Below are 57671 nucleotides of genomic sequence, written 5' to 3'. Positions count from 1 at the left end.
ACCAACTTGTATCGCCAGTAACAAGCCAAAACCCATAGCTAATACCAATAGCAGGCTTTCATCCCCTCGCAAGATGACATCATCCACCACGGTTTGCATATAGAAAGGGGAAACTACAACAAACAATTGCAGTATCAATGACAGTATCAATATCTGGCCCAAACTACGTTTTAGCCCACTGATAGACGACCAGAAATGACGTAGCTTAAGCTGTTGACGGTCCTCCCCCAGTTGAAATTCATCTGTCGGCAAAAGTTCCAGAGCAACACCAGTAAAGTGTTGGGCAAGCTCCTCAAGGGACAGTATCCGCTCCCCCATTGCTGGATCATGAATAACGGCAGTACCGCGCTGTAATGACTTGAGTACCACAAAGTGATTCATATCCCAATGGAGTACACAGGGACACTGCAACTCTTCCAACTCCTCCATTTCAAGTCGCAGTGCACGGCCCGCTAAATGTAAGCGATCAGCGATATCTACCAGGGTCTTGAGGTTGATGCCATGATTGGAAATATGAAATCGGTGGCGCAGACTAACAAGGTCAGTATCATAACCATGAAATCCCGCAATCATCGCCAGACATACCAATCCACACTCCGCAGCCTCCGTCTGCAAAATTACCGGCAATTGGCGATGTACAGAGAAATTCAAATGGGTTTCCGCTCGCCCATTATTTACCGATGACCATGCGCTGGTTTCCATTACAACCGCCCCTTTAAACTATAAATTGGTTCCAGCAACCACTCTAATAAGCTTCTCTCCGACAGATTCACATCGGCAGATAAAGTCATACCTGGCTTGAGTTGAAAGCGTCGCCCGTAGGCATTAACCGAAGGATCAGCCAGCTCTACAATGACCTTAAAAACCGGCTCATCCACAGCTACAGGTACACGATGTAACTCATCAGGCAGAAGAACAGTGTCTGACACTTCCAGTACAGTGCCGGCATAGAGACCAAATTTTTGGTAAGGGAAGGCATCATAGCGAATTTTCACTTGCTGGCCCGGACTGAGAAAGCCCGCTGAGCGTACAGATACCAGCAATTGTGCCGTTAGTATATGCCCCTCCGGCAACAGTGATAAAACTGGAATATGGATTTGCGTCTGTTGCCCCTCAAACGCCTGCAAATTACTAACCACTCCTGATCGGGATGCTTTAACGATATAAGCTCGCTGACCATGCAATTTAGCTATTTGCTGGGCTAGGTCTGAGAGCCTTGTTCGCAATTGATCACTACTATTAGCGTATTCTTCGGGGAGTAGTAATCGATCTCTTTCAAGCCTCTGAATTTGATTGCGTAAATTAACCCGACTCCGCTCAAGCTCCTGTCGATCGACATATAGCTCCAACTCCTGGGCAATGGTGGCATCCAGTTCTGAAGAGGATACATGACCATCTAGCTTTAGAACACGGTAACGTTCTACCTGCTCAGCCACTAACGCAGAATGTCGGGATTGCAATTCTATCTGTTTTTCAAGTAGTGCCAGATCCTCCCTACTAGCATTAATACGCTCATCTACATCATGGAGTTGTTGACGATAAATCTTATCGCCGCGCTCAAGCTGCTCATTGACTAGCTTTTGTTGACTCTCATATTCAGTCAATAATAAGGCCTCGAGGTTCTTTCCGTCAGCTAATATCCGATCTCCATTTACCACTAGCAGTGGTTGGCCTTTAATCACCCTATCACCTTCGCGCACCAGAACCTGTTTAATAATGCCCGAACGCTCAGCATAAACCCGCACCAATCCAGAGGCTGGCTCCAACCAGCCAGTTACGCTCTCCTTGCGAGCATAACTGCTAATAGCTAACCAGATAAAGACAACTGCTATCCAAATTAGTAGCAGCGCGAGAATAGCGGTATGTGAAAAACGCGGCAGGAGTAAAACCCCACCGTGCAAGCGATCCACTTGCCTTTCTACAACTTGCTGGCGAAACAGTCCTGTCACCACAATTACCTTATTCCAGGTTAATTATTTAACGGTCAGATTTTTATCTTCACACAGCAATGCTGTCAACGAAGTAAAACCAAAAACTTTATAACAACCGTCCCAGTAATGTTTCTGATAAACCGGGGCCCTCATCTATTGATAGGCTTTTTAGCGAGGTTAGATCCGCATATTAACACCAGAATTCAACCTTTAAAAATCTCAAAAATTTAAAGCCATTATCAACCCTGACTCCATAAGAAAATCGCCTTTAAATTTTTATTTTTTTATTGTTTATCTATCAAGCCAGATATAAATACACCCAAAAAACTCAGGCATCTCATTCGAAGATCTATTCCAGGGGGAACGTTTTATAAAAAGAATATTATTGCCAGGTTCACGATTAAATCACAAACAGAATAGAAGTGAATATACTTCACCAACAAGCATCATAGGAGTACCAGGAAAACGGAGTCTCCAGTCAGTATTTATATATTATCCAAACCTAATAATCAGGGATCACCAACGCCATGTAGCGGCTATATAGGGCCCATGCTGGTCAATATCATAGGCAAATTTTCCATCTGGAAGTCTACTGGAATAGTCGATACTGTAATACTGGTAACCCAAACGTAAGGATGTTGCTTCCCAAGCACGCCAGTCAAGTCCGACCAGTAGATTCCATTGCAATTCGTCACCGCTGGCACCAAAACCTCCGATTTCAGTGCGCGCCCCCAGAGTAAGACAATCATTCAGCCTGAGCCCCACTCTGGTGCCTATAGCTGGTTCCCACCAGCTCTTGCGGCCTCCCAGCCGGTTTCGCACTTCAGGCATCGGGGCAATATCAATTCCTACCCTGGCTTTCACCTCCTGCCGGAGACGGTTCCAGCGTACACCCGCACCGACATCCCAAAAATAACGGTGGTCACCAGTGGCAAAACTCCCATCTAATAAACGAAATGCACCAAATGCAGCAACCCACCCCTGATGTACATCCACATTTACATCAATATTGATGTCTATATCTAACTGTGGATTTCTGGGAGGGCGTATACTAGCCCCCTCTTTTAAATTCAGGTGTACATAATAAAGATCGGTAACTACGCCAAAGCGTCCCTTCCAGGCCTCAAGCCGGGCAGAAAAAGCCACATTTAGAAGTTCCAGGGTTCTCTTCAGGTTGAGATCAACATCCACTGTGGTTCCAGCCACTGTAGACTCACCCTTGGTACGCAAGGGCAGGAATAAGTATGGCGTGACGGCAAAGCGCCAGCCGTTTTGAGTCGAGACTCTAGGAAGGGAAGGCGTATACGGCACAGGCAGGTTTTGGAACTCAATTGGTACCGAGCTAGCATTTAGTTCCTGTGATAGAGGGTATTGTAACTTCGACTGAGCCAGGGCAGTACAGCAGATAAACAAACTCCCCAGCCCACAAATACATTGCGCCGCCTTAGTTGCCAACACTTTCTCCTTCTTTTATTGCTCACTTTCTACAGCTCTGCAATTTCGTCGATGGATTTATTTAGAGTAGATCGCGGCCGTAACATCAGTTACACAGATGCGACAAACGGGAAAAGGCCAATGAAATTCCTGTACAGGAATGCCCGACTTTAGAAGAGGATATCCGGAGAGGGCCGTCGCGCCGAAATATTGACGCGACGGCAGAGCACACTGCTAGTAGCGCGGTGAGCCGTTTAATCGTTCGTTTCAGGACGCATATGCGGGAACAGCAGTACGTCGCGAATCGATGGAGAGTTGGTAAACAGCATTACCAGACGGTCGATACCGATGCCCTCACCAGCGGTGGGCGGCAGACCGTATTCCAGCGCGCGGATATAATCGGCGTCGTAGTGCATGGCTTCGTCGTCACCGGCATCTTTCTCCGCAACCTGGGCCTTGAAGCGTTCGGCTTGATCTTCCGCGTCATTCAACTCGGAGAAACCGTTGGCAATCTCGCGGCCGCCAACGAAGAATTCAAAGCGGTCGGTGACAAACGGGTTGTCATCATTGCGGCGAGCCAACGGAGACACTTCGGTTGGATACTCAGTGATAAAGGTCGGCTGGTCGAGACGGTGCTCTACAGTTTTCTCGAAGATCTCGATCTGTACCTTACCCAGGCCCCAGCTGTCTTTCAGTGGGATTTCCAGCTTCTCGGCAACGGCGCGGGCGGATTCAATATTGTCGATATCGGCCGCAGTCAGTTCCGGGTTGTAGTGCAGGATGGAGTCGAATACAGACAAACGCGCGAACGGCTTGGAGAAGTCGTAGCTGCTGTCCTGGTATTCCACAGTGGTGGAGCCCAGAACATCCTCACAGATACCGCGCAGCATCTTCTCGGTGAGATCCATCAGGTCGTTGTAGTCCGCGTACGCCTGGTAAAACTCAAGCATGGTGAATTCGGGGTTGTGGCGCGTGGACAGGCCCTCGTTGCGGAAGTTGCGGTTGATCTCGTAAACCCGCTCAAAACCACCCACGACCAGGCGCTTCAGGTACAGCTCCGGGGCAATACGCAGGTACATATCGATATCCAGCGCATTGTGGTGAGTGACGAACGGGCGCGCGCTGGCTCCGCCGGGAATAACTTGCAGCATGGGCGTTTCCACTTCCATAAACTGCTGGCCGTTGAGAAAGTCGCGGATGTACTCGATCACTTTGGAGCGCACGCGGAACACTTCGCGGGCTTCCGGCGTGGCGATCAGGTCCACATAGCGCTGGCGATAACGCATTTCCTGATCGGCGATGCCGTGGAATTTTTCCGGCAGCGGGCGCAGTGCTTTGGTCAGCAGGCTGTACTCTTCACAGTTGACGTAGAGATCGCCCTTGCCGGATTTGTGCAGTGTGCCTTTTACGCCGACGATATCGCCGATATCCCAGGCACCGAAGCGCTCTTTAATATCTTTCTGTGCCGCTTTATCGGCGTAGAGCTGGATGCGGTCAGACACATCCTGGATCACCATAAAGGGTCCGCGTTTAGCCAGGATTCGCCCCGCTACGCACGCCCGTTTACCCAGTTCTTCCAGCTCCTCTTTCTGTTTATCGCCGAACTCAGCTTGCAGGTCGGCAGCGAGGTTCTCGCGGCGAAAACTGTTGGGGAAAGCATTGCCCTTCTCGCGCAGAGCGGAAAGCTTGGTGCGGCGCTCGGCGATCAGTTTGTTTTCGTCTTGCTGGATATCAGTCATGGTGATCTATCAGTTTTGTGAGTGATATTACCCCTCGTCCCATTAGTGAGAGACGAGGGGCGCGGTGAGAGTGGAGACTTTAAATCAGAGGCCGGTTTTGAGGCTGGCTTCGATAAATTGGTCCAGGTCTCCGTCCAGTACTGCCTGGCAGTTGCTGGTCTGGACACTGGTACGCAGGTCCTTGATACGCTGGTCGTCCAACACGTAGGAGCGGATCTGGCTGCCCCAACCGATATCGGCCTTGCTGTCTTCCATGGCCTGCTTCTCTGCGTTGCGCTTGAGCATTTCCTGCTCGTACATTTTCGCGCGCAACATTTTCCAGGCTTTATCGCGGTTCTGGTGCTGGGAGCGCTCGCTCTGGCACTGCACGACGATCCCGGATTCTGTGTGGGTCAAACGCACCGCAGAATCGGTTTTGTTGACGTGCTGACCACCGGCGCCTGATGCGCGGTAGGTGTCTTCACGCACCTGGGATTTGTCGATTTCAATCTCGATATTGTCATCGATTTCCGGTGACACAAATACCGAGCTGAAAGAAGTGTGACGGCGGTTGCCGGAATCAAACGGCGATTTGCGCACCAGGCGGTGTACACCGGTTTCTGTGCGCAGCCAGCCGAAGGCATGGTCGCCGGCAAAGTGCACGGTGGCACTCTTGATACCGGCCACTTCCCCAGCAGAGACCTCTTCCAGGGTGGTCTTGAAGCCGTGGGCTTCACCCCAGCGCAGGTACATACGCAGGATCATTTCCGCCCAGTCCTGGGCCTCGGTACCACCGGAGCCGGCCTGGATATCCAGGTAGGCATTGTTCTCGTCATTCTCGCCGGAGAACATACGGCGGAATTCCAGAATCCCCAGCTGCTGCTGGAGACCTTCGATCTCAGTGGAGACCTCCCCTACGGAGTCCTCATCATTTTCCTCGACTGCCATTTCCAACAGTTCGCGGCAATCGGCAATGCCGGAGTCAAGGTTTTCGATGGTATTAACCACCGTTTCCAGGGAGGAGCGCTCGCGCCCCAGTTCCTGTGCGCGGCTGGGGTCGTCCCAAACGCTCGGCTCGGCCAGCTCCAGCTCTACTTCGGTAAGGCGTTCTTTCTTGCTGGCGTAGTCAAAGATACCCCCTAAGAACGTCAGTGCGCTCTTCGAGGTCTTTTAATTGATTGAGGAGGGGATTGATTTCCATGAACTTTCGGTGTCCGGACAAAATAAAAAGCGGCGCGCATTCTACCGCAGCGCGCGGGGGTCCTGCCAGTCGACAGCTAATGAGATACCCATTGGATTAGCCTGGAAGCTGACCAGATAACCGGTCCAGGATTGCGCACTCGGGTGAGTCGTTGCCGGCACAACTTTTCTCAAATGCCAACAGGGTTGTACGCATTTCGAGCAGGTCTCGAAGTTGCTCTTCCAGGTGGGATAGTTTTTCACTGACCAGCAGCTTGGTTTCCCGGCTGCGCCTGTCGGGGTTCTCGCGCAACTCCAGCAAAGCCCGAACCTCTCCAGTCGAAAAACCGCTGACACGGGCCCTCTGGATAAAGCGCAGGGTTTCTACATCACTTGCAGTGTACTGGCGGTAGCCATTAGCCCCACGACTGGGAACCAACAGGCCAATTTCCTCGTAGTGACGTAAGGCTTTACTACTTAGGCCCGAGCTGCGGGCTGCCTGAGATATATTCACCGATAGCACCTACGGATTCCAAGGCTCACCAAACACCACAGCAAGCACTATTCAACAATTTCTAGGCGCTGTTATCGCGACATGCCGCAAATTGGTATTGCACCTGCTCGGCGGGATCGAAACCCAACTCCAACGCTGCATCTAAAGCATCCATACCAACGAGATGCAGCAATATATCTCCGGTAGGGGCCCCACACACTGCCGGGTACATCCTGTCAGTTCGCACGCCACAGCGGGACTCCTGTACCGCAATGCCATTCTCTCGTAATTTGGCCAGGCTCTGTTGTAGTGTCATACCTCCACCTTCACACTGCTTGCGACCGCTTTTGCGATAGACCCAAACCAACTCCCCCGGCCTCGGCGCGGGAGCGCTTGGCGCTACCTCCGGCTGGGTAGGCCCCGGGGTATTTTCCACTTGATTTTCCATTGCCTGCTCCTCCTTGGCACCGCCGCAGGCAGCCACGGCCACCACCAGGGTCAATGCAATCAATGCAGATAGTGTTGTTTTTACCATCGAACTTCCTCCATAAAACGACGACAGCCCAACTCAGGACAGTGCCAGCCAGACTCCCACCAGTAACATCAATGTACCGGAGATGCGATTGATCAAGCGCACATTCTCAGCACGTTCCAGCAGACGACTGAGTGCCTGACCACCTCCAGCGTAAATCAGCAGACACAGGGTTTCCAGCAACAGTATTGTGGCAAGCAGCACGGAGAGTTGCGGCACCAAAGGTTTACTTTGATTGATAAAGGGTGGCAATAAGGCAATGAAAAAAGCCCATCCTTTAGGGTTGGCCACAGCAGTAACAAACCCTTGGGCCACTAACGCTTTAGGCGAAGGCCGTACACGCATAGCCCCCCGGCCTCCGCCATCAATGGCGGCCAATTGCCCTCGCGAGCGCCACATTTGCACGCCCACCCAGGCAAGATAAGCACCGCCACAGTATTTGAAAACCTGAAATACTGTCGGGTACTGCACCATCAGCACTGCAGCCCCAAGCACTGCAGCCAGAGCCACTAGGGCTACTCCCGCCAGCTCACCAACCATCATCCACAAGGTGTGGCGCACCCCCAGTGTAATTCCCAGGCTGAGCGCCAACATCATGCACAATCCCGGTGTTACCGAGGCAAAAAAACTGGCTGGGACAAAAAGCGCGAGTACAGACAGCTCCATTTTACTTCCTAGTGATGGGTACCATTGTGGTTACCGTAATGACTAACAAGCATTCCTGCCAACATAAGGCCACAACCGATAAGCTCACGGGCATTCAGCACTTCATTGAGGAATAGCCAGCCCGCCGCCAGAGCAAACACCGCCTCCAGACTCATAATTACCGTGGCGTGGGAAGGCGCCGCATAGCGCTGGGCCAGCAATTGGAAAGTAAAGGCCAGTGCCGTGGAAAAAATCATCATATAGGCGATGGGCCAGGCTGCATCCACAGCCGACTGTATTGTAGCTTCTTCAGTGAAGAGGGACGCCAGGGCTGACAACAAGCCGCATACCAGGAACTGGATACAGGCGAGACGCAATGCATCGTAGCGCTTCACCAGATGATCGGCCGACAACACCTGTATAGCGAATACGAAGGCACTCGCGAACACCATTAAGTCACCGATTAATTGCGACTCTTCAGCAAAGTCCGCCAGCCAATAGAGGCCGAAAAGGGCAAGAGCAATGCCCACCCAAGTCCAGCGATTGGTTTTGTGGCCGAGGGACAAACCGATCACTGGCACCAATAACAGGTAGAAACCGGTAATAAACCCAGCCCGACCAGCGGTTGTATAGAGCAAGCTCACTTGCTGCAGCGCCGCACCAAGAAACAACCAGAAACCGAGCACAGCACCGCCGGGCAAACAGGCTTTCCAACGATGATTAACATGCTTGCCGCCCACTTCACCGGGCTGGGAATCCCTGCGAGAAGACAACCAATAAACGATCGGCACCAAAATCAGGCCACCGAGAATAAAGCGCCATGCGTTAAATGCCAGCGGCTCAATATCCGCCATAGCGACCTTTTGTGGCACAAAGGCGACACCCCAGAACAGGGCGGCCAATAACAGCAGGACTTCAGCCTGGACTTGTTTCCGTTTCACTTCTTCTACTTCCAACGACGTTTTTAAGCACAGCCGCGAATACGCTCCCCGCACTTCGCGATTTTTGAAAAGGTGACTCTTATACCGCCTCCAGCAGGTTCACCATTAACTGTAGGGATTCCCGCCCGCGAAATTCATTGACATCCAACTTGTAGGCCAAACGCACTCTTTCGGCAGCCTGCGGCCACTGATCTATGTCCACATTAAAGGCGATGGCATCCAGTGCCAGTTGCGGAGCCTGTGGTGGGGCAACCACCATTTTTAGGTGGCGCTCACCAACGATTCGCTGTTGCAGCAGCAGAAACTCCCCATCGAAGACCGGCTCGGGAAACGCCTGGCCCCAAGGGGCGCAGGCGCGCAACAAGGCTGCAGTTTGCAGGGTGTAATCTGCAATATCCAATTCACCATCAGAGTCGATCACTGCCTGTAATTGATTTTCATCCAGGCGGTTGCGCACTGCCCGCTCAAACTCGGTACGAAAGGCACTGAGGTGCTCCGCCGGCAAGCTCAAACCCGCGGCCATGGCGTGACCGCCGAATTTACTGATCAATTCAGGATTGGCTGCAGCCACATCGCTCAGGGCATCGCGGATATGTAACCCGGGAATGGAGCGCGCAGAGCCTTTCACCAGGCCATTATCCCCCTCTGCAAAGGCAATTACCGGGCGGTGGAATTTCTCCTTGATACGGCTGGCGAGGATGCCCACTACCCCCTGGTGCCAATTAGTATCGTAGAGGCAAAGACTCCAGGGAATCTCCCCCTCAAGCTGTAGTTCTTCCAACGCCGCCAGGGCTTCCCGCTGCATACCCTGCTCTATTGCCTTGCGGTCCCGGTTGAGCCTATCCAGCTCCCCCGCCAGCTCTCGGGCCTCATTGGGATCGCGGGTCAGGAGGCAGCGGATGCCGGTACCAATATCATCCAGGCGCCCGGCAGCATTGATCCGCGGCCCCAGGGTAAAACCGATATCTGTAGTGGAAAGCCTTCGCTGATCGCGCCCCGCCACTTCCAACAGCGCGGAAATCCCGGGCCGGCAACGGCCGGAGCGGATACGGGCGATACCCTGGTGCACCAGGATGCGATTGTTATGATCCAGAGGCACCAAATCTGCCACAGTGCCTAATGCCACCAGGTCGAGGTACTCAGCCATATTCGGCGGGGCTATGCCACTCTGTTCAAACCAGCCGCACTCCTGCAGAGCACTGCGTAGGCGGCTCAACAGATAGAAAATCACTCCCACACCGGCGAGATTCTTGCTGGGAAAATCACAGTCCGGTTGGTTTGGATTGACGATGGCATCAGCCTCTGGCAACTCACTGCCCGGCAGGTGGTGATCGGTTACGATCACCGTCATCCCCGCCGCCTTGGCCGCTGCAACTCCATCGATGCTGCTGATGCCGTTATCTACTGTGACCAGCATATCCGGGGCATAATCTTTGGCCACTTCAACGATTTCCGGGGTCAACCCATAGCCGAAATCGAAGCGGTTCGGCACGAGGAAGTCAACACCCGACGCTCCCATGGCCCCCAACGCCAGTACGGCGAGCGTGCTGCTGGTGGCACCATCGGCATCGAAGTCACCGACAATCAAGATCTTCTGTTGCGCTCGCACGGTTTCCACCAGCAGTGTCACCGCTGTATCCAGCCCCCGCATCAACTGAGGTTGCTGCAGCTTGGCGAGACTGTGGTTCAGGGCCTCCTCGCTGACGATACCGCGACCAAGCAGCACCCTCTGCAAAATTTTGGGAGTTTCAGAAGCAAAACGGCCAGTGGAAAAATCCACTGGCCGCCGCTGAATTGTTGTATTCATTCTCTCTCAGCTATTTTTAATCCGGCCGCCAAGTCCCTCGCTGCGCCAGCTAGTGCCCTTCGGACAACATGGTCGCCATATAGTCGTGCACTTGGGACAAGTCGTTGGGCAGCACCTTGAATCGCTCTTCGCGCTGCCAGAGGTCCTGCATATGTGCCGGTAAGGGAATTTTAGTTTGTGGCAGTGCCTGCGCCACAGCATCGGGGAATTTTGCCGGGTGTGCAGTGGATAAGCAAACCATTGGCTGCTCAGCAGAGCGGCGCACCCTTCTTGCGGCCTCGACACCAATAGCGGTATGGGGATCGAGCAGATAGCCGGTCGCCTGGTACTGCTCACGAATCACCTCAATAGTACGCGCATCGTCGACCCTATAGCTGGAAAATGTCTTTTGGGCCTGCGCCAGGGCCGATTCGCTCAAGTGCATAGGTACACTGCGATCTGCCAGCAACTCCGCCACTGCGGCACCATCGCGGCCGTAGAGATCAAACAGCAGGCGCTCAAAATTGCTCGACACCATGATATCCATGCTGGGCGACAGGCTGTGTATCAGCGGCTTAGGGGTGTGGTCGTTATCGCTGATGCATCGGTGCAGGATATCGTTGGCATTAGTGGCGATCACCAGTTGATCGATAGGCAACCCCATCCGCTTCGCCAGGTAACCGGCAAAAATATCGCCAAAGTTGCCAGTGGGCACGGAGAAATTTACCGTTTTATCTGATGCGCCCAGGCGCAAGGCCGCGTAAAAGTAGTAGACAATCTGCGCCATAATACGCGCCCAATTAATGGAGTTCACCGCCACTAAACGGCGCCCATCGGGTAAAAAGGACTGGTTGGCGAAGCTGGCCTTCACCATATTCTGGCAATCGTCGAAATTACCTTCCATGGCGATATTGAACACATTGTCCGACAACACCGTGGTCATCTGCCGGCGCTGCACCTCTGAGACCCGGTTATGGGGATGCAAAATAAAAATATCGACATTGTCGCAGTGGCGGCAGCCTTCAATCGCCGCCGAACCGGTATCCCCGGAAGTAGCTCCCATCACCACCACGCGCTCACCACGCTTTTTCAGCAGGTGGTCGAACAACTGACCGAGAAACTGCAGGGCAAAATCTTTAAAGGCCAGAGTTGGGCCGTGGAAAAGCTCCAGAATCCACTCGTTGGTATCGGTCTGCACCAAAGGCGCTACCGCCCTGTGACGAAACTGACCCTGCCCCAAACCATAGGAGCGCTCGATAATATCGCGTAGCTCCCGCTCATTGAGATCCTCTCCCACAAACGGCCGGATAATTTCAAAAGCCAGCTGCTGGTAATCCAGACCCGCCATAGCCGCAATATCCTCTCGGGAAAATTGCGGCAGTGACTCCGGTACATAGAGGCCGCCATCACTGGCAAGCCCGGTGAGAACAGTATCGGCAAAAGAGAGAGACGGCGCGCGGCCGCGAGTGCTGATAAATTTCACGGTGTTAATTGGCTCTCAAACTTAGCGGGATGTACAGAAAACTGGCAACGCTCCTCTCGGGAACAGCACCAAATAAGCGACAAAGGTAAGGATCAGCCAAGGCTTTCCACGCGAATTCGCACCACATCACCCTCAACCGTATCCAGGGCTTCAATCTGAGCGACTGCTTCACGCAGGCAGGCCTCCCTGGCGCGGCTGGTCAGGATCACCACCGGCACCAACTCCTCACCCTCCGAAGGCTCGTGCTGAATCAAGGCCTCAATACTAATACCCTGATCACTGCAAATAGTGGCCACCTTAGACATAACACCGGGCTTATCATGGGCAGATATGCGCAGATAATAGCTGGTAACCACCTCTTCTTCCGGCAGCACCTGAGTATCTCCCTGCTCGGTAAGTGCCACCCCGGCAGCGGGCACTCGCTGGTCTGGCCTGGCATCGAGGGTACGCGCCACATCGACAATATCGGCAATCACAGCTGAAGCTGTGGCCTCCGCACCAGCACCAGCGCCGTAATACAGGGTCGGCCCAACCGCATCACCATTCACAAGCACAGCGTTCATAACCCCATTTACATTGGCAATCAGGCGGCGCTGGGGGATCAGTGTCGGATGTACTCGCAGCTCCACCCCTTGATCTGTACGGCGGGCAATACCCAAATGCTTGATTCTATAGCCGAGTTCATCGGCATAGCGGATGTCTTCGCTGGAGATGCGGCTGATGCCCTCGGTATACACCTTGTCGAAAGCGAGCGGCATAGTGAATGCCAGAGAAGCCATAATCACCAGCTTGTGCGCTGCATCAATACCTTCCACATCGAAAGTGGGATCGGCCTCCGCATAGCCGAGCGCTTGCGCCTGGGACAGCGCCTCAGCGAAGCTGCGGCCCTTATCGCGCATTTCGGTGAGAATATAGTTACCCGTGCCGTTTATAATACCCGCGAGCCACTGAATCCGGTTGCCGACCAGCCCCTCGCGCAAGGATTTTATAATCGGAATACCCCCAGCCACGGCAGCCTCATAGGCAATAGTGACTCCTTTGCTGGCAGCTAACTCAAACAGTTCATTGCCATGCTCGGCTATCAGCGCTTTGTTAGCAGTAACAACATGCTTGCCATTCTCTATGGCTGCTAATACCAGCTCACGGGCCACAGTAGTGCCACCGATTAACTCCACCAGAATGTCGACATCGGGATTGTTGGCAACATCGAAAATTTCCCGCGTTACATTCAGTCGGCTGGTGTCACAGTCCGGGTTATCCCGGCGCGCCCCAACCTGCTCAATAGCCACCGGGCGCCCACAGCGTGCGGCCACTTCCTCCGCATTGCGTGCCAGGACATTGATCGTCCCACCACCCACTGTGCCCAGGCCGCACACACCAATTCTCACTGCACGCTGCGTTTTTCCTGCAACCACCTGACCAACTGCCCCCGCAGACTCTTCAATTGTTGCGCTCACAAATTCCCTCCGCGCATTTGCTCCCGGCCCAACGTAACCACACTAAAATATCACTCCGGGGCACAGCGCAATAAATATCAACAAAGTCGACAAAAGATCGACAACCTTACCGAGAGATACGCAATAAATCCAATTAAATTGCGCACCGGCTTTAGGCATCCTCAAATAAGAGTATTTGACACTTCTGTCACCATAAAACACTTCTTGAAACAGATACCATCCTCAGTAGATGCTATATAAGCATCTACTAGCATCAGGTGCCAACAACCTGCGAAATTGCATATACCGCGCCTTTTCCAGAAAAATGGGCGCCCTGAAAACTGACTCAGATAGCGGTCGAGTAATGAAAAAAACTCTTATCCTGTACACTGGCGGAACCCTGGGCATGCGTCGAAGCGAGTCCGGCTACATCCCGGATGCCGATTTGGAAGGCGCTCTAGGACGCCTTTTACAAGATGCCATTGGCCAGCTCCCAAGCTATGACTTTCAGGCTCTCGACCCACTGCTGGATAGCGCTAATATGCAGCCTCGGGACTGGTATCGTATTGCCACCCTGATACGCGACAACTATAGCCAGTACTCCGGCTTTGTCGTGTTGCACGGTACCGACACCATGGCCTATACCGCATCCGCACTCTCTTTTGCGCTTCAGGGCCTGGCCAAACCAGTACTGGTTACCGGCTCGCAGATTCCCCTGAGGGAGATGCGAAGCGATGCTTACAACAACCTGATTGCCGCCCTTTTGCTCAGTGGTTCCGATGAAATCAAGGAGGCCTGCCTCTACTTCAACGGCAAACTGTTGCGAGGCAACCGCGCTGTTAAAGTGAGTTCAGGCTCACTGGATGCCTTTACCAGCCCGAACTATCCATGCCTTGGTGAAGTGGGCATTCAGATCAATATTGATCGCAACGCCCTACTGGAACCCGGTGATGCTACACAATTCCAAATCCCGGAATCCGCTGATGGCGATGTTGTACTAATAAAGCTTTTCCCCGGCATTTCCTCCCTCTTCCTCAGTAAGGTCATTGAACATCGCCCGCGAGGCCTGGTGATAGAGACCTATGGTACCGGTAATGCACCCACCGATGACTGTGCCTTTACCTCACAACTGGAGAAAGCTACGGAGTTGGGCATTATCTGTGTAGCCGTATCCCAGTGCCTCGAAAATGTAGTAGACCTAGGCAAGTATGCAGCGGGCTCTGCCTTATTACGTGCAGGTGTTATTGGTGGATTGGATATGACCAGCGAAGCTTGTTTTGCCAAGTTAAATCACTTATTAGCTATGGGCTATCCAACCGATAAAATCAAAGAACTGATGGAAACTTCACTGTGTGGAGAGTGTACTCCCAGTTAAATAGAGTACGAAATCAGCATACCCAGGGAGTGGTTAACAAAATATTGGGAAGGATTTTCCGGGCATTGGAACCAGAAGCAGATAATCGATGAGTAACGACTTCTCACAAAACTTGCGCCTTTTGTGCAGTTTCTACCGCTCAATCGCCGAAGTGTGCAGGCGTATGGAGGTTAATCGGGCACAATTTAATAAATATCTGAATGGTCATACCCAACCTTCGCAGTACACTCTCAATAAAATCTGCCATTTTTTTGGGGTTGAGCCTCACGAAATTATGATGCCTCATGAACAGTTTGATCAGATTGTTCGTGTACGCAGCACACCCTCAAGTACAAAAGAAGCAATACGCCCATACAGTCCGGATATCGACATTCTCATGCGTGAATCCCAGGGCCGGGCGGATAAGTACCTGGGCTTCTATTTTGAGTATCACTACTCCATGACCTTTCCGGATCATATTGTTCGCAGCCTGCTACATATAGAGTCCGATGGAGATGGCTATTACTTCCAGCGCTTTGAGCGTATGCGCTATCCAAACAGGGAGGAATGGTACAAATCCCGCTATAAGGGAATGCTCTTTTTTCTTTCTGAGCGCATATTCCTGATTGGTTACGAAGCCCTGACACGAAATGAGATAGCACAAACTATTCTCTACCCAACCTATAAGAGCCGCGTCAGTTATTTATCAGGCCTCAAGCTTGGTGCTTCCGCCAATGACAGGCGGGAACCCGTCTGCACCAAAGTGGTTTTGGAGTCCCTTGGACGAAATATCAGTATTAAAAATGCATTGAAGCTTTGCGGCGTTTTTGGTCCGGACTCAGGTGAAATCAACCCGAATATCCGTGAAAACATCCAGACCTCAACTACTGAAGGCCCGCAGAATTTTTTTGCCACCCCACTTTAAACAACAAGGCCCCTTTTCACTTAAGGGGGCAATTTACCACAACAAAAAGGCGAACCTCAGAGCAAAGTAAACCTTGCTCTCTACGCGCTCGCCCACATGCAGATAAAGAGAAAACAGGAATCAATATGACCAATGATTTCCATACACTAAAACCCATGCCCGTATTCAGCGCCGGCAGCGCAACACGAGTTGAGCGCGACCTGCTGGGGGAGCGTGAAGTGCCTGCAGATGTTTATTTTGGCATCCAGACACTGCGCGCCCTGGAAAATTTCCAGATAACGGGAATTACCGTGAATCACTTCCCCAACCTGGTAAAAGCCCTGGCGATGGTCAAAAAGGCTGCGGCACAGGCCAACCGGGAACTGGGCTATCTTGAAAACAACCTGCAAACAGCCATTGCGGGCGCCTGTGATGAAATTATCGACGGCAAACTGCACGACCAGTTTCTTGTGGACATGATTCAGGGGGGGGCCGGCACCTCCACCAATATGAATGCCAATGAAGTTATAGCTAATCGCGCACTGGAGCTGTTGGGGCATAGTAAAGGCGAATACCAAAAAGCCCACCCTAACAACCACGTAAACCTGTCACAGTCCACTAACGATGTTTACCCAACCTCCATCAACCTGGCCGTACTGCTTAGCTACAACGATTTGGTACAGTCTATGGAGGTTCTCTGTGTCGAATTCGATAAAAAGGCCGAAGAATTCGCTCAGGTTATAAAAATGGGGCGTACCCAGCTGCAAGATGCTGTCCCCATGACTCTGGGGCAAGAGTTTGCTGCCTTCGCCGCAACCGTTCGTGAAGATGTCGCCAGAGTCAAGGAGCTGGTGACACTGTTTACAGAAATCAATATGGGCGGTACCGCGATTGGCACAGGCATCAATACTGACCCCGAGTACCGCCAGTTAGTTGTTTCAGCCCTTTCTGAAATTTCCGGCATAGATTTTGTCTGCGCAGAAAATCTGGTTGAGGCGACTTCCGATATGGGCGCCTTCGTAATGTTTTCCGGCGTGATGAAACGTATCGCGGTAAAAATCTCAAAAATTTGCAGCGACCTGCGCTTATTATCCAGCGGCCCACGCGCCGGCCTCAATGAAATCAACCTCCCACCAATGCAGCCCGGCTCATCGATTATGCCCGGCAAGGTAAACCCCGTAATTCCAGAAGTGGTTAACCAGGTCGCCTACCAGGTAATTGGCAACGATCTGACCATTACCCTGGCAGCAGAGTCCGGCCAGCTACAGTTAAACGTTATGGAACCTGTAATCGCCTTTAACCTGCTGCAGTCTATGCGACTGATGACTCAAGCTATGGATACCCTGGCACAACGCTGTATCAGTGGCATCACCGCCAATGAGGAGCACTGCCTGCAGATGGTGGAAAACAGCATTGGCCTGATCACTGCGGTAAATCCATTTATCGGCTACGAAAATGCGACCCGTATAGCCAAACAAGCATTGATTACCGGGGCCAGCGTGAAACAGCTAATTTTAGAAGATGGGCTGCTAAGCGAGGAGGAACTCAATGATATTCTTGCTCCGGAAAATATGACCCAACCCAGGAAAGTATCCTTGAAAAGCCCTGCTTAATAGAGAGACGCCGGCAGCTCAGCTGCCGGCTTATCAGGCTCGGAAAGGATTAAATACCCAGCTCCTTAACTAAAGATGCCGGCGGTAGATAACCCGGTACCACTCGACCATCTTCCATTACGATAGTAGGCGTACCACGGACATCAATCGCCTCATTGCCGAGCTTGTATTGAGCCGCCACTGGATTGTTATCGCAAACCTTAAGGGGCACATTCTCCCGGTTTTTCAGAGCGGTCAATGTTTTATTACTGTCGTCAGCACACCATGCGGTAGCGAGCTTGCGGTACCCCAGAGACTGCAAACCACCTCTCGGGAACGCTAGGTAGCGCACCTCAATACCACGTTTATTCAGCTCAGGCACATCCTGGTGCAGCTTGCGGCAATAACCACAATCCACATCGGTAAATACATAGATGCTCGCCTTGGCCTCCCCCTTCGGAGAGAACACAATCATGTCCTTAACATCCTGATTGCCCATCACCTTGGCCCGATGACCGGCCCTACGCGTCTCAGAGAGGTTAGCGAGGCCACCTCCACTCTTCACCTGAAACAAGTCGCCGTAGATAAAATGACCGCCGTCTTCTGAGACAAATAGGGTAGTGTTGCCACCATCTACATCCACCTCATAGAGTCCTCTAATTGGGCTCTTACGCACATCGCCATAAGTGGCCTTGGGGTTACCAGTCTCCAGGCGAGCCTTTATGGCTTTTGCAACATTTGCGTCGACTTCCGCCAGGGCCGCAGATCCAAGCAGGCCGAGCAGTAAACCAGCGAATGCTAGTGGCTTCTTGATAAGCATCATTACCGATTGCTCCTTAAATTCTCAATGGGCTTCGACTCAAACGTCGGCCTTCAGTTCCAGCCAGTATGGCAGCTAATTACCGTAACCGGTCTCAATGGCGCGTTTTAACATATTCAGGCACAGGGAACTACGCCCTAATACCAAGGTTGTGAGCTGAACAACCGAAACTTACAAATATTTGTTTTTATGTGAGGATTGGGATTTCCGGGCCTCACCAGCCTTTATCCACCACCGGCTGGCCACTCACTTACCCTGCCAGGTTGGCGGTCACTCCCACAAGAGCTGATTAGAGGGTAAATGACCTAAGGGTCCCATCGCTCAAAATCTATCAGGCACAAAAAAGCCGGGGCCATTTGGCCCCGGCTTTTTCGTGAGCTGCTAGAGAAGTACTTAGTTAAGCTTCTCTTTGATACGCGCCGCTTTACCAGTCAGGTTGCGCAGGTAGTACAACTTAGCCTGACGCACGTCACCACGACGCTTCACCTTAATACTGTCAACCAGCGGGCTGTGAGTTTGGAAAGTACGCTCTACACCAACGCCATGGGAGATTTTACGCACGGTGAAAGAGGAGTTCAGGCCACGGTTACGCTTACCGATAACCACACCTTCAAACGCCTGCAGACGCTCACGGTTACCCTCTTTTACTTTTACCTGAACGATTACAGTGTCGCCCGGTGCGAAAGGAGGTACTTCGCTCTTCAGCTGTTCCTGCTCCAGCTGTTGGATAATTTTGTTAGTCATTTGGATTTGCTCCCAAATAGAGTTTGTGTAGCTTCTCAGCTAGTTCACCGAACTACTCCCGCCTCCCGGCGAATCCGGCATCAATTTTTTAGGACTTCTGCTCCTGCTGAATTTCCTCCAGCAACTGCTTCTGCTCCTTATTCAGCTCCATCCCTTCCAAAAGGTCAGGGCGGCGCTGTTGTGTGCGCACCAGTGCCTGCTTGAGGCGCCAACGGCGTATTCTTTCATGGTTGCCCGAGAGCAACACTTCCGGCACCGCTACGCCCCGGTACTGCTCTGGCCGGGTGTAGTGGGGACAGTCCAGCAGCCCCGAGGAAAAAGAGTCCTCAACTGCAGACTGATCGTGTCCTAAAGCACCGGGAATCAGGCGGGTAATCGCATCCACCATCACCATAGCAGCCAATTCGCCACCGCTAAGGACATAGTCACCAATAGACCACTCTTCGTCGATCATTGATTCGACAATGCGCTCATCTATCCCCTCATAGCGCCCAGCCAGCAGAACCAGATTGCCAGCTTCGGAAAGGTCTTCGACCCCGCGCTGATCCAGTTGCCGCCCTTGGGGAGACAGATAGATACTTCGTACAGCCTTACCATCCTCACCGGCCCAGCTGCGAGCAGCCTGTAAAGCCTGGTAAAGGGGTTCAGCCATCATCACCATTCCGGGACCACCGCCGTAAGGTCGATCATCCACAGTGCGGTGTTTGTCACTGGTGAACTCCCGAGGGTTCCAGCAGCGCACTTCCAACAGGCCATCTTTCACAGCCCGGCCGCTGACGCCATACTCGGTCAATGCGGCAAACATTTCCGGGAAAATGCTTACCAGAGCGATTCTTTTTGTCATCGCCCAAACGCCTTAAAAAGCCGGGTCCCAGTCGACGGTAATTACACCGGCTTCCAGGTCAATATCTGCAATAAACTGGTCTGGCAAATAGGGAATCAAGCGCTCGCGCTTATCATCACCTCCGCGCACCACCAACACATCATTGGCGCCAGTTTCCATCATGCGTGCGACAATACCAAAGTCGTGCTCTCCGCCGTTGAAACGGCTGATAACCCGTAAACCTTCGAGCTGGTGCCAGTAGTACTCGCCCTGCCCCAGTTCCGGCATAAGATCACGCGCAACAGCAATATCACGCTGGCAAAGTTGAGCCGCTAAATCGCGGTCATCCACGCCTTTCACATGTACAATCAATCCCTTTCCGTGACGCTTACCAGCGTCGACTTCCAGGGCCTCCCAGCCTTTCGGCCCCCGCAACCACCAATTGGGGAATTGCAGGATGTTGTCCATCGGCTCGGTATAGGAGTGAACCTTGACCCAGCCGCGCACACCATAAACGGTAGTCACGCGCCCTACAGTGACCAATTGATCGGAGTTCTCACCGCTATTCGTCACAGGCGCACCACTTACGCGCAAATTAAGCGGATTCTTTCAGCAGCTTGCTGACGCGGTCAGAAACCTGTGCGCCGCGGCCCAGCCAAAAGTCAACGCGCTCACGATCGATACGCAGACGCTCTTCCTGGCCACGAGCAACCGGGTTGAAGAATCCAACACGCTCAATGAAACGACCGTCGCGGGAATTGCGGCTGTCGGTTACGGTCAGGTGATAGAACGGACGCTTTTTAGCGCCGCCACGAGCCAAACGAATGGTTACCATGTAACTTTCCTGTAGATTCAAATACTGGATGGCTGTGTTGAGCAGCCACCTATACAACTTCGCCGGCAGCTCACCCAGCGAAAGGCGGCGTATTCTAATGTACCGCAGGGGATTTGTATAGCGATTCATCGGGCCGCAACAGCGGCCCAAAAGGCACTATTTCTTCTTAAAACCAGGAGGCAAACCACCAGGCAGGCCGCCCATGCCGCCAACACCTCCGGGCATACCGCCACCCATGCCAGGCAGGCCGCCAAGGCCGCGCATCATTTTGCCCATACCGCCGCCTTTGAGCTTCTTCATCATTTTACCCATCTGCTTGTGCTGCTTGAGCAGACGATTCAAATCCTGTAACTGGGTGCCGGAACCGGCCACAATGCGGCGCTTACGCGAACCGTTAAGCAGCTCAGGGTTACGGCGCTCAGCGGGGGTCATAGAGGAAATAATCGCATCCATTCGCTTGAACTCTTTGCCCATATCAGCCTGCTGGGCTGCCTGGGCAACGCCTCCCATGCCCGGCATTTTTTCAAGCAATGAACCAAAGCCACCCATATTCTGCATTTGCTGTAGCTGATCGCGAAGATCCTCAAGGTCAAAACCTTTACCCTTCTGGACTTTCTTAACCAGCTTTTCTGCCTTCTCCTTATCGATTTTTTGCTCAGCCTCTTCGATCAGAGACAGAATATCGCCCATTCCCAAAATACGGGAGGCAATTCGATCTGGGTGGAAGGTCTCCAGAGCGTCAGTTTTTTCACCGACACCGATAAACTTGATCGGCTTACCAGTCACATGACGCACAGACAACGCCGCACCACCGCGGGCATCACCGTCAGCTTTTGTCAGGATAACCCCAGTCAGCGGCAGGGCTTCATTAAAGGCACTAGCAGTGTTCACCGCGTCCTGACCGATCATCGCATCAATCACAAACAGGGTTTCTGCAGGGTTTAGCTCACTGTGTAGTTCGCGAATCTCGTCCATCAGCTGACTATCAATATGCAGACGACCAGCGGTATCGACGATAAGCACATCAGCAAACTGTTTGCGCGCAGCATCTACAGCACCTTTGGCGATATCCAAAGGCTTCTGCTCAGCCTCCGACGGGTGAAACAATGCACCCACTTCACCCGCCAGAGTCTCCAATTGCTTGATTGCGGCAGGGCGGTACACATCCGCACTCACCACCATTACCTTTTTCTTTTCCCGCTCCTGCAGGTACTTGGCCAGTTTGGCAACACTGGTGGTCTTACCGGCACCCTGCAAACCCGCCATCAGGATTACTGCTGGGGGCTGGACAGCAAGGTTAAGTGGCTCAGCAGCGGCCCCCATCACCTTAACCAGCTCATCCTGAACAATCTTGACGAACTGCTGCCCCGGATTCAGAGCCTTGCTAACCTTCTGCCCCACAGCTGCCGTGCGCACCTGCTGCACGAAAGCCTTAACCACTGGCAAGGCGACATCCGCCTCTAGCAGAGCCTTGCGTACCTCACGCAAGGTGTCGCGGATATTGTCATCGGTCAGGCGCGCCTTGCCGGTGACTTTCTTTAGGGCCGCCGATAAGCGGTCACTCAGGTTATCGAACATAAATTCGTCTCGATGTCTCCGATTGCGGATTGGACCCCAGTGCGGAGGGCCGCGAAATTTGAGGGAGCCTCTTCTAACTCCCACTTTGAGGCGCGGCAGTATAGCCCAGGTACCCTCACAGCAGAAATATCACCAGATCTTCCCTGTTCCAGCGGGCTGTGACACACTCCTCTTCTATTGCAATAAAAGATACGGATCTATTCAATGGCGGCATTCGCCCACTGGACGGCAATCGCTCTCTACATAGCTACAACTGCAGTCGCAGCAGGTGCCCTCGCCCGCGAGCGGCAGCCAAATAATAAACTGCTGCTGGGCCTTCTCGCAGGTGCTTTGATCACACATGCGATATCCCTGGGACACACCCTGTTCTCACCCGCAGGATATCGCTTCGACTTACTGGCGATGCTCTCCCTGATCGCCTGGGTGGTAAATCTGTTACTGCTTATTTTGGCTGCAGGTCGCCCACTAACCCTGCTAATCCTAATCTTTGCTCCCATGGGTGCGCTTACAGAGTTCGCGGCATCGCACACCTGGGGTTCTGTTGAGCCACACCAGCAGCTCTCCGCAGGCATTGCCGTACACGCATTGCTTTCAATTTCGGCCTACTCCCTGCTGACCTTGGCCACCCTACAGGCTATTTACCTATTTTATCTTAACCAGCAGCTGCACAACCACAGGCCTGTGGGCGCCACCCGACTGCTACCGCCGCTTCAGAGCATGGAATCCCTGTTATTTGGCTTGGTCGCGTTCGGGCAGCTGTTACTCACCGCCTCACTAATCACAGGTTTTATATTTGTGGGAAATCTTTTTGAGCAGGGCCCACTTCACAAAACCATACTCTCCATCATCGCCTGGGTACTCTACAGCATCCTCCTATGGGGGCACTGGCAGTGGGGCTGGCGGGGCAACACCGCAGTCCGCTGGACGCTGAGCGCCTTTGCTGCACTGATGCTGGCCTATTTTGGCAGCAAACTGGTAATGGAAGTGATTTTGCAGCGCGGGTAACGTGAATGGATAAAACAACTTAAAAGTGACCGGAAAACTTGCGGAGGTCTGCATTCTGTTCCAATATCTCCGCTCCCAAATAAAAAGAGTTCTCCCTTGAACGAGATGCCCCCGGGCCTGCTATTTAGCCTGCTGGCCCTGCTGATTGTTATATCAGCTTTCTTTTCCAGCTCCGAAACCAGCATGATGGCACTCAACCGCTATCGCCTGCGGCACCAGGCAAAAAGCGGCCACCGCGGAGCCAAGCGGGCTATGGAGCTTCTTGCTCGACCCGATAAGCTGATCGGCTCAATTCTTATTGGCAATAACCTCGTTAACGTACTTGTCTCCGTTATTGTTGGCTCTGTCTTTGCTCAAGTGTATGGTGAGATACTCACAACGATAGTATTAACTATCACCCTGTTGATCTTTGCGGAAGTCACCCCAAAGACCATTGCGGCACTGCACCCGGAAAAAATTGCCTTTCCCGCCTCATTTATTTTGCGCCCACTGCAGTGGCTGCTTACTCCTGTTGTTCTCCTGGTGGGTGGTATTTCCAATGGGCTTGCGCGCTTGCTGGGCGTAGAAACAACCGCCAATAGTGACGCCGAACACCTGGCTCCAGATGAACTCAGGACTGTGGTATTTGAGTCCGGCGCACTAATTCCCAGCAAGCACAAAGGCATGCTGCTAAATGTGTTGGACCTGGATCAAGCAACAGTTGAAGACATTATGATCCCACGCAATGAAGTGATGGGGGTTGACCTTGAAAACGGCGCCGAAGAGATTCTCCAACAACTGGCTGAAAGCAGCTTCACTCGCTTGCCAGTTTACAGAGGTGATATCAACAAGGTTGTTGGTATATTGCACCTGCGCCGCGCCGCGCAGATCCTTCGCGATGGCCCCGATAACCTGACCGCCGAGCGCCTCAAGTCCTTTACCGATGAGCCTTATTTTGTTCCGGAAGCCACCCCACTCCCCACTCTGTTAATGAACTTTCAAAAAACCAAGCGTCGTATGGGGTTGGTTGTGGATGAATACGGGGAAGTGATGGGTATTGTCACCCTGGAAGACCTGCTAGAGGAAATAGTTGGCGACTTTACCGCTAGCCAGGTACCTAGTGATGACGAGGAGATTATTGCTTCCGGCGACGGCTGGTATGTGATAGAGGGTGGCACCTCTATTCGGGATATCAACCGCACGCTGGGATGGGACTTACCCACCGATGGCCCTAAAACCTTTAATGGTCTGGCCATGGAACACTTGGAGAGCATCCCTGATGGCAATATCAGCCTCTATATTTTCAATTACCTGGTAGAAATTGAAGAGGTTTCTGAAAAAATGATTACTAAAGCCAGGATCAAAAAAATAGACCGGTGACTGGCCTTAGGTCGTCACCACTCAATTGTATTAGGCGAAGTCCACCAATAGCCGCTTTACTGGGGCAAAGCTCACCCGATGAACAGGGCTCGGCCCCAACTCTTGCAGTGCCTGCAAATGGGCCTTGGTAGGGTAGCCTTTGTGCCCGGCCATTCCATACCCGGGGTACTCCATATCCAGCACCACCATCTCCCTATCTCGGGTTACTTTGGCAAGAATAGAGGCCGCTGCAATCGCCGCGACTCGATTATCCCCCTGAACCACTGTATCGCAGAGATAACCCCAACTTGGCTTCTTATTACCATCCACCAGAACAAATTCCGGCTGCACTGCCAATTGTTCTACCGCCCGGTGCATAGCCAGCAAACTAGCTTGCAGGATATTGATTTGATCAATTTCCTGCACTGTGGCGCGAGCTATGGAATAACTCAGGGCACGCTCTTTAATCTCCCCAAAAAGCTGCTCCCGCCTCTTTTCACTTAACTTTTTTGAGTCTGCCAATCCCACTATTGGCTTGGCAGGGTCCAGAATTACTGCCGCAGCAACAACATCTCCCGCCAGAGGACCGCGCCCCACTTCATCGACACCAGCAAGTAAATCTCCCTGGTAAGTACACACATAGGGAGGAAGCTCTTTTTTAGCGCTCATAATTGATTTCCAGTCGAATCCAACAGACTACAAACAGCATCTGCAGCGCGCTCAGAGGCGTTTCGGCGCAACTGCTGATGGAGGTCATCAAACTCTCTGTGTAGCTGATCTCCGAGTAATGGGTCTTCAAAATAACGCATTAAAGCCGCCCCAAGATTCTCTGCAGTAGCATTACTCTGCAGTATTTCTGGAACCAGCTCCCGCTGAGCTAATAGGTTGGGCAGAGAAACCCAAGGAGTGTGTAGCATTCGAGAAACAATTACATAAGAGATTCGACCCAATTTATAGGCAACCACCATGGGCTTCTTTAACAGCATTGTTTCCAATGTCGCGGTTCCCGAAGCGATTAGCACAGAATCTGCAGCGCTCAGCGCTTTATGAGAGTCTCCCTCTAACAATGTTACCGGAAGACCTGGAAAGTCCTTCAGCTGTTCTTGCAACTCAGCCAGGCGCTGCTCATTCGCCGCTGGAAGCACAAACTTCAGGTCGGCATTGCGCTGGTGACACCAGCGGGCAGTCTGTAAAAACAAAGGGCCCAGCAAGCGCACCTCACCACCACGGCTACCCGGCAACAAGGCTATTACCCTATCGCTTTCACTAAATCCCAGCTCTTTACGCGCGGCAATACTACTCACTTGTAAGGGAATATCATCCGCTAAAGGGTGCCCGACAAACGTCACGGGAACCTGATTCTGCCGATAAAAGTCTGCCTCAAATGGTAATAGCGTCAGCATATGGTCTACCGCTCGGGCAATCTTTTTAATTCTGCCACGACGCCAAGCCCAAACCGATGGGCTGACATAATGCATAGTCCGCACTCCCTCTACTTTGAGAGACTCCTCAAGAGATAGATTAAAATCGGGGGAGTCAATACCAATAAAAAGATCTGGCGGATTATCTAAAAAATGCTGACGTAACGATCGGCGGATCTTTAACAACTCAGGTAGCCTTTTTAAAGGCTCAACCAATCCCATTACCGAGAGGCGCTCCATGGGAAAAAGAGATTCCGCACCAAGGGCCAACATTCGTGGACCCGCAATGCCTTCAAACTGAACCTGAGGGAGGCGTTTTTTCAATGCAGCCATCAGACCTGCCCCAAGAATATCTCCCGAAGCCTCACCAACAACAATACCAATACGCACCGGTTTATTATTTTGTGACACGCCTAAAAACCCCTCCTACTTGGGAGCAACCCTTTATATGTATAAATCGCGCAAACTACGCAAAGACTAACTTGGAGAGCCCAAAAGATTAAGGCTCCCCAAATAACCGAGGTTAGCGAACGATACCGCGAGAAGAGGATTGCAAAGAATCTATCCATGGCTGAATCACGGGAGACTGCTCGCGCAACTCAGCTAGAGCCTGCAGTGCCTCCTGCAAAGTAAGACCACGCCTATAGACCGTTTTGTAAGCCTTATTGATCAATGAAATATCATCACGAGAGAAGCCCCGGCGCCTCAGCCCCTCAGCATTAATGGTTTTGGCTTCTGCAGGATTCCCAGCGACCATGACATAGGCAGGGACATCTTTACCAATAGCAGCACCCATTCCTAAAAAAGCATGCTCGCCAACGGTGCAGTTCTGGTGGACTAAACTGTAACCACTGAGAATAGCCCAGTCCTTAACAATCACATGACCGGCAAGACCCACATTGTTAACCAATATAGTGTGGTTACCCACGACGCTATCGTGCCCAATGTGAGCGTAAGCCATAATCAGGTTATCATTTCCGATCGTAGTTTCTCCACGATCCTGCACTGTTCCACGGTGGATAGTGACACCTTCCCGAATAACATTGCTATCGCCGATAACGAGGGTGGTTTCCTCACCACGGTATTTCTTATCGGGTGTGTCCTGACCTACAGAAGCAAATTGGTAGATCCGGTTATTTTTCCCCAACTTAGTGGGCCCACTTAAAACAACATGTGATGCGATATCACAGGCATCACCAACCTCGACGCCAGCTCCAATAATGGAATAGGCTCCGATACTCACCCCGGAACCAATAACAGCTGTCGGATCGACAATAGCTGTGGGGTGGATATTTGTCTGCATTCTGGAATCTACTCCTCAGGTAGTGAAATCTAGGCACTACAGCATCAAATAAATAGCGAAACTGGGACTTTGAAGAAAGCTAAGCATCTAGCCGATCAATCAATGCGCAGGGGTTCTGGGTTCTATACCTTCTTTACAGCGCACAGCAATTCCGCTGAAGCTGCCAGCTCACCATCCACACTGGCTTTACAGGCAAACTTCCAGATATTTCGGCGTACAGAAACAGCCTCAGACTCTAGATCCAGTCTATCACCGGGTATTACCTGACGCTTAAAGCGCGCTTTATCGACACCGCCAAACAGATATAAATAACCATCTTCAGGCTTTTTACCAAAAGTCTTAAACCCTAGTATCCCAGATACCTGAGCCATGGCCTCGACGATCATAACACCGGGAAAGATTGGCATCTGTGGAAAGTGACCATTAAAGACCTCTTCGTTCACAGAAATATTTTTATAGCCTTTAATATATTTCCCTTCCTCCAACTCCACGATCCGGTCTACCAACAAAAATGGATAACGATGCGGCAGATACTCGCGAATTTCACATACATCCATCATTCTAAACGCCCCCAGAAACCACTTCGGGGCGTTAAACGCCCCGAAAACAACAAAAACAATATTTGATCAATTCTTACCGGCTGGACTACTCATTCTTGCCGCTTCGACGGGACAATTCATCCAACTTCTTTTCCAAGTCCTTCACTTTGCGGGCCATTTTATCCAGCTGCCCAAAACGCACAGCGTTGCGACGCCAGGATTGGCTATCAGAGAATGGCAAACCACCGGAGTAAATGCCCGGGCTATCAATGGATTTGGTCACAAAAGTATTGGCCGTAACCTGGCAGCCATCAGCTACCGTTACGTGCCCCGCAATACGCGAACTGCCACCCAGAGCGCAATGCTTTCCGATGATTGCACTGCCTGCTATACCGGTACAGGCGGCTATGGCTGAGTAGTCACCAATTCGCACATTGTGCGCGATTTGAACCAAATTGTCGATCTTGACTCCGCGACCCACTACCGTATCGCCCAAAGCTCCCCGGTCAATACAAGTATTGGCTCCAATTTCAACTTCATCACCAATATCGACTCCACCGAGCTGATAGATCTTGATCCACTCTCCCTTATGGGGTGCAAAGCCAAAACCATCAGCGCCGATCACTACTTGGCTATGGATAATACAATCCCGCCCAACCCTGCAGCCGTGATGCACGATAGCACCAGCGTAGAGGCAGCTCCCCTCCTCAAGAATACTTCCCTCCCCCACAAAGCAGTTGGCTCCCACAGTAACGCGGGGACCTACTGACGCATGAGCTTCCACAACAGCGCCAGCACCCACACTGGCCGAGGGATCAACCGTAGCTTTTGGGTGAATTACCGCTGCTGGATGCACACCGGCTTCAGCTTCTGGTGCCGTATTAAATAAGGCACTTGCACGTGCGAAAGCCAAATAGGGGTTATCCACGCACAGGGTGGAAACCGGGCACTCATCGACAAATTCAGTTGTAACCAATACCGCGCCAGCGCTAGTGGTTTTAAGGAAGCGACGATAACTGGGATTTGCCAGGAAGGTCAGTTGGTCAGACACGGCATCCTGCAGGGTGTTAAGGCTGCTAATTTCCTGGTCTTGACTGACATCTGGTGCCATACGCAACTCAGCGCCCAGCTCTAGTGCGAGCTGGGCCAAGGACAAATTGTGTCTCATACAGGGATAATACTTACTTGGCTGCGTTCATGCGCTTTACAACATCCTGAGTTAGATCAACTTCAGGGTTTGCGAAGTAGGCGGTAGAGGCATCAAGAACCAAGTCCAGTTTCTGCTCTTTAATAATTGCTTCCAGTGCAGTTTTGGCTTTAGGGCCAAGGGAGCCCTGGATTTCCTGACCGACCTGAGCCTCCATCGCACGCAACTTTTTGACCGTAGTCTCAAAATCAGAGCGCTTGAAATTCATTTTACGCTGATACTCGGTCTTCTGCTCATCGGACCAGGTGACACTGTTTTTCTGTGCATCTTCAGCCATTTTCTGCAGTTCGGAACGAATAGATTCTGCACTACTTTGCAGTTTGGAATATTCAGAGCTGGTCTTCAAAGAATTGACCTTTGTCTTGGCTACGTCGGTGCTCATGATCGCAGCCTGCAGGTTAAATACAGCTACCTTGGTCTGCGCCAAGGCAGCTCCAGACAAGGTGATACCGGCCAGCAGGATTGCAATAACTTTTACATTCTTAAGCACTTTGGTCTCTCCAATTGATTTTATTTTATATGCGCTTTTAACGCGCCTAATTTAATTTTCCCTAATGAAATCAGAAGCTATTACCCAGAGTAAACTGGAACACTTCCACATCATCATCCTCGTTTTTCTTCAGGGCCTTAGCCAAACTAAACGTCAGGGGACCAAAGCCTGTCACCCAAGTCAAGCCCACACCTGCAGAAACATTCATCTTGCCAAAATCCACATCGTAACAGTTGATCTGGGTTTCATCACAATTGGTATCGAAAACATTACCCGCATCAATAAAGAAGGCAGACTGCAAGGAGCGCTGATCCTTGATAAAAGGTAACGGGAAGATTACTTCAGCACTACCTTCAATCAAAATATTACCTCCGAATGGATCGGCATCATCTATTGGAGTGGTATCCAAGGTACCATCATCATTTATCAAATAGCATGACTGGGTAACCTCTCCATTTTCAGTTGCACAAGGAGCAAAACCGGAGACAAAATTCCCTTCCGATACTTCGTAAGTATAAGGTTGATAAGTTGCAGCGGGTGTAGAGCGCGGACCCAAAGTATTACGTTCAAACCCACGTACTGAGCCAAAGCCACCCGCATAAAAATTCTCAAAGAAAGGAAGCTTATCCAGGTCGCCATACCCATCCCCATACCCCAAGCGCGTACGCAGTCGTAGCGTTAAGCTCTTAGTGAGAGGACGGAAATATTGGCCGGTATAAACAAATTTATAGTACTCCAAGTCACTACCTGGAACCGTAAACTCTGCTGAGAAATTTTGTGAGGCTCCCCTAGTAGCCAATATGCCCCTGTTCAAAGTTGAGCGGGCATAGGAAGCAGTCAAAGTAAGGTTATTAAATGCATCTCCATAACGATCGATAAAACCATCCGCACCAAACAAACCATCAGTAAGTGGCATCGCAAGATCAAGGGTCTGATCAGAGTTTAATGCAGCGACTACCTCATCTGCCTCTTGTTCGGTAATTACTCCGTTAACTCCAGCAACCGGCTGGGGAGTAGAGCTTATTTCCTGAACCGAGCTACTTGAGGCAGAAAGCTCCAAGTGGCTAAAACCAACATTCAACCCCACTCGGGAAATTTCTGAAACAGGATAACCAAAGCTTACCCCGCCACCGTAAGTTGTGGTGTTGTAGTCTGAGAGGTTTACCTCTGAGTAATCATTCTCACGGAAGAAGACATTAAACCCACGGCTAACACCATCCGGCGTAAAGTAAGGGTCTGCATAAGAAAAATTAAGTGCTGTCTGATAGGTAGATACATTCAACCCGATTCCTACCGACTTACCCGTGCCCAGCCAGTTATTTTCTTGGATATTTGCCCCGAGAACGAGGCCACTGCTCTGGGCCCAGCCTAGGGTGCCTCCAATAGAGCCAGAGGGCTGCTCCTCAACAGTATACTCAACATCAATCTGATCCGAGGTACCCGGAACCTCTGTAGTTTCAACCTCTACCCCTTTGAAATAACCAAGGCGCTCAAGGCGCACTTTGGATTGCTCGATACGGGCAGAAGAAGCCGAAGCCGATTCCATTTGTCGCAATTCACGACGCAATACCTCGTCAGCGGTACGCGTATTCCCACGGAAGCTAATACGGCGTACATAAGCGCGCTTGCCTGGGTTAATAAAGAAGGTGATTTTTACCGTCTTTTCTTCTTTGTTTGGCTCGGGAATGCCATTCACCTCAGCGAAGGTGTAGCCTTCGTTGCCAAGCCGCTTGGTAATGTAATCTGAAGTTGTTGTCATTCTCACCTGAGAGAATGTTTGCCCTTCCCGCACCAGAAGTAGGCGCTTGATTTCCTCTTCCCCTACTACCGGATCACCCGCAAGCTCTACATCACTAACCGTGTAAACATCACCTTCAATTACATTGACAGTAATGAAAACGCTCTGCTTGTCAGGGCTCAGAGAAACTTGGGTGGAATCGATCTGAAAATCTAAATAGCCGCGATCCAGATAGTAAGACTCCAGGCGCTCTAAGTCACCTGTCAGTTTCTCTCGGGAATACTTATCGTCACTGCGCAACCAGGACAGCCAACCGGTTGTTTGCAGCTCAAAAATCTCTGCAAGCTCCTCGTCGGAGAAAGCCTTGTTTCCTACAACATTGATGTGCTTAATCGCCGCGACAGATCCCTCATCAACGATCACTCGGAGCTCAACCTGATTGCGTGGCAGCTCCTTCACTTCTGTTTTGACACTGGCACCATAGCGGCCCTGAGCCACATACTGGCGTTCAAGCTCCTGGGCAAGCCCTTCGAGGGTAGCGCGCTTAAAGATCTGCCCTTCCGACAAACCGTTGTCATGCATGCCCTTCAACAGATCTTCAGTTGAAATTGCCTTGTTGCCAGTAATCTCTATTTTTGAAATGGCCGGACGCTCCCGGACAGTCACTACCAAGACGCCATTCTCGCGACCTATCTGGATATCCTCGAAATACCCTGTACGAAACAGTGCCCTGGTTGCACTCTGAATCTCAACAGACTCGATTTCATCTCCCACCCTAACTGGCAGTGCAGAGAAAACTGTGCCGGCAGAGACACGTTGTAATCCTTCCACGCGGATATCGTTGACCACGAACGACTGTGCTAAAGCACTCAGTGGCAGCACTAGGCCGAGGGAGGCCGCTTTCAGGAAATCTTTCATCTACTAATTCCAGGTCTTTTTATTCGCAATCCAGAAGTTATGGCACCGATTAGTGCCCCGTTTCCCCCAACAGCTGAGGGTTTTCCTCTAACGTCCATTCGATATCAATCTAGTCTGAGGTTCTAGGTACCTCAACGGTCTTAACTTCTACAACCTTGAGGTAACCAAGGCGTTCGAGACGCGCTTTGGATTGTTCAATACGGGCGGAAGAAGCTAAAGCAGATTCCATCTGGCGCAACTCTCGACGTAAAACTTCATCCGCTGTACGAGTATTTCCGCGAAAACTAATACGCCGTACGTAAACGCGCTTACCCGGATTGATAAAGAAAGTAACTTTTACCGTCTTATCTTCTTTATCCGCCTCTGGAATACCATTTACATCCGCAAAAGCGTAACCTTTGTTACCCAATCGCTGTGCAATAAAGTCAGAAGTTGTAGTCATTTTCACCTGGGAAAAAGTCTCTCCTTCACGCACTAGCAGCAGACGCCTGATTTCCTCCTCAGGTACTACCGGGTCGCCGGCGAGTTCCACTTCACCAACTGTATAAATATCGCCTTCAGTCATATTGACTGTAATAAACACGCTCTTCTTGTCCGGGCTCAGGGATACTTGTGTAGAATCAATCTGAAATCCCAAATACCCGCGATCCAAGTAATAAGACTGTAGGCGCTCCAGGTCGCCAGTCAGCTTTTCACGAGAATATTTGTCATCTCTGCGCAACCAGGATAGCCAACCGGTAGTCCGCAACTCAAAGATCCCTTTAAGCTCTTCATCTGAAAAAACCCGATTCCCGACGATGTTGATATGCTTAATTGCTGCAACAGAACCTTCATCAACGGTTACGCGAAGTTTCACTTGGTTGCGCGGTAATTCCTTCACCTCCGCCTCCACATTGGCACCATAACGGCCCTGGGCCACATACTGACGCTCAAGCTCCTTAGTCAAGCCTTCGAGAGTTGCCCGCTTAAAGATGTGCCCTTCAGCCAGACCATTTTCCTTCATACCTTTCAGCAGGTCTTCTGTGGCAATCGCCTTATTCCCATTTATCTCGATACTGGAGATAGCAGGCCTCTCCCGAACAATAATAACGAGGATATCGTTCTCACGACTTATCTGAATATCCTCAAAATAACCGGTACGAAATAGCGCACGCGTTAAGCCCTGGACTTCCATTGCTTCGAGTTCATCGCCGACGCGCACCGGAAGTTCCGAGAAAACTGTGCCTGCAGAAACGCGTTGTAATCCCTCCACACGGATATCGCTGACCACGAACGACTGTGCCATAGCACTCACTGCCAGCATCAGGCCGAGGGAGACCGCTTTCAGGAAGTAATTCATCTACTATTCCAGACCTTACTAACTGCAATTCAGGAGTTTCAGCATTACAAGAGAGCTCCCTATCCCAAGCACAATTTTTCACACCCAATCGGTGAGTCAGAATTTTTTCTCAAATTACAAGCGCAAAATATCGTTGTATAGCGCAAGCCCCATAATGCAGAGCACGAGAGCCATACCTACCTGCAGCCCGATCATCTGAACCCTCTCAGAAACAGGAGAGCCCTTGATCGCCTCAATACCGTAGTAAAGAAGGTGACCACCATCGAGTACCGGAATAGGTAGCAGATTGAGTACACCGAGACTGATACTGAGCAGAGCCAAAAGTGACAAGAATGACTGCCATCCAGCTTCTGCAGAAGTACCCGCCACTTTAGCAATGGTGATTGGACCACTCAAGTTTTTGGTTGAAAGTTGACCAAATATCAACTTTTTCAAGCTATTCAGGGTGAATACAGTTTTATCCCAGGTCTCCTGTAAACCCTTTGAAAAAGCCCCCAGAACTCCGTAGTGAAAAACCCGCACCCGCTCCTCCGGCCAGCGCTCAGTTATAGGGCTAACCCCTATACGGCCGATTCGCTCACCGCTATCCAGTGCCACTTCTGCTGGAGTTACCGAAAGCGCCAAGCGCTGCCCCTGGCGATCAACCTCTACCTGGAGAGGCACACCGGCGCGGGCACGAACATATTCACTCCACTCTTTCCAACCGGAAAAGGCCCGCCCATCAGTTCCCACTATCTCATCTCCGGGGCGAATCCCCGCGGCACTGGCAGGGCTCCCCTCGGAAACACTGTGAAGTTTCATACTCACAGGCGGCGTCCAGAGCTCCAAACCCACCTCAGACAACGGGTCAGCTACCTCTTTGCCTGACAGCCAGCGGTTGATATCCGCGACCATTTGGTACTCAAGATTGGAATCTGGATAGCGCACGGAAAACTCGATGCTTCCACTGTCGCCTAGGCGATTCGCTAAGCGCCAATTCAGAGCCTGCCAGGTTGGTGTGCTCTGACCATCGACGGCAATAATTTCCTGACCGGACTCCAGCCCTGCTACCTCGGCGATACTTCCGGGTTTTACCGCGCTAATGATGGGTACTGGGCCGGCACTGCCCCCCATAAACACTACCCAAAAGAGTACTATTGCCAATAGGAAGTTTGCGGCCGGCCCTGCAGCAGCAATTGCCATTCGCGCCCAGACACTCTTGCGATTGAAAGCATGATCCAGTTCATGACTGGCAACTTTGCCCTCCCGCTCATCAAGCATCTTGACGTAACCGCCAAGAGGAATAGCCGAAATAGTAAATTCTGTACCGTGGCGGTCATAACGGGAAATGAGGCGGCGGCCAAAGCCCACGGAAAAACGCAGCACCTTGACTCCACAGAGACGTGCTACAAGAAAGTGTCCAAACTCGTGGAAGGATACCAGTACACCGAGAGCCACCAAGGCCCAGATTGCCGTCTGAATTAAATCCATACTCAGTTACAGTCTCTTTTCATGCGCAAACCCCGGCATTATACGCCTACCGACTTATTAGAGCGCCCCAAGGGTTCGCTCAGTCAGCTCCCGCGCATTGAGATCAATGGTTTCGACTGCGTCCAGCCCCGTCAGTTCAACTACCGCAGTGCTATTCATCACTTTTTCTATAGCAGCTGCAATACTAGTAAACGCAATGCGCCCCTGTAAAAACGCCTCAACCGCGATTTCATTTGCTGCATTCAGCACCGTAGGCGCACTTCCTCCCATGTCAATAGCCTCCTGGGCCAGGCGCAGGCAAGGAAAGCGTTGATAGTCAGGGGCTTCAAAATCCAACCGCCCCTGAGTAATTAAGTCGAGAGCAGGCACCCCGGCATCAATCCGCTTAGGAAAGGCTAGAGCATGGGCTATTGGCGTACGCATGTCCGGGTTCCCCATCTGAGCAAGCAGTGATCCATCCCTATACTGGACCATAGAGTGAATAATACTCTGCGGATGCACCACCACCTCAATTTGCTCCGGTCGTGCATTGAATAGGTAGCAGGCCTCAATAAATTCCAACCCTTTGTTCATCATGGTGGCGGAATCCACCGAAATCTTCCGCCCCATGGACCAATTTGGGTGTGCACAAGCTTCGTCTGGTGTCACCTTATATAAATCGCCGGTATCGCGTGTACGGAAAGGCCCCCCGGAACCTGTAAGTAAAATTTTCTCCACACCCGCCTCTTCCAAGCTCTCACACGGAGATGGTAAACACTGGAAAATTGCGTTGTGCTCACTGTCCACAGGTAACAACTGGGCGCCGCTGGCATGCAGGGCTCGCAGGAATACAGGGCCAGCCATAACCAGCGCCTCTTTATTGGCGAGCAGCACTTTTTTCCCAGCCTCAACCGCCGCAAGTGTCGGGCGTAAGCCGGCAGCACCGACGATTGCCGCCATCACCACATCAGTCTCATCCTCTGAGGCTACCCGACATAGGCCCTCAGCACCTGATAGCACTTCAGTATCCACTCCCTCTGCTAGCAGCGCCCGTAAGTCTTCAGCCTTTTCAGCACCGTTAACCACGGCATAGCGGGGATTAAATCTGCGGCACTGCTGAGCTAGCTCCGCCACTCTCTCATTGGCGGTCAAGGCAAATATTGAGTACTGCTGCGGATGGCGGGCAAGTACATCCAGCGTACTAACTCCGATTGAGCCTGTGGAGCCTAGTACGGTTACCGCCTGCGGGGAATTACCTTGCATGAGCGCTCGCTAAACCTGGGAAACTGTTGGCGCCATCACTCCACTCGCACCTCGCCAACCTGAGGCAGTGCGAACAAAATGACATAACACCGGAAAAGAGTTCAAAAGGGCAAATGAGCCCATTACAGATACTTGGGTAACTCACTGGCGAGAGCGGCCATAGTAAATACCGGCAGAGCAGCGGAAAGGCTGTCGAGCCTGTCCATAATCCCCCCGTGCCCTGGTAGTATATGGCTGCTGTCCTTGATACCCCGATGTCGCTTGAACATGCTTTCCAGGAGATCGCCTATTACAGAAGCAAGAGCAGTGACAAGGACACCAAAGGTAAAGAGAAGAGTGTTCTTTAAAGGCAGTGCAAATAAGAATGAGGTCCCAAGTGCAAGGATCAGGCATGCCCCAAGACCACCAAAAAAGCCCTCCCAAGATTTGCCTGGGCTGACTTCGCGCGCCAGTTTGCGTCTACCGTACTTGCGTCCTACGAAATAAGCGCCCACATCTGCCGCCACAACAATAGCGACTACATAGAGCACCAACCAGGCACCGTGATCAAGTCCTCGGAGAATCACAAGAGAGAGCCAGCTGGGCACAAGAACCAACAGTCCCACCATACCGCGCACCCAGCGATTGCCCCAGAGCATAGCGCTGGCGGGGTAGCTCTGGACCCAAAGGAAAGCAAGAGCCCACCAGCCGCAGGCCACCGCCAATATCTGACGGGCTCGATCTATATCCGGTGAAGCAAACTCCATAGAAAATACATACTGTGCGGTTAGAACAAGAGTACCACCCAGTAATGCGAGAAAAACGAAACGCAGAGCGCGATTCAGATTAGAAAGATTGGCCCACTCCCAGCCGCCCAGCAATACTACAGCGACAAAAACCAGCGTATACCACTGTATCGGCAGAAAAAATAGCACCCCTGCAAACAGTACCAGCAATACCAGCGCAGTAATTATTCTTTGTTTTAGCACCGAAAACCCCTTTCATCTGGACCCGCATTTCAGATCGCACTCTTCTCGCGACCCGGAATACCCCGGTGTAGTATTCCTAAATTTCACACAGGCAAAAAAATAGCCGCGCCTCCGGCCCAATATCAATCAGGCCTGCGCAGCCGTGTCCCCTTCGCCAGCCCGGCCGCCGAAACGACGATCGCGCTGTTGAAATGCCGCAATTGCCGCATCCAGAGCGGCCTCACCAAAGTCAGGCCACAGTGTATCTGTAAAATAGAGTTCGCTGTAGGCGGCCTGCCATAAAATAAAATTGCTGATACGTTGCTCTCCACTGGATCTTATCAGCAGATCCACCGCAGGCAAATCGGCGAGTTGTATATTGCTACCGACTGCCTCTTCGTCGATAGCATCGAGCGAGCGTTCACCTTTTAACACTTGTTCCGCTAATTGGCGTGCTGCCTGAGTAATATCCCAACGCCCGCCATAGTCAGCAGCAATAACCAAGTTACCCTGACTACCCTCTCGAGTAATCTCCTCCGCTTCAGCTATTGCACGCTGTAATCGGGGGGAGAAACGATCGCGACGCCCAATCACCCGCAAACGAATACCTTCATCGCACATACGACGGGCCTCTTTGCGCAAATATGAGTGAAACAGGCTCATTAAGAGCTCCACCTCTTTGGGCGGGCGCTGCCAGTTCTCACTGGAAAAGGCGAACAATGTCAGAACTTCAACCCCGCGGCTCCTACACGCAGAAAGGAGATCGCGAATACGCTCGACTCCGGCTTTGTGGCCCGCTGAGGGAGCCAGCCCCCTGCGGGCGGCCCAGCGACCATTGCCATCCATGATAATGGCAATATGCCTGGGGCTAGTCAGCTCGGTACCACCGATGCTCATTAAATTTCCATCAGGTCTTTTTCTTTGACTGCGAGTGATTTATCAACATCCGCAACAAACTGATCTGTAATCTTCTGAATATCATCGCCAGCACGACGTTCGTCGTCCTCAGAGATTTCTTTGTCCTTTACCAGGGACTTCACTTCCGCCAAAGAATCACGACGGATATTGCGGATAGATACACGCGCAGTCTCAGCCTCGCCGCGAGCCTGACGAATAAAGTTCTTTCGAGTCTCTTCGGTCAGCATCGGCATCGGAATACGAATAACCGCTCCGGCAGTACTGGGGTTCAGACCCAGATCGGACTTCATGATTGCCTTCTCGATATCCGGAACCAGATTCTTCTCCCAGGGAGTTACCGATAAGGTACGCGCATCCTCAACAGTGACGTTGGCAACCTGAGACAGTGGAGTATCGGAGCCGTAGTAGGAAACATGAATACCGTCGAGAATACTCGGGTGCGCGCGGCCGGTGCGAATTTTATTGAAATTATTGGCCAGTGCGTCGAGCGCCTTGCCCATACGAGTCTTAGCGTCTTTTTTGATATCTTCAATCACGATTTCACTTCCTCTTCGATTAGCGTGCCTTCCTCACCGCCCACAACAATATTGAGCAGCGCCCCGGTCTTATCCATGCGGAACACCCGCACAGGCATGTTGTGCTCCCGGCAGAGGCAGATTGCAGTTAAATCCATTACGCCTAGCTTCTTATCCAGAACCTCGTCATAGGTGAGCTGATCATAGCGAGTTGCACTCGGGTCCAGGACCGGATCAGCCGAGTAAACACCATCCACCTTTGTGGCTTTCAATACCAGCTCAGCCTCAATTTCAATCCCGCGCAAACAGGCTGCAGAGTCCGTGGTAAAAAACGGATTGCCAGTTCCCGCAGCAAAAATCAGCACCTCGCCACGCTCCAGATAGCGAATTGCTGCGCGGCGGTCATAGTGATCCACAATGCCGCTCATCTGGATTGAGGACATAACTCGCGAAGAGATATCGGATCTCTCCAGGGCATCGCGCAGGGCCAGGGCATTCATCACCGTGGCCAACATTCCCATATGATCGCCGGTTACCCGATCAAGGCCCGCAGCACTCAGCGCCGCTCCGCGAAACAGGTTACCCCCGCCCACAACCAAACCAACCTGAACACCAATACCGACGAGCTGGCCAATTTCCAGGGCCATCTTATCCAGCACCTTGGGGCTGATACCAAAGCCCTGGTCGCCCATCAGCTCTTCGCCACTGAGCTTTAACAGAATTCTTTTATATTTGCGGTCTTTAATACCGGGCATTCGTCGGTCCTCTCAAATGTACCTGTTTAGTGGCCAAGTATTGCCGCCGAACATTACAACACTTTCAGTCAATTACACAGAGGGGTGCCCCGCTGTAGGCATAAGACCTCCAGCGGAAGCACCCCACCGTGAGCGGGTACCGAGGCACCCACATTATTCGATCAGGAAGAGGATTTAACCTGAGCGGCAACTTCCGCTGCAAAATCAACTTCTTCTTTTTCGATACCTTCACCCACTTCGAAGCGAATGAAAGAAGTTACATCAGCACCGGCATCTTTAACCAGCTTGCCAATGCTCACGTCTGGATTCTTAACGAACGGCTGCTCTACCAAGCTGTTCTCTTTCAGGAACTTCTTGATACGACCACCCATCATCTTCTCTACGATTTCAGCCGGCTTGCCTTCCATATCTGGCTGGGCCTTGATGATATCCTTCTCTTTTTCCAGAACGTCGGCAGGCATATCTTCCGGCTTGTTTACCTGAGGGTTAACTGCGGTTACGTGCATGGCGACGTCTTTTGCCAGCTCAACCTCACCAGCGCTCAGAGCGACCAGAGCCGCAATACGATTGTTGGAGTGTACATAGGCACCCACGACCGGGGCTTCAACCAGCTCGATCCGGCGCACACCAATGTTCTCGCCGATCTTTTGAACCAGTGCTTCGCGAGCAGTTTCCAGCTCACCTTCCATCAGGGCAGCGACATCCTGTTGGCGCTCAGTAAATGCCTTATCAACAACCTTGGCAACAAAAGCCTGGAAGTTATCGTCACGGGCAACGAAATCAGTTTCAGAGTTCACCTCGATCAACACACCGAAGCTGCCATCTTCAGCAACTTTAGCGGCAACAACGCCGTCGGCAGCGGTGCGGCCAGCTTTCTTTGCAGCCTTCAGGCCAGAGGCTTTGCGCAGATCTTCGATTGCTTTCTCGATATCGCCATCCGCTGCGGTGAGTGCTTTCTTACACTCCATCATTGGCAGGCCGGTGCGCTCACGCAGTTCTTTTACCATAGACGCGGTAATCGCCATGATTCTTTCCTCGGGGTTCTGTCACTAAAAATTAGAAAAAAGGGGCCGTAATTTGGGCCCCTTTTTGAGTTCGCAATGTAACGCTATTGGGTTACACCACTTCGCCCTGCAAATTACTCTGCAGCAGCTTCGTCATCGCTAGCTTCGACGTACTCGTCTTTATTCACTGCGCTGCCAGCTTCAGCTGCACCGGCGAGAACCGCATCGGCTACAACAGTGGTGTACAGCTTGATCGCGCGAATAGCGTCGTCGTTACCGGGAATTACGTAGTCAACACCAATCGGGTCGCTATTGGTATCAACAACACCAATTACGGGGATGCCCAGCTTGTTGGCTTCCTGGATAGCAATGCGCTCGTGCTCAACATCGATTACGAAGATCGCATCGGGCAGGCCGCCCATATCCTTGATACCACCGATGGAGCGCTCGAGCTTATCCATGGTGCGAGTACGCATCAGGGCTTCTTTCTTGGTCAGCTTCTCGAAAGTACCGTCCTGGGACTGAACTTCCAGGTCGCGGAAACGCTTGATGGAAGCGCGAATGGTTTTATAGTTGGTGAGCATACCACCCAGCCAGCGGTTGCTGACATATGGCTGGCCACAGCGCTCAGCCTGCTCTTTGATAGACTTCTGTGCAGCACGCTTGGTGCCAACAAACATAATCTTTTTCTTTTGAGCAGCCATCCCCTTGATCACCTGCAGGGCTTCATTGAAAGCCGGTACAGTGTGCTCCAGGTTGATGATATGAATTTTGTTGCGGGCACCAAAGATGTATTGACCCATCTTCGGGTTCCAGTAACGAGTCTGGTGACCAAAGTGAACACCAGCCTGCAGCATATCGCGCATGCTTACTTGCGGCATAATAAACCTCTAAATATACGGGTTAGTCCTCCACACATCCCATGCGTCAACCCCTTCTGAGGCACCCAGACACATGTGCCGATGCGTGTGCGGCATTTTCACCCCGGGAGCATCCCGGAGCGGCGCGCTTTATACCACAATCCAGCACCCGAGTGAAGGACAGTCGAGAATTTGGCGCGCAGGGGTTGTGTCCAACGCACGCAGCGCCTCCATGCCTGTGAGCTATGCCCAGCCGCCGGCAATCCGCTACAATATCGCGCCGCGGTGGGTACAGCCCGCCTTCAACTACTGACCTAAGGACACGCATGACTTCAGCCATTAAGACCCCGGAACAGATTGCCAAGATGCGTATCGCAGGCCGCCTCGCAGCAGAGGTCCTGGAGATGATTGGCGAGCATGTCGTTCCCGGTGTCACTACGGAAGAACTGGACCGGCGCTGCCATGAACACATCGTTAACGTGCAAAAGGCCATACCCGCATGCCTCGGCTACCGCGGCTTCCCAAAGTCCATCTGTACATCTGTCAACGAAGTGGTCTGCCATGGCATACCCTCCGAAAGTAAAGTGCTGAAAAAAGGCGACATCATCAATATTGATGTCACCGTGATCAAAGATGGCTGGTTTGGAGATACCAGCAAGATGTTCTTTGTTGGCAAGCCAGCCGCACATGCCGAGCGGCTGGTGCGGGTAACTCAGGAGTGCATGTACAAAGCTATAGAGATTGTGCGTCCAGGCACTACCCTTGGCGATATTGGCCATGTGATTCAGCAACATGCCGAGAAAAACTACTACACCGTAGTGCGTGACTTCTGTGGTCACGGTATCGGCGATGTATTCCATGAGGAGCCTCAAATTCTGCACTACGGCCAGCCTGGAACCGGCGAAGTGCTGCAGGAGGGCATGACCTTTACCATTGAGCCAATGATCAATGCCGGCAAAGCCGCCACCCGCGTTCTCGGCGACGGCTGGACTGCAATCACCAAAGATCGCCGCCTGTCCGCCCAGTGGGAGCACACTATGGCGGTCACCAGCAATGGTGTTGAGGTTTTAACCGCCCGCAGTGAGGAACAGTTTTAGCCCGTGCGCCTAGCTTGCGCCCTCAGTAAAAGATGCAAAGACCCGCCGCCAAGCGGCGGGACACAGTCAAATGGACTCCGCCCATGCAGCCGGCCCACATCCCCCACTTTGAACGGCCTCTATTTTTCTTTGATCAGGCCAGATTTCGCCGAGATTTAGCCGCCGGCGAAAAGCCACCCCTGCAAGTTTTTAAGGATGCCGTCGGCGCTGCCGAGCATCAGATGACAGAGCGGTTTCGCGAGGGCGAAGATGTAAACACTCTGATTCATGAAAGAGCCCTATTCGTGGACTGTTTACTGCACTACGCATGGCATCAGTACGAATGGAAACCCGGCACAGGGCTGCTCGCAGTCGGCGGCTATGGACGTGGTGAGCTACACCCTCACTCAGATATCGACCTGTTAATACTTACTAATGGCCGCTCGGACTCGAAGACAATCGACAATATTGAGCGCTTTGTGGCATTCCTTTGGGACCTGGGCTTGGATATCGGCCACTCGGTACGTGGTGTCGAGGAGTGCCTGGAACTTGGCGCCCAAGATATAACCGTGATGACCAACCTCACAGAGTCGCGTACGGTGGTTGGCGATGCCGCACCAGGAGAACACCTGGCATCCTCTTTAGAGCGCAACAAACTATGGTCCACTGTAGACTTCTTCCACGCAAAACTCGCTGAGCAGGAAGAGCGCCACAACCGCCAACAAGCGGCGGAATATATTCTCGAGCCCAACATAAAGAACTCCCCCGGGGGATTGCGCGACATCCAGACCATCGCCTGGGTCGCCAAGTACTTCTTTCGGGTGCGCACACTTAAACAGTTGCAAGGCAAGGCTTTTTTTACTGAGGAGGAGTTTGCCATCCTCCAGTCTGGCGAGAGTTTTCTTTGGCGTGTTCGCTATGGACTCCACCTGCTTGCCGGGCGTGCGGAGGAACGCCTGCTGTTTGATTACCAAAGGGAGCTGGCAAATCAGTTTGGTTACAAGGACAGTAATAACCAACTGGCGGTAGAGCAGTTTATGCACAGCTACTACCGCACTGTAATGGCACTGCGCCAACTGAACGATGTACTTCTCCAATATCTCGGCGAAGCAATTCTGGCACCCGGCGGCGAGCAGGATATCACCCCCATTAACGAACGCTTCCAGCTTCGCGGTTGTGCGATTGAAGTTACTCACCCACAGGTTTTCAGCCAGTACCCCTCAGCATTGCTGGAAATTTTTGTACTGATGGCGAGAAATCCGCAGATCACCCGGGTGCGCGCCTCTACTATCCGCCTGATTCGCGAACACCGGCATTTGATCGACCGAGACTTCCGTTTAAATACCGCCAACAGCGAACTGTTTATGCAGTTATTACGTTCCCCGCGGGGGCTATCCACGCAGCTATCGCGCATGACTCGTTACGGAATTCTAGGGCGATATCTACCGGAGTTTGGACGTGTTACCGGTCAGATGCAGCACGACCTTTTCCACATTTACACCGTAGACGCCCACACCTTGCAGGTAGTGCGCAATATGCGCAGTTTCCGCAGTCCAGAAGCGAGGGAAAAATTTCCCATCGCTGCGGACATACTAGGTCGCATGCGTCAACCAGAGTTGCTTTATATCGCGGGCCTCTACCACGATATTGCCAAAGGCCGCGGCGGCGACCACTCCAAGCTGGGAGTAGTAGATGCAACTGAATTCTGCCAGCGACACCAACTGCCCGCCCGCGACCGGCGACTGGTCTGCTGGCTGGTAGAAAAACACTTATTGATGAGCCAGGTATCCCAGAAACAGGACATCAGCGACCCCGAAGTAGTACATGCTTTCGCCCGCGAAGTTGGTGACCGCGAGCATCTCGACTACCTATACGCACTCACAGTGGCCGACATCAATGCCACCAATCCGGAGCTGTGGAACAGCTGGCGCGCGAGCCTGATGCGTCAGCTCTACCAAGCTACCCAACATGCCCTGCGCCGCGGCCTGGAAAACCCTATAGATCGGGAAGAAATTATCGAGGAAACCCGCAGCCTTGCTTTAGAAAAGCTACAGACAATGGGGTTGCCCGAAGCTTCAGTAGTTAATATCTGGGCACAGATGGGCGAGGACTATTTTGTACGCGAGAGTGCAGACAACATTACCTGGCACACTGCCGCTATCCATGAGCTGCACAGCAATGCCCCCCTGGAGCAAAGCGACACCTTGGTGTTGACCCGCAATTCCGGCCCCGGTGAGCACGACGGTGCCACCCAAGTATTCGTATACACTCCCGACCGGGCCAATGTTTTTGCTGCCGCTGTGACCGGACTCGATATGCTCAACTTAAGTGTGCACGACGCCCGACTTTATAATTCCGCCTCCGGATACACATTGGACACCTTCTACGTACTGGATGAGTCCGGCCAACCCCTGCTTGACGAACCGCAGCGACTACAGCAAATTCGGCTTACGTTGCAGGAGGAGCTGGCCCTGGTGGAGGACTACTCCAAGGTGATCCAGCGTCGCACCCCCCGCCGCCTAAAAATGTTTGAACTGGAGAGCCAGGCGCACCTATCAGCCGAACCCGGAGACCTGTATAGCACCCTGGAAATAACCAGTGCCGACAGGCCCGGCTTGCTGGCCCGTATTGCGCGTATTTTTATCGCCCATGACCTGCGCCTGCACAACGCTAAAATTTCCACGCTCGGCGAGCGAGTGGAAGACATTTTCCATATTACCGATGCAGAGGGACGAGCTCTCTGTGACAACGAGATCAATCGCTCACTGGAGGAGGCAATCTGCCGGGAACTGGACGACCACACCACACCGCACTAATAACTATTGAGAGAGCGTATGAGACTGCTATGAACCCCAACCTGGAAAAGTTGCAGCCCTACCCATTCACTAAACTGCAAGCACTGAAAGAGGGCTTGGAGGCAGCAGACAAGCCGCATATTGCCCTCTCTATTGGTGAACCAAAGCATGCCCCACCCGGTTTTGTCCGCGGTAAGCTGGTTCAACACCTGGACAAGCTTTCCTCCTACCCGCTCACAAAGGGACTGGAATCACTGCGTGTGACAATCGCAGAATGGCTGCGCAAACGCTTCCACCTGGACCAGCTATGTGCGGAAACTCAGGTGCTACCAGTAAACGGTACCCGCGAGGCGCTATTCGCTTTTGCCCAAGCCATAGTGACACCGGGCAGTAAAGTGCTTATGCCCAACCCCTTTTACCAGATCTATGAAGGCGCAACACTGCTTGCCGGTGCTCAGCCACATTTTATAAATTGTGTGAAGGCCAACGGCTTCAAACCCGACTTTGCCTCCATCCCCGAGTCAGTTTGGCAACAATGCGAACTGCTGTATATCTGCTCACCGGGAAACCCTACTGGCGCGCTGTTGGAAGTAACAGATTTACAGCAACTGATCCAGCTTGCTGATCGCTACGATTTCACTATCGCCTCAGATGAATGCTACTCAGAAATCTATTTCGATGAAGCATCACCACCCACCGGATTACTGCAGGCATGCAAAGATCTCGGCCGCAACGATTATCGCCGCTGTGTGGTATTTCACAGCCTTTCCAAACGCTCAAACCTGCCCGGCCTCCGCTCGGGGTTTGTAGCCGGCGACGCGCAACTGCTGGATAAATTTCTGCTCTATCGCACTTACCACGGCTGCGCTATGCCTCTGCCAAACCAGTATGCGTCCATCGCAGCCTGGCAGGATGAAGAGCATGTAAGACAAAACCGTACACTCTATCAACAGAAATTTGATGCGGTACTTGATATTCTCGATGGTTGCCTCGAAGTGAGTTTCCCTCAGGCAAGCTTTTACCTCTGGCCGCGCGTCGGTCATGGAGAGAGTTTTGCCCGCGAGCTATTTTGCCAGCAGAACATTACCGTTTTGCCAGGCGCCTTCCTCGCACGCGAAAACGAGCACTTAAACCCGGGAAGTGAATACGTACGCATGGCCCTGGTAGCGACGCTTGAGGAGTGCGTGGAAGCCGCTCGGCGCATCAAAACCTTTTGCAGCTAGCACAAACACTCGGACACAAAAAATACATCCCGGAGCCCCAGGCACAACAAAGAATGGCAGTAAAAAACTTACTAAAACAGGAGCGAGTGGATTTTATTCTACAGCGCCTAGAAGAACTCTACCCGGAAACTCCGGTCCCCCTTGACCACAAAGACCCTTACACATTACTGGTGGCCGTATTACTTTCGGCACAGTGCACCGATGAGCGCGTCAACCAGGTAACGCCCGCACTCTGGTTGCTGGCAGACAACCCGGTAAGCATGGCACAGGTACCGGTGGAAAAAATCCAAGAGGTCATCCACCCCTGTGGCCTGTCCCCGCAGAAATCCAAGGCCATCAGTAAACTGTCGCAAATTCTGGTCAATGAATACCATAGCGCAGTACCTGAAAATATGGCTGCACTAGAAACCCTGCCCGGTGTCGGCCATAAAACCGCCAGTGTGGTGATGTCGCAAGCATTTGGACATCCGGCATTCCCGGTGGATACCCATATTCACCGACTTGCCCAGCGCTGGGGGCTCACTAGCGGAAAAAATGTTACCCAAACTGAAAAGGATCTGAAGCGGCTGTTTCCCAAGGAAAAGTGGAATAAGTTACATTTGCAGATTATTTTCTACGGCCGGGAATACTGTTCCGCACGAGGCTGTGATGGCACCGTATGCGAAATCTGCACTACCTGTTATCCCAACCGCAAAAATCCCAAGAAAACCAAAAAGGCGTAACTGTGATTACTCTGTACGGAATTAAAAACTGCGACACTGTAAAGAAAGCCCGTAAATGGCTGGAAAAAAATGGGGTTGATTATCAATTTCACGATTTCCGAGAAGATGGAATGGATAATGTACCCCTTAAAGACTGGCTGGAAAATTTTGGCTGGCAGGAAGTACTAAACCGCCGTTCCACCAGCTGGCGCGCACTTACTGACGACCAGAAAAACGGCATGAATAATGACATCGCCCTAGCATTGGTCAGCGAAACCCCAACCCTGATCAAACGCCCGGTAACCACCAGCGGTAACAACACCCATTTCGGTTTTAAAGAGACCGAATTCGCCCAACTCGCCAGCAAATCCAACTAGGAGGAAAATATGAGCGATATTTACAGTATTGGGTTTGGCGTAGGCACTTGTAACAATAAGGGGGAATGGCTGGAAGTCTACTACCCCAGGCCTCTGTTTAAGCCCGATACGGGTGTAGCTGCTGTAATCAAGGAAACCCTGAAGATCGGCGAAGGCAACTACAGCCTTTCTCTGGACCCAGCCCAACTACATCCCCTGGAAAAGAAATTGCGCCAGTTGGGTGCCAACGATCAAGCAGACATCCTGCAACAATTTACTATCACCCAGCGGCCTCTGGCGGCGGTAGTGCTCTCCACTGACCAAGCACCACAATCGCTTCCCGAAGCCTACTTGAAACTGCATCTACTCTCCCATCGTCTGGTAAAACCCCACGAAACTAATCTCGATGGCATCTTCGGTAAATTAGCCAATGTAGCCTGGACCAACCAGGGAGCCATCGATCTGGAGGAACTACCACAGCGACAATTGGAAGCGCGCTTAAAAGGAGAGCACCTGGAAGTTTCCTGCATCGACAAGTTCCCCAAGATGGCCAACTACGTGGTACCTACGGGAGTGCGTATCGCCCACACCGCGCGTGTGCGCCTCGGCGCCTATCTCGGCGAGGGCACCACGATCATGCACGAGGGCTTCGTCAACTTTAACGCGGGCACCGAGGGACCGGGCATGATCGAAGGCCGCATCTCGGCCGGCGTATTTGTCGGCGCGGGCTCCGATCTGGGTGGCAGCAGCTCCACCATGGGTACCCTCTCCGGCGGTGGGAACATAGTGATTTCTGTGGGCGACAACTGCCTGCTGGGTGCCAACGCCGGTATCGGCATCCCCCTGGGAGATCGCTGCACTGTGGAAGCGGGTTTATATATCACCGCCGGGACCAAAGTGGCCCTACTGGACGACAGCGGCAAACTGGTCGAGTACATCAAAGCGCGCGAATTGGCCGGAAAATCCGACCTGCTGTTCCGCAGAAATTCCACCAATGGCGCCGTTGAATGTTTAACGAATAAGAGTGCCATTGAGTTGAATGCAGCACTGCACAGCAATTAAGACCTGACTCGGCGGGGCCCCGACCCCGCCCACTCTTCGCCTGCATAAATTCCGATAATAGCGCACCTTATCGACTAAGAGGATTACTCCGTGACCCCCACATTGCAACTGGCCTTTGAACTCATCCGCCGTCGCTCCGTAACCCCCGAGGACGCAGGCTGTATGGACCTGATGATTGAGAGACTGGAAAAAATTGGGTTCAAAGTGGCAAAGCTGTGCCGTGGCGATACCGATAATTTTTGGGCGGTGCGCAACGGGCAAAGCAAAGGCCCACTGCTCGCCTTCGCCGGACACACCGATGTCGTGCCGAGCGGGCCGGAGGAAAACTGGAGCAGCCCACCCTTCGAACCACAAATCCGCGATAACTTTTTGTATGGTCGCGGCTCGGCCGATATGAAGGGTTCACTGGCAGCAATGGTGGTGGCCTGTGAGGAGTTTATCCACCAACACTCTGATCACAGAGGTCGCATCGCCTTTTTGATCACCAGCGACGAAGAGGGGCCGGCAATCAACGGTACAGTCAAAGTCGTTGAGTGGCTCGAAGAGCAGGGAGAAAAAATAGACTGCTGTATTGTCGGTGAGCCCTCCAGCAGCGAGCGCGTCGGCGATATTATCAAAAATGGAAGACGCGGCTCCCTGGGCCTTGAATTAAAAGTCTTCGGTATGCAGGGACATGTGGCCTATCCACATCTGGCGGAAAACCCAATTCACAATTTGGCCCCAGCTCTCGCTGAACTGGCTGCAGAAGAGTGGGATCAGGGCAACCAATTTTTCCCAGCCACCAGCTTCCAAGTTTCCAATATCAGCGGAGGTACAGGAGCAACCAATGTGATTCCCGGTGAGGTGGATCTGCTCTGTAACTGGCGCTTTTCTACAGAATCCACCGCCGAAGAACTGGAGGCCCGTGCCCGAGCAATCCTGGATAAGCACAACTTAAAATATGAAGCGAACTTTAATTTGTCCGGGCACCCCTTCCTCACTGCCGAGGGTCCACTGGTCCACGCTGTAGAGCAAGCGATTCAAAAAATCACAGGAAAAGAAACAGAATTATCGACGGCAGGGGGCACTTCCGATGGCCGCTTTATCGCTCCAACAGGAGCGCAGGTAGTGGAGCTGGGGCCGGTCAATGCCACTATTCACAAAGTTGATGAGAGAGTCAAAGCCGACGATTTGGATATACTCAAGGAAATCTATCGGGAAGTACTTAGGGAGCTTCTAACCTGAGCTTACTGCCGCAGACGATAATTATTTATTAATTGCACGGACTATCCCACTAAATACACGGATCGGCTTATTCGCCTCCTGCCCGACCGTCTCTGCGGTATGCTCCTTCCGATAACAAAATGGAGGAGCCCGCAGATAATGAACAGATTCTTGAAAATAGCCGCGGCGATATTAATCGCCAGTCCTGCCCTTGCTGAAGAGCAACCCACTAACTTCAGCTATGAGGATGTATTCAATCTCGAGTATGCCAGCGACCCTCAGTTCAGTAACGACGGAAAGAGTATTTACTACGTCCGCAACTCCATGAACAAAATGGCGGACAACAAGCGGGCAAACCTATGGCGCATCAGTGCCGACGGCAAGGACCACCGCCCACTGACCTCAGGAGATTACGCTGATTATTCGCCGCGCCTATCCCCGGACGGTAAAACAATCGCCTTTATCAGTTCCCGCAGCGGCAGCCCCCAGATACACCTATTGTGGCTCGATAACGGTCAAAACCTGCAGATCTCCCACCTGCCAAAATCCCCTTCAAATATTCAGTGGTCAAGGGACGGCAAACAAATTGCCTTCACCATGTTTGTGCCAGAGAGCAAACCTCTGCCGGTTGAACTGCCCGGAGCGCCCGAGGGCGCCGAGTGGGCAAAATCACCCCAGTTTATCGACCGCAGTATTTATCGTGCGGACGGTATGGGTTATCTCAAGCAGGGGCACACCCAAATATTTGTCATCTCCCGTGAGGGCGGCACGCCGCGTCAGCTTACCAGCGGTGAGTTCGACCACAACAGTAGTCTCGCCTGGAGTAAAAACAACGACGCTATTTACTTTTCTGCAAACCGCCACCCCGATCACGAGATCGAACTGATGAACTCTGAAATTTATAGAGTAAATCTCAAGGATGGCGACATTGAGCAGATCACCGAAAGATTCGGGCCTGATCACCATCCGCAGATCTCCCCCGATGGTAAAAAGCTTGCCTACCTGGGATTTGAGGATCAACGGCTCGGGTACCAACAACACAGCCTGCGCATCATCGATCTCGGCAGCGGCGAGTCTCGCAAAGTCCAAACCGCAAAAGACCGCAGTATCTCCAGCTACCACTGGCTAGGCGACAGTAAACGTATCGCTTACAGCTACGACGATCAGGGCTCCACAAAAATTGCCATTAAAAAAATTGGTGGCAGTGACACTGTAATCGCCAGTGATGCTGGCGGTCTATCGCTGGGGAGACCCTACTCGGGCACTCACTTTGCCACATCCAAGCGCGGAGCTATTGCTTACACGCAAACCAATCCGCAACATCCGGCAGAGCTGGCTTTGGCCCACAATGGCAAAGTAAAAGCGCTGACCAGCCTCAATAACGATGTGATGCCGCTGCGCAATATGGCCCGCGTGGAGGAGATCAATTACAAGTCCAGTTTTGATGGCCGTGATATACAGGGCTGGGTCGCCTACCCGCCCAACTTCGACCCGAAGAAAAAATATCCCTTGCTGTTGGAAATTCATGGCGGGCCCTTCTCTAACTATGGCCCCCGGTTCGCCGCAGAGGTGCAACTTTTTGCTGCCGCAGGCTATGTGGTTCTCTATACAAACCCTCGAGGCTCCACCAGCTATGGGCATGAATTTGCCAATCTGATTCACCACAACTACCCGAGCCAGGATTACGACGATTTGATGGCCGGCGTGGATGCAGTCATCAACCAGGGTTTTATCGATGAGGAACAACTGTTTGTTACCGGCGGCAGCGGGGGCGGCACCCTAACAGCCTGGATCATCGGCAAAACCGATCGATTCCGAGCTGCGGTCGTTGCCAAACCAGTAATCAACTGGGAAAGCTTCGTCTTGACTGCGGATTATTCCAGGTTCTTTACTAAGTACTGGTTCTCAGGCATGCCCTGGGAAAAACCGGAGGAATATCGCCGCCGTTCACCGCTGACTTATGTGGGCAATGTCACTACGCCAACCATGCTGCTTACTGGAGAGGAGGACTACCGCACACCGATGTCTGAAACAGAGCAGTTTTACCAGGCACTGAAGTTGAACGATGTGGAAGCTGCAATGGTGCGTATCCCAGGCGCCTCTCACAGTATTGCCGCGCGACCCAGCCAGATGATTGCTAAGGTAGCCTCTATCTTGTACTGGTTTGAACAGCACAAGCCTGAGCGAGAGAGTCAGGACTTAGTAGTGAATTAAGATTAATTTCCTGTTTTTTAGGTTAGGACGAACTTTCTAGACCCGTCCTAACCATTTCCATTAATAGCCCTATCACGCATAATTATGAACCTTCAATACAAGGGCAACATATATGCGCAAGCTTTTATTTTTCGCTTTTCTTTGGCCGCTTTTCGCATTTGGCACTCAGGTACCTCTATCGGACCTAATACGTCATGCAGAAATTGAGGAGGTGAAAATATCTCCAGAAGGCACCCACTTAGCCATCAGAAAAATCCATAAAGGCGAGAGAATTTTACTTTTTTTATCCCTTGATGACTTTGAAATTACAGGAGGCTTACGGCTCAAAGGAAAGGATGAAGTTGGACATTTTTATTGGGCCAACAATGAAAGAGTTATCACCGAAGTTATGTCGCGCAGAGCTGCCTTAGAAACTCCAATCTTCTATGGAACCCTGTTTGCAGTAAACTTCGATGGATCCAAAGCAAAAAATATATTTGGATATTTAGCAAGCGAGATGCAGACTGGCACACGTTTAAAAAGAGCCAAAGCAACATATGCGCATGCAACAATTATTGACACTCTTCCAGAAGATAAAAACAAAATCTTACTCTCGACATCACCTTGGGCAAATGACTGGGAAACAACAGGAGAAATCCTAAAGGTAAATATTTATAGTGGTGTTAAAACTAGAATAACAGGGCTGCCTCAGGTGGGCCGAGCCCATAGTGATGGACTTGGCAATGTAGTTTTCGCCACAGGCAGCAATAGAAAAGGCATTCGTGAAATCTATAAGAAATCCCAAAAAGGGTGGGAAAAACTTGAAAATCCTCTCTTGACCCGCGGTTGGCCAACAGGCAGAGACTCTGAGACCGGTGACTTCTACTTTTTAATAGACCGACCCAATAACACAGAGCAACTAGTTAAATTTAATAACAAGACAAACCAACTAGCTCCAATATTTTCCCACGATAACTCCGACATTAGCGGAATAATCCACCACCCTGTAAGTGAAAACCCCATCGGTGTCTACTTAAACCCCGACTATCCTGAAGAGCACTTTTTTGATGAGGGAGATGGGTTTGCAGCTTATTTCCGTGGCTTAAAAAAGGCTTTTGAGGGCTACAGAATCAACTTTACAAGCTTCACTAATGACGGCTCTTTAGGAATACTAAAAGTTTATGGAGACCGACTCCCAGGGGATTATTTCTTAGCAAATTTGAAGACTAAGAAAGTAGACTTTCTATTATCATCATCAGAATGGCTTGCCCCTGAAACTCTAAACTCAATGCGAGCTGAGTCATTCGTCACCACGGACAACATGAGAATAGGCACCTATCTGACTTTCCCCAAAGGACAAACTAAAAATCTGCCTATGGTAGTAGTACCACATGGAGGCCCCCATGCTCGTGACTACTGGGGATATGACCAAGAAGCACAAATACTTTCCCAAAATGGCTACTTGGTTCTCCAGGTAAACTTTCGTGGCTCAACAGGATACGGCGACCACTTTTACACTGCCGGAGAGCAAGAGTGGGGAGGAAAAATTCAAAAGGATATAGCCGATGCAGTTCATTGGGCAGTAGAGAAAGGCTATGCAGATCCAAGAAAAGTTTGTATTTACGGTGCCAGCTTTGGGGGCTACTCTGCCCTAATGAATCCGATCAGATATCCAGACCTGTATAAATGTGCAGCTGGCTATGTGGGTGTTTATGACTTGGAGATGATGTACAAGAAAGGGGATATCAAGCGTCGTGATAGAGGGTTAGCCTACCTTAATAGGGAACTGAGTAAAGATAAGAACTTCTTAAAGGAAAACTCTCCAATCCACAACACCGATAAACTCAATATCCCCTTGTTTATTATTCACGGTGAGAAAGATGAGCGTGTACCTGTTGAACATGCTGAGGAGCTACTGAAAAAACTTGAAAAAGAAGGGAAGCCTGCAAAAAGCCTTATTGTTGCCAACGAAGGGCACGGATTTTATAGCGAGGAGAACAAGATGAAGCTTTATACCGAACTGCTCGCCTTCCTTGATAAAAATATCGGCATTGGGTCCGCAGAAAAATCGCCAACGAAAAAACAGTAACGAGCTAACGCAAATCTTTTCGACACCAGTCAAGTTATCAACTGGTGTCGCCAACACACAGCCGAACAGCCTGGCTTTTAGTGGAGGTGCCCTGAAGACTTGAAAGACTCTTCGACTGGACTGACTTGCTCGTCAAAGCCATGTGACAATACAAAATAAAAAATTACCTGCATCTGCCCTTGAAATTCGGTAACCAAATCAAAATTGAATTCCCCTCGTTCACCAGGGTTCACTCGAACAGTGGATACATGCGCAGGTTCGATAAAGAATTCTGCTACGGGGCGCTTTCCTCGGATAACCTGAACGAGCAAGGTGCGGGCATCCTCCTCAGCAAAGCGCCAATAGTAGTCATCATCATCGTAAACTACTGAGTCTGTACTCCCGGCACGAAGGATACAGTTGGGATGTTCGGCCAACCAAGCCCAGAATTCTTTAAAGGGTATTGCCTGATGCATGCAATTTTAATCATCCAACTCAATGATGCTGTCAGCACCACCATCAAGATTGAATTCATCAGCAATTTGTTTGCACCACAGGTTAAGGCGCTGAGCAGTCAACTCTTCCTGTTGATCCTCATCGATAGCGAGGCCCATAAATTTGCCCTCACCTTCGACCTCCGCCTTGGAAGCTTCAAACTCATAGCCTTCAGTGGACCACAAACCGACAATGGTCGCTCCTCGCCCGACAATCACATCGTGCAACATGCCCATAGCGTCGAGGAAGTAATCGCCGTATCCGAACTGGTCGCCCAAACCGTAAAGGGCCACGGTCTTACCGCTAAAGTCGATTTCCTGCACATCTTCCCAGAACTCCTCCCAATCGGACTGAATCTGGCCGAAATCCCAGGTGGGAATACCAAAAATCAGCTGCTCGTAGTTGGCGATATCCAGCTGAGTGACATCGGCAATATCAAACAGATCTACCCTATCCTCACCCAGGCGGGCGCGGATACGCAGGGCTATAGATTCAGTGTTGCCTTCGTCGCTGCCATAAAACAAGCCGATTTTGCTCACAGTCACTCCTCTCTGCCCTAACCGGGCCACACTAGACACCTATTTGCGGGGCGGCGTATTCTCCCAGCAATAGCGGAATGCAGCAAGCTGACTCTGAAAAGCAAAAGCAGGGGAAACAAAAAGGCCCCCTTGAACGGGGGCAAAGGGTTATGAACCTACCGGGCCTCTGGGGAAGGGCGCGCCCGGTGGATCGCACAAGGAGTCTATAGAAGGGTAATCAGGAGTCTGAAGAGCGGCGCTCAAGGCGGCCTTCGCGCCATTTCATTCGGCGCTCTTTGCGCTCAGCTTTTAGCTCTTCAAACTTGGCTTTCTGCTCATCGGTGAGAATCGCCTCAAATTGCTGGCGCATCTGGTAGTGACTCTGCATTTGCTGTACCTTCAGCCGACCCAGTTCGGCACCCAGCTGATCCACTGTAGCCTGGTCAGCACCGGACTCTATCGCAGCATGGATTTGCTTTCGCAGAGCATTCAGCTGTTCACGCTGGGCATTTCTCGCCTCACGGGTACCATCGCGGTTGGCTTTTAGCTGTGCCTTTTGTCCCTCGGTCAGCTGCAACTCACGGGCCATGTGCTCAAAGCCGCGCTTGTGGTGATCCCCACCCCCGCCAGACGCCATCGTCGCTGCGGGGAAAGCTAAAACACCCGCCAGGGCCAAACTGCTTACCGCCAGTTTCCAGTTCTTCATCATTCTGTCCTCTCGTTTGCATTCAGTGATTTCATAGTAAGTGTGGCCTGTGTAAACAGGGGCAAACCGGGGTAAACAATTGTTAAGAACGGTAAAAAGCCCACAGGGCTGCGATAACTAGCGCCAGTGCTTTGCATATAATGGCACCACAGCAACAGAGAGAACGCCATGAGCCGAATCCTCCTGATCGATGACGACACAGAATTGACCGACCTGCTGAGGGAGTTCCTCACCGGCGAAGGCTTTGAAGTAACAGCGGCCAATGATGGCGGCCGGGGGCTTGAGCTGGCACAGAGCCAAAACTTTGACGCCCTGGTACTGGATGTAATGCTTCCAGTACATAACGGTTTTGACGTGCTGCGTAAACTCCGCGAAGAGGCCTCCCCAACGAGTAGATCCCTGCCTGTCATCATGCTCACAGCCAAAGGCGATACCGTGGATCGCATTGTGGGCCTGGAAATGGGGGCCGATGACTACCTGCCCAAACCTTGTAATCCACGTGAGCTGGCCGCGCGCCTGCGCGCTATATTGCGCCGTGGGCGGGTTGAAATAGAAGAAAATGACGACAGTCTTAGCAGCGGTCAGTTGCGACTTTTACCAGCTGAACACCAGGCCTATTGGAGCGAACAGGCCCTATCCCTCACTGGCGCTGAATTCTCAGTACTCAAAGTGCTGGTGCAGCACGCCGGGGATGTGGTTGGTAAAGAGGTTCTGACCGAAAGTGCACTAGGGCGCAAGCTTATGCCCTACGATCGCTCAATCGACGTACATGTGAGCAATATCCGTAAGAAGCTCGCCGACAAAGGCGCCAGCCGCGATCTGATTATCAATATTCGCGGCGCTGGCTATATGCTCACCCAGGCCAAGCAGTAGGTAGTATCAAAATGCGCAGCCTCTTCTGGAAAATGTTTTTTGGCGCATGGATCACCGCCATGGTGATGGTGGTTGCCGCCATTTACATTACCCATTTTGGCGAGTTTGGCGACCCACGCCAGGAGGAGCGCTGGGAGGGGCCCGCACTATTTCGAGAAGTCATGCGCAATATGCGTATAGCCCGCCGCCATGGTCCTGAGCAGTTCCAGCACTGGCTGGAGCGAGCGCCTAAGAAAGTCCAACGCCGCGTCTACGCGGTGGACCACCTGGGCAACGATCTGCTTGGGCGCCAGGTTCCTACCGATATGAAGCCTCTGATCAACAGCCTGGATTACCGCAATCGCGAAGCGCACATGTTAGTGGACAATAAACCCACCGTGGGCTTCTTCCTGCCACTACGCACAGGGGACCCTCTACGCATCGCCCTGGTTGCCGGCGATAGCAAGGAAGGCCTTTTGCTGCGCTTCCTATGGCGCAATTTCTGGCCCATGCTGCTGCTTTCAATGATCGCTTCCGGAGTTGCCTGCTACTGGCTGGCCAGCTACTTGAGCCGCCCCCTTGAACAGCTCCGAACCGCCACCAGACGAGTCGCTGCCGGTGAGCTGGACTACAGGGTTGCTCCGAGTTTGCGCACCCGCAACGATGAACTGACAGACCTTGCCCTCGATTTTGACTCAATGACCGCACAACTGCAGGAGTCCATGTCCGAACAGCGCCGCCTGATCAAGGATGTTTCTCACGAGTTGCGCTCCCCCCTGGCTCGGCTCCAGGTAGCTTTGGCTATCGCCCGCCAAAAGCAGGTGGCAGGGCTTGACACCGAGCTGGACAAAATCGGCAAGGCTGCGGATTACCTGGAGGATATCATTGCCGATGTATTGTCCCTGCCAGTCAGTAGCCAGGAGCAGCGTCCACTGGATGATGTGGTCGAGTTGAACAGCCTGCTTTCGGCATTGATTGATGATCTGCACATAGAAGCTGAGGAAAAAAGCCTGAGCTTTGATGTGAGCACCACTGGCGAAGAGCTTTTAATCGCTACTCGCGGCAGCTCACTGACCGCAGCACTGGAGAATATTCTGCGTAATGCCATCAAATACAGCCCCTCAGGCGGCCTCGTACGAGTACTGGTAGAGGAGTCCGGAGAATCCTGTAGCATCTCTGTAATCGA

General features: G+C 51.9%; 52 protein-coding genes and 1 pseudogene (2 of these 53 running past the window's edge). 16 read left to right on the top strand and 37 right to left on the bottom strand.

Features of this window, described 5'->3' with window-relative positions; translation table 11 throughout:
• From ACJJIP_RS05615 to ACJJIP_RS05560, 12 genes are all read right to left on the bottom strand, one after another.
• Window positions 1-702 carry the beginning of a peptidase domain-containing ABC transporter gene (locus ACJJIP_RS05615; protein ID WP_020413490.1) on the bottom strand. It extends 1443 nt beyond the left edge of the window, so the window shows 702 of its 2145 coding nt (coding positions 1-702); it begins with the start codon at window positions 700-702; its stop codon lies off the left edge, out of view.
• Window positions 702-1949, bottom strand: a complete 1248-nt coding sequence (locus tag ACJJIP_RS05610) for an HlyD family secretion protein (protein WP_444946381.1) — start codon at window positions 1947-1949, stop codon at window positions 702-704. Before ACJJIP_RS05610 ends, ACJJIP_RS05615 begins: the two co-directional genes overlap by 1 nt.
• A 498-nt stretch (window positions 1950-2447) precedes the next feature.
• On the bottom strand, window positions 2448-3386 hold the full coding sequence (locus ACJJIP_RS05605) for a hypothetical protein (RefSeq protein ID WP_353376547.1): 939 nt from the start codon (window positions 3384-3386) through the stop codon (window positions 2448-2450).
• Window positions 3387-3619: 233 nt separating this feature from the next.
• Entirely contained in the window at window positions 3620-5104 is a 1485-nt protein-coding gene (gene lysS, locus ACJJIP_RS05600; RefSeq protein WP_444946380.1) for a lysine--tRNA ligase, read from the bottom strand.
• A gap of 84 nt (window positions 5105-5188) precedes the next feature.
• A protein-coding gene (gene prfB / locus ACJJIP_RS05595; RefSeq protein ID WP_444946379.1) for a peptide chain release factor 2 occupies window positions 5189-6284 on the bottom strand; the annotation gives its coding sequence in 2 pieces (ribosomal slippage) (window positions 5189-6211 and window positions 6213-6284; 1095 coding nt in all).
• Between the two features lie 96 nt (window positions 6285-6380).
• Window positions 6381-6776, bottom strand: coding sequence for a MerR family transcriptional regulator (locus ACJJIP_RS05590; protein ID WP_026305094.1), 396 nt, complete (start codon window positions 6774-6776; stop codon window positions 6381-6383).
• A gap of 61 nt (window positions 6777-6837) precedes the next feature.
• Complete coding sequence (locus ACJJIP_RS05585) at window positions 6838-7290, bottom strand: hypothetical protein (protein WP_353376544.1); 453 nt, start codon at window positions 7288-7290, stop codon at window positions 6838-6840.
• Window positions 7291-7323: 33 nt separating this feature from the next.
• Window positions 7324-7953 carry a LysE family translocator gene (locus ACJJIP_RS05580; protein ID WP_353376543.1) on the bottom strand — a complete coding sequence of 210 codons (630 nt, stop codon included), beginning with the start codon at window positions 7951-7953 and terminating at the stop codon, window positions 7324-7326.
• Window positions 7954-7961: 8 nt separating this feature from the next.
• Window positions 7962-8873, bottom strand: coding sequence for a DMT family transporter (locus ACJJIP_RS05575; protein ID WP_282952854.1), 912 nt, complete (start codon window positions 8871-8873; stop codon window positions 7962-7964).
• 79 nt (window positions 8874-8952) lie between these two features.
• Complete coding sequence (gene recJ, locus ACJJIP_RS05570; RefSeq protein WP_444946378.1) at window positions 8953-10680, bottom strand: single-stranded-DNA-specific exonuclease RecJ; 1728 nt, start codon at window positions 10678-10680, stop codon at window positions 8953-8955.
• Between the two features lie 49 nt (window positions 10681-10729).
• Entirely contained in the window at window positions 10730-12142 is a 1413-nt protein-coding gene (gene thrC / locus ACJJIP_RS05565; RefSeq protein ID WP_444946377.1) for a threonine synthase, read from the bottom strand.
• A 92-nt stretch (window positions 12143-12234) separates the two neighbouring features.
• Window positions 12235-13557: a homoserine dehydrogenase gene (locus ACJJIP_RS05560; protein ID WP_026305096.1), complete on the bottom strand. Its 1323-nt coding sequence runs from the start codon at window positions 13555-13557 to the stop codon at window positions 12235-12237.
• A gap of 385 nt (window positions 13558-13942) precedes the next feature.
• Between ACJJIP_RS05560 and ACJJIP_RS05555 the strand changes: the two genes are divergently transcribed.
• From ACJJIP_RS05555 to aspA, 3 genes are all read left to right on the top strand, one after another.
• Window positions 13943-14953 carry a type I asparaginase gene (locus tag ACJJIP_RS05555; protein WP_444946376.1) on the top strand — a complete coding sequence of 337 codons (1011 nt, stop codon included), beginning with the start codon at window positions 13943-13945 and terminating at the stop codon, window positions 14951-14953.
• An 88-nt stretch (window positions 14954-15041) separates the two neighbouring features.
• Window positions 15042-15857, top strand: coding sequence for a helix-turn-helix domain-containing protein (locus tag ACJJIP_RS05550; RefSeq protein ID WP_020413502.1), 816 nt, complete (start codon window positions 15042-15044; stop codon window positions 15855-15857).
• A 125-nt stretch (window positions 15858-15982) separates the two neighbouring features.
• Entirely contained in the window at window positions 15983-17449 is a 1467-nt protein-coding gene (aspA, locus tag ACJJIP_RS05545; RefSeq protein ID WP_020413503.1) for an aspartate ammonia-lyase, read from the top strand.
• A 49-nt stretch (window positions 17450-17498) separates the two neighbouring features.
• Here aspA and ACJJIP_RS05540 read toward each other — a convergent pair whose 3' ends face one another.
• The 6 genes from ACJJIP_RS05540 to ffh form a co-directional block, all read right to left on the bottom strand.
• Window positions 17499-18251 carry a DsbC family protein gene (locus ACJJIP_RS05540; protein ID WP_444946375.1) on the bottom strand — a complete coding sequence of 251 codons (753 nt, stop codon included), beginning with the start codon at window positions 18249-18251 and terminating at the stop codon, window positions 17499-17501.
• 390 nt (window positions 18252-18641) lie between these two features.
• On the bottom strand, window positions 18642-18998 hold the full coding sequence (gene rplS / locus ACJJIP_RS05535; protein WP_281165165.1) for a 50S ribosomal protein L19: 357 nt from the start codon (window positions 18996-18998) through the stop codon (window positions 18642-18644).
• A gap of 82 nt (window positions 18999-19080) precedes the next feature.
• Complete coding sequence (gene trmD, locus ACJJIP_RS05530; RefSeq protein ID WP_282952849.1) at window positions 19081-19836, bottom strand: tRNA (guanosine(37)-N1)-methyltransferase TrmD; 756 nt, start codon at window positions 19834-19836, stop codon at window positions 19081-19083.
• Between the two features lie 12 nt (window positions 19837-19848).
• Complete coding sequence (gene rimM / locus ACJJIP_RS05525; RefSeq protein WP_020413507.1) at window positions 19849-20388, bottom strand: ribosome maturation factor RimM; 540 nt, start codon at window positions 20386-20388, stop codon at window positions 19849-19851.
• A gap of 22 nt (window positions 20389-20410) precedes the next feature.
• Window positions 20411-20650, bottom strand: coding sequence for a 30S ribosomal protein S16 (rpsP, locus tag ACJJIP_RS05520; protein WP_026305099.1), 240 nt, complete (start codon window positions 20648-20650; stop codon window positions 20411-20413).
• A gap of 156 nt (window positions 20651-20806) precedes the next feature.
• Window positions 20807-22228 (bottom strand): signal recognition particle protein, encoded by a 1422-nt coding sequence (ffh, locus tag ACJJIP_RS05515; protein WP_020413509.1) that lies wholly within the window; start codon window positions 22226-22228, stop codon window positions 20807-20809.
• A 204-nt stretch (window positions 22229-22432) separates the two neighbouring features.
• Here ffh and ACJJIP_RS05510 point away from each other — a divergent pair, with 204 nt between their 5' ends.
• Window positions 22433-23233 carry a cytochrome C assembly family protein gene (locus ACJJIP_RS05510; protein ID WP_020413510.1) on the top strand — a complete coding sequence of 267 codons (801 nt, stop codon included), beginning with the start codon at window positions 22433-22435 and terminating at the stop codon, window positions 23231-23233.
• 96 nt (window positions 23234-23329) lie between these two features.
• On the top strand, window positions 23330-24592 hold the full coding sequence (locus tag ACJJIP_RS05505; RefSeq protein ID WP_026305100.1) for an HlyC/CorC family transporter: 1263 nt from the start codon (window positions 23330-23332) through the stop codon (window positions 24590-24592).
• A 30-nt stretch (window positions 24593-24622) separates the two neighbouring features.
• On the opposite strand, the gene rnhB is transcribed toward ACJJIP_RS05505, so the two are convergent.
• The 16 genes and pseudogenes from rnhB to rpsB all read right to left on the bottom strand — a co-directional run bounded on the left by rnhB (window position 24623) and on the right by rpsB (window position 41258).
• Window positions 24623-25240, bottom strand: a complete 618-nt coding sequence (rnhB, locus tag ACJJIP_RS05500) for a ribonuclease HII (protein ID WP_282952846.1) — start codon at window positions 25238-25240, stop codon at window positions 24623-24625.
• Window positions 25237-26403, bottom strand: coding sequence for a lipid-A-disaccharide synthase (lpxB, locus tag ACJJIP_RS05495; RefSeq protein WP_282952845.1), 1167 nt, complete (start codon window positions 26401-26403; stop codon window positions 25237-25239). Before lpxB ends, rnhB begins: the two co-directional genes overlap by 4 nt.
• A 112-nt stretch (window positions 26404-26515) precedes the next feature.
• Window positions 26516-27295, bottom strand: a complete 780-nt coding sequence (lpxA, locus tag ACJJIP_RS05490; protein ID WP_020413514.1) for an acyl-ACP--UDP-N-acetylglucosamine O-acyltransferase — start codon at window positions 27293-27295, stop codon at window positions 26516-26518.
• 122 nt (window positions 27296-27417) lie between these two features.
• Window positions 27418-27855: a 3-hydroxyacyl-ACP dehydratase FabZ gene (gene fabZ / locus ACJJIP_RS05485; protein WP_020413515.1), complete on the bottom strand. Its 438-nt coding sequence runs from the start codon at window positions 27853-27855 to the stop codon at window positions 27418-27420.
• A gap of 85 nt (window positions 27856-27940) precedes the next feature.
• Entirely contained in the window at window positions 27941-29002 is a 1062-nt protein-coding gene (gene lpxD, locus ACJJIP_RS05480; protein WP_444946374.1) for a UDP-3-O-(3-hydroxymyristoyl)glucosamine N-acyltransferase, read from the bottom strand.
• 13 nt (window positions 29003-29015) lie between these two features.
• Window positions 29016-29531, bottom strand: coding sequence for an OmpH/Skp family outer membrane protein (locus ACJJIP_RS05475; protein WP_020413517.1), 516 nt, complete (start codon window positions 29529-29531; stop codon window positions 29016-29018).
• Between the two features lie 70 nt (window positions 29532-29601).
• Window positions 29602-32187, bottom strand: coding sequence for an outer membrane protein assembly factor BamA (gene bamA / locus ACJJIP_RS05470; protein ID WP_282952842.1), 2586 nt, complete (start codon window positions 32185-32187; stop codon window positions 29602-29604).
• A gap of 112 nt (window positions 32188-32299) precedes the next feature.
• A pseudogene (bamA, locus tag ACJJIP_RS05465) lies at window positions 32300-33526 on the bottom strand (outer membrane protein assembly factor BamA); the annotation flags it as partial.
• A gap of 114 nt (window positions 33527-33640) precedes the next feature.
• On the bottom strand, window positions 33641-34996 hold the full coding sequence (gene rseP, locus ACJJIP_RS05460; protein WP_353376532.1) for an RIP metalloprotease RseP: 1356 nt from the start codon (window positions 34994-34996) through the stop codon (window positions 33641-33643).
• A 57-nt stretch (window positions 34997-35053) separates the two neighbouring features.
• Window positions 35054-36238: a 1-deoxy-D-xylulose-5-phosphate reductoisomerase gene (gene ispC / locus ACJJIP_RS05455; protein ID WP_020413521.1), complete on the bottom strand. Its 1185-nt coding sequence runs from the start codon at window positions 36236-36238 to the stop codon at window positions 35054-35056.
• Window positions 36239-36360: 122 nt separating this feature from the next.
• Window positions 36361-37206, bottom strand: a complete 846-nt coding sequence (locus ACJJIP_RS05450; protein ID WP_020413522.1) for a phosphatidate cytidylyltransferase — start codon at window positions 37204-37206, stop codon at window positions 36361-36363.
• Window positions 37207-37332: 126 nt separating this feature from the next.
• Window positions 37333-38082: a polyprenyl diphosphate synthase gene (gene uppS / locus ACJJIP_RS05445; protein ID WP_020413523.1), complete on the bottom strand. Its 750-nt coding sequence runs from the start codon at window positions 38080-38082 to the stop codon at window positions 37333-37335.
• A complete protein-coding gene (gene frr, locus ACJJIP_RS05440; protein WP_020413524.1) occupies window positions 38082-38639 on the bottom strand; it encodes a ribosome recycling factor in 558 nt (185 codons plus the stop codon). Before frr ends, uppS begins: the two co-directional genes overlap by 1 nt.
• Complete coding sequence (gene pyrH, locus ACJJIP_RS05435; RefSeq protein WP_020413525.1) at window positions 38636-39373, bottom strand: UMP kinase; 738 nt, start codon at window positions 39371-39373, stop codon at window positions 38636-38638. The genes frr and pyrH overlap by 4 nt, the downstream gene beginning before the upstream one ends.
• A 161-nt stretch (window positions 39374-39534) precedes the next feature.
• Window positions 39535-40398 carry a translation elongation factor Ts gene (tsf, locus tag ACJJIP_RS05430; protein WP_020413526.1) on the bottom strand — a complete coding sequence of 288 codons (864 nt, stop codon included), beginning with the start codon at window positions 40396-40398 and terminating at the stop codon, window positions 39535-39537.
• A gap of 113 nt (window positions 40399-40511) precedes the next feature.
• Complete coding sequence (gene rpsB / locus ACJJIP_RS05425; RefSeq protein WP_020413527.1) at window positions 40512-41258, bottom strand: 30S ribosomal protein S2; 747 nt, start codon at window positions 41256-41258, stop codon at window positions 40512-40514.
• 305 nt (window positions 41259-41563) lie between these two features.
• On the opposite strand from rpsB, the gene map reads away from it, so the two are divergent.
• From map to ACJJIP_RS05380, 9 genes are all read left to right on the top strand, one after another.
• Window positions 41564-42334 (top strand): type I methionyl aminopeptidase, encoded by a 771-nt coding sequence (map, locus tag ACJJIP_RS05420; RefSeq protein WP_282952839.1) that lies wholly within the window; start codon window positions 41564-41566, stop codon window positions 42332-42334.
• Window positions 42335-42417: 83 nt separating this feature from the next.
• Window positions 42418-45129, top strand: coding sequence for a [protein-PII] uridylyltransferase (locus tag ACJJIP_RS05415; protein ID WP_444946373.1), 2712 nt, complete (start codon window positions 42418-42420; stop codon window positions 45127-45129).
• Window positions 45130-45158: 29 nt separating this feature from the next.
• Complete coding sequence (gene dapC / locus ACJJIP_RS05410) at window positions 45159-46331, top strand: succinyldiaminopimelate transaminase (protein WP_020413530.1); 1173 nt, start codon at window positions 45159-45161, stop codon at window positions 46329-46331.
• A 53-nt stretch (window positions 46332-46384) separates the two neighbouring features.
• The gene (nth, locus tag ACJJIP_RS05405; RefSeq protein ID WP_444946372.1) at window positions 46385-47053 is read left to right on the top strand and encodes an endonuclease III; all 669 of its coding nucleotides are present in this window, start codon (window positions 46385-46387) and stop codon (window positions 47051-47053) included.
• Window positions 47054-47055: 2 nt separating this feature from the next.
• Entirely contained in the window at window positions 47056-47409 is a 354-nt protein-coding gene (locus tag ACJJIP_RS05400) for an ArsC family reductase (RefSeq protein WP_444946371.1), read from the top strand.
• 9 nt (window positions 47410-47418) lie between these two features.
• Window positions 47419-48450, top strand: coding sequence for a 2,3,4,5-tetrahydropyridine-2,6-dicarboxylate N-succinyltransferase (gene dapD / locus ACJJIP_RS05395; RefSeq protein WP_282952836.1), 1032 nt, complete (start codon window positions 47419-47421; stop codon window positions 48448-48450).
• Window positions 48451-48540: 90 nt separating this feature from the next.
• Window positions 48541-49674: a succinyl-diaminopimelate desuccinylase gene (gene dapE / locus ACJJIP_RS05390; protein WP_444946370.1), complete on the top strand. Its 1134-nt coding sequence runs from the start codon at window positions 48541-48543 to the stop codon at window positions 49672-49674.
• A 138-nt stretch (window positions 49675-49812) separates the two neighbouring features.
• The gene (locus ACJJIP_RS05385) at window positions 49813-51867 is read left to right on the top strand and encodes a S9 family peptidase (RefSeq protein ID WP_444946369.1); all 2055 of its coding nucleotides are present in this window, start codon (window positions 49813-49815) and stop codon (window positions 51865-51867) included.
• Between the two features lie 112 nt (window positions 51868-51979).
• Complete coding sequence (locus ACJJIP_RS05380; RefSeq protein ID WP_444946368.1) at window positions 51980-53935, top strand: alpha/beta hydrolase family protein; 1956 nt, start codon at window positions 51980-51982, stop codon at window positions 53933-53935.
• Between the two features lie 77 nt (window positions 53936-54012).
• On the opposite strand, the gene ACJJIP_RS05375 is transcribed toward ACJJIP_RS05380, so the two are convergent.
• From ACJJIP_RS05375 to ACJJIP_RS05365, 3 genes are all read right to left on the bottom strand, one after another.
• Window positions 54013-54390 carry a hypothetical protein gene (locus ACJJIP_RS05375; RefSeq protein ID WP_444946367.1) on the bottom strand — a complete coding sequence of 126 codons (378 nt, stop codon included), beginning with the start codon at window positions 54388-54390 and terminating at the stop codon, window positions 54013-54015.
• A 6-nt stretch (window positions 54391-54396) separates the two neighbouring features.
• Complete coding sequence (locus tag ACJJIP_RS05370) at window positions 54397-54948, bottom strand: flavodoxin (protein WP_020413538.1); 552 nt, start codon at window positions 54946-54948, stop codon at window positions 54397-54399.
• A 217-nt stretch (window positions 54949-55165) separates the two neighbouring features.
• Window positions 55166-55636, bottom strand: coding sequence for a Spy/CpxP family protein refolding chaperone (locus ACJJIP_RS05365; protein WP_020413540.1), 471 nt, complete (start codon window positions 55634-55636; stop codon window positions 55166-55168).
• A 165-nt stretch (window positions 55637-55801) separates the two neighbouring features.
• Here ACJJIP_RS05365 and ACJJIP_RS05360 point away from each other — a divergent pair, with 165 nt between their 5' ends.
• Entirely contained in the window at window positions 55802-56506 is a 705-nt protein-coding gene (locus ACJJIP_RS05360) for a response regulator transcription factor (protein WP_020413542.1), read from the top strand.
• 11 nt (window positions 56507-56517) lie between these two features.
• Window positions 56518-57671, top strand: the 5' portion of a protein-coding gene (locus ACJJIP_RS05355; protein WP_444946366.1) for an ATP-binding protein. 223 nt of this gene lie beyond the right edge of the window; only the first 1154 of its 1377 coding nucleotides appear in the window; the start codon lies at window positions 56518-56520; its stop codon lies beyond the right edge, outside the window.

The sequence above is a fragment of the Microbulbifer variabilis genome, from assembly GCF_052467165.1.
This window is presented reverse-complemented; position numbering and strand designations above follow the sequence as displayed.

Coding starts and splice junctions, on each gene's coding strand:
- lysS (WP_444946380.1), bottom strand. CDS start 5,104: ATGACTGATATCCAGCAAGACGAAAACAAACTGATCGCCGAGCGCCGC.
- ACJJIP_RS05585 (WP_353376544.1), bottom strand. CDS start 7,290: ATGGTAAAAACAACACTATCTGCATTGATTGCATTGACCCTGGTGGTG.
- ACJJIP_RS05580 (WP_353376543.1), bottom strand. CDS start 7,953: ATGGAGCTGTCTGTACTCGCGCTTTTTGTCCCAGCCAGTTTTTTTGCC.
- recJ (WP_444946378.1), bottom strand. CDS start 10,680: ATGAATACAACAATTCAGCGGCGGCCAGTGGATTTTTCCACTGGCCGT.
- ACJJIP_RS05555 (WP_444946376.1), top strand. CDS start 13,943: ATGAAAAAAACTCTTATCCTGTACACTGGCGGAACCCTGGGCATGCGT.
- ACJJIP_RS05550 (WP_020413502.1), top strand. CDS start 15,042: ATGAGTAACGACTTCTCACAAAACTTGCGCCTTTTGTGCAGTTTCTAC.
- aspA (WP_020413503.1), top strand. CDS start 15,983: ATGACCAATGATTTCCATACACTAAAACCCATGCCCGTATTCAGCGCC.
- ACJJIP_RS05540 (WP_444946375.1), bottom strand. CDS start 18,251: ATGATGCTTATCAAGAAGCCACTAGCATTCGCTGGTTTACTGCTCGGC.
- trmD (WP_282952849.1), bottom strand. CDS start 19,836: ATGACAAAAAGAATCGCTCTGGTAAGCATTTTCCCGGAAATGTTTGCC.
- rpsP (WP_026305099.1), bottom strand. CDS start 20,650: ATGGTAACCATTCGTTTGGCTCGTGGCGGCGCTAAAAAGCGTCCGTTC.
- ffh (WP_020413509.1), bottom strand. CDS start 22,228: ATGTTCGATAACCTGAGTGACCGCTTATCGGCGGCCCTAAAGAAAGTC.
- ACJJIP_RS05510 (WP_020413510.1), top strand. CDS start 22,433: ATGGCGGCATTCGCCCACTGGACGGCAATCGCTCTCTACATAGCTACA.
- rnhB (WP_282952846.1), bottom strand. CDS start 25,240: ATGAGCGCTAAAAAAGAGCTTCCTCCCTATGTGTGTACTTACCAGGGA.
- lpxA (WP_020413514.1), bottom strand. CDS start 27,295: ATGCAGACAAATATCCACCCCACAGCTATTGTCGATCCGACAGCTGTT.
- fabZ (WP_020413515.1), bottom strand. CDS start 27,855: ATGATGGATGTATGTGAAATTCGCGAGTATCTGCCGCATCGTTATCCA.
- lpxD (WP_444946374.1), bottom strand. CDS start 29,002: ATGAGACACAATTTGTCCTTGGCCCAGCTCGCACTAGAGCTGGGCGCT.
- bamA (WP_282952842.1), bottom strand. CDS start 32,187: ATGAAAGATTTCCTGAAAGCGGCCTCCCTCGGCCTAGTGCTGCCACTG.
- rseP (WP_353376532.1), bottom strand. CDS start 34,996: ATGGATTTAATTCAGACGGCAATCTGGGCCTTGGTGGCTCTCGGTGTA.
- ispC (WP_020413521.1), bottom strand. CDS start 36,238: ATGCAAGGTAATTCCCCGCAGGCGGTAACCGTACTAGGCTCCACAGGC.
- uppS (WP_020413523.1), bottom strand. CDS start 38,082: ATGAGCATCGGTGGTACCGAGCTGACTAGCCCCAGGCATATTGCCATT.
- pyrH (WP_020413525.1), bottom strand. CDS start 39,373: ATGCCCGGTATTAAAGACCGCAAATATAAAAGAATTCTGTTAAAGCTC.
- tsf (WP_020413526.1), bottom strand. CDS start 40,398: ATGGCGATTACCGCGTCTATGGTAAAAGAACTGCGTGAGCGCACCGGC.
- rpsB (WP_020413527.1), bottom strand. CDS start 41,258: ATGCCGCAAGTAAGCATGCGCGATATGCTGCAGGCTGGTGTTCACTTT.
- map (WP_282952839.1), top strand. CDS start 41,564: ATGACTTCAGCCATTAAGACCCCGGAACAGATTGCCAAGATGCGTATC.
- ACJJIP_RS05415 (WP_444946373.1), top strand. CDS start 42,418: ATGCAGCCGGCCCACATCCCCCACTTTGAACGGCCTCTATTTTTCTTT.
- dapC (WP_020413530.1), top strand. CDS start 45,159: ATGAACCCCAACCTGGAAAAGTTGCAGCCCTACCCATTCACTAAACTG.
- nth (WP_444946372.1), top strand. CDS start 46,385: ATGGCAGTAAAAAACTTACTAAAACAGGAGCGAGTGGATTTTATTCTA.
- dapD (WP_282952836.1), top strand. CDS start 47,419: ATGAGCGATATTTACAGTATTGGGTTTGGCGTAGGCACTTGTAACAAT.
- ACJJIP_RS05385 (WP_444946369.1), top strand. CDS start 49,813: ATGAACAGATTCTTGAAAATAGCCGCGGCGATATTAATCGCCAGTCCT.
- ACJJIP_RS05380 (WP_444946368.1), top strand. CDS start 51,980: ATGCGCAAGCTTTTATTTTTCGCTTTTCTTTGGCCGCTTTTCGCATTT.
- ACJJIP_RS05375 (WP_444946367.1), bottom strand. CDS start 54,390: ATGCATCAGGCAATACCCTTTAAAGAATTCTGGGCTTGGTTGGCCGAA.
- ACJJIP_RS05365 (WP_020413540.1), bottom strand. CDS start 55,636: ATGATGAAGAACTGGAAACTGGCGGTAAGCAGTTTGGCCCTGGCGGGT.
- ACJJIP_RS05360 (WP_020413542.1), top strand. CDS start 55,802: ATGAGCCGAATCCTCCTGATCGATGACGACACAGAATTGACCGACCTG.